57 protein-coding genes and 1 tRNA gene (1 of these 58 cut by a window edge) are annotated in these 55074 nt (G+C 58.9%); 26 read left to right on the top strand and 32 right to left on the bottom strand.

Going from position 1 to position 55074, the window contains the following annotated elements; translation table 11 throughout:
* The 3 genes from ACQZ45_RS00595 to ACQZ45_RS00585 all read right to left on the bottom strand — a co-directional run.
* A protein-coding gene (locus tag ACQZ45_RS00595) for a DUF2336 domain-containing protein (RefSeq protein WP_003515659.1) crosses the window boundary here: on the bottom strand, positions 1 to 617 show its 5' portion. The gene continues 538 nt to the left of window position 1, outside the view; the window shows 617 of its 1155 coding nt (coding positions 1-617); it begins with the start codon at positions 615 to 617; the stop codon falls past the left edge of the window.
* Positions 618 to 726: 109 nt separating this feature from the next.
* Positions 727 to 1338: a flavin reductase family protein gene (locus tag ACQZ45_RS00590; RefSeq protein WP_003515660.1), complete on the bottom strand. Its 612-nt coding sequence runs from the start codon at positions 1336 to 1338 to the stop codon at positions 727 to 729.
* Positions 1338 to 1919, bottom strand: coding sequence for a nitroreductase family protein (locus ACQZ45_RS00585; RefSeq protein WP_003515662.1), 582 nt, complete (start codon positions 1917 to 1919; stop codon positions 1338 to 1340). The genes ACQZ45_RS00590 and ACQZ45_RS00585 overlap by 1 nt, the downstream gene beginning before the upstream one ends.
* Before the next feature lie 110 nt (positions 1920 to 2029).
* Between ACQZ45_RS00585 and ACQZ45_RS00580 the strand changes: the two genes are divergently transcribed.
* A complete protein-coding gene (locus ACQZ45_RS00580; RefSeq protein ID WP_003515664.1) occupies positions 2030 to 3010 on the top strand; it encodes a hypothetical protein in 981 nt (326 codons plus the stop codon).
* Between the two features lie 57 nt (positions 3011 to 3067).
* On the opposite strand, the gene thrS is transcribed toward ACQZ45_RS00580, so the two are convergent.
* From thrS to ACQZ45_RS00560, 4 genes are all read right to left on the bottom strand, one after another.
* Entirely contained in the window at positions 3068 to 5071 is a 2004-nt protein-coding gene (thrS, locus tag ACQZ45_RS00575; protein WP_065659311.1) for a threonine--tRNA ligase, read from the bottom strand.
* A gap of 132 nt (positions 5072 to 5203) precedes the next feature.
* Entirely contained in the window at positions 5204 to 5725 is a 522-nt protein-coding gene (locus tag ACQZ45_RS00570; protein WP_448742112.1) for a DUF1697 domain-containing protein, read from the bottom strand.
* Positions 5722 to 6081: a membrane protein insertion efficiency factor YidD gene (gene yidD / locus ACQZ45_RS00565; protein ID WP_065687289.1), complete on the bottom strand. Its 360-nt coding sequence runs from the start codon at positions 6079 to 6081 to the stop codon at positions 5722 to 5724. The genes ACQZ45_RS00570 and yidD overlap by 4 nt, the downstream gene beginning before the upstream one ends.
* A 3-nt stretch (positions 6082 to 6084) precedes the next feature.
* Entirely contained in the window at positions 6085 to 6531 is a 447-nt protein-coding gene (locus ACQZ45_RS00560) for an iron-sulfur cluster assembly scaffold protein (protein ID WP_025593674.1), read from the bottom strand.
* Positions 6532 to 6814: 283 nt separating this feature from the next.
* On the opposite strand from ACQZ45_RS00560, the gene folE reads away from it, so the two are divergent.
* From folE to ACQZ45_RS00545, 3 genes are all read left to right on the top strand, one after another.
* Positions 6815 to 7441 carry a GTP cyclohydrolase I FolE gene (gene folE, locus ACQZ45_RS00555; RefSeq protein ID WP_003515674.1) on the top strand — a complete coding sequence of 209 codons (627 nt, stop codon included), beginning with the start codon at positions 6815 to 6817 and terminating at the stop codon, positions 7439 to 7441.
* 27 nt (positions 7442 to 7468) lie between these two features.
* A complete protein-coding gene (gene hisI / locus ACQZ45_RS00550; RefSeq protein ID WP_013636306.1) occupies positions 7469 to 7921 on the top strand; it encodes a phosphoribosyl-AMP cyclohydrolase in 453 nt (150 codons plus the stop codon).
* Positions 7922 to 8019: 98 nt separating this feature from the next.
* The gene (locus ACQZ45_RS00545; protein ID WP_038491283.1) at positions 8020 to 8946 is read left to right on the top strand and encodes a patatin-like phospholipase family protein; all 927 of its coding nucleotides are present in this window, start codon (positions 8020 to 8022) and stop codon (positions 8944 to 8946) included.
* A 136-nt stretch (positions 8947 to 9082) separates the two neighbouring features.
* Here ACQZ45_RS00545 and ACQZ45_RS00540 read toward each other — a convergent pair whose 3' ends face one another.
* Both ACQZ45_RS00540 and ACQZ45_RS00535 read right to left on the bottom strand, forming a co-directional pair.
* Entirely contained in the window at positions 9083 to 9517 is a 435-nt protein-coding gene (locus ACQZ45_RS00540) for a CBS domain-containing protein (protein WP_003515681.1), read from the bottom strand.
* A 154-nt stretch (positions 9518 to 9671) separates the two neighbouring features.
* Positions 9672 to 10445, bottom strand: a complete 774-nt coding sequence (locus tag ACQZ45_RS00535; RefSeq protein ID WP_113291786.1) for a rhomboid family intramembrane serine protease — start codon at positions 10443 to 10445, stop codon at positions 9672 to 9674.
* 360 nt (positions 10446 to 10805) lie between these two features.
* On the opposite strand from ACQZ45_RS00535, the gene ACQZ45_RS00530 reads away from it, so the two are divergent.
* The 3 genes from ACQZ45_RS00530 (at position 10806) to ACQZ45_RS00520 (ending at position 13527) form a co-directional block, all read left to right on the top strand.
* The gene (locus ACQZ45_RS00530; RefSeq protein WP_448742111.1) at positions 10806 to 11363 is read left to right on the top strand and encodes a PAS domain-containing protein; all 558 of its coding nucleotides are present in this window, start codon (positions 10806 to 10808) and stop codon (positions 11361 to 11363) included.
* A 183-nt stretch (positions 11364 to 11546) separates the two neighbouring features.
* The gene (locus ACQZ45_RS00525) at positions 11547 to 12164 is read left to right on the top strand and encodes a PilZ domain-containing protein (RefSeq protein ID WP_065659306.1); all 618 of its coding nucleotides are present in this window, start codon (positions 11547 to 11549) and stop codon (positions 12162 to 12164) included.
* 754 nt (positions 12165 to 12918) lie between these two features.
* The gene (locus tag ACQZ45_RS00520; protein ID WP_019566128.1) at positions 12919 to 13527 is read left to right on the top strand and encodes a transglutaminase-like cysteine peptidase; all 609 of its coding nucleotides are present in this window, start codon (positions 12919 to 12921) and stop codon (positions 13525 to 13527) included.
* Between the two features lie 96 nt (positions 13528 to 13623).
* Here the strand turns inward: ACQZ45_RS00520 and ACQZ45_RS00515 are convergent, their stop codons facing one another.
* Together ACQZ45_RS00515 and ACQZ45_RS00510 are read right to left on the bottom strand one after the other, a co-directional pair.
* Entirely contained in the window at positions 13624 to 14061 is a 438-nt protein-coding gene (locus tag ACQZ45_RS00515) for a DUF1489 family protein (RefSeq protein WP_013636312.1), read from the bottom strand.
* Between the two features lie 65 nt (positions 14062 to 14126).
* On the bottom strand, positions 14127 to 15530 hold the full coding sequence (locus tag ACQZ45_RS00510; protein ID WP_013636313.1) for an L-serine ammonia-lyase: 1404 nt from the start codon (positions 15528 to 15530) through the stop codon (positions 14127 to 14129).
* Between ACQZ45_RS00510 and ACQZ45_RS00505 the strand changes: the two genes are divergently transcribed.
* Positions 15529 to 15795 carry a hypothetical protein gene (locus ACQZ45_RS00505; protein WP_019566127.1) on the top strand — a complete coding sequence of 89 codons (267 nt, stop codon included), beginning with the start codon at positions 15529 to 15531 and terminating at the stop codon, positions 15793 to 15795. The two genes, ACQZ45_RS00510 and ACQZ45_RS00505, sit on opposite strands and share 2 nt — an antisense overlap.
* A 390-nt stretch (positions 15796 to 16185) precedes the next feature.
* The gene (locus tag ACQZ45_RS00500) at positions 16186 to 16536 is read left to right on the top strand and encodes a hypothetical protein (protein ID WP_003515702.1); all 351 of its coding nucleotides are present in this window, start codon (positions 16186 to 16188) and stop codon (positions 16534 to 16536) included.
* A gap of 1 nt (position 16537) precedes the next feature.
* On the opposite strand, the gene ACQZ45_RS00495 is transcribed toward ACQZ45_RS00500, so the two are convergent.
* Positions 16538 to 17305 (bottom strand): phosphodiester glycosidase family protein, encoded by a 768-nt coding sequence (locus ACQZ45_RS00495; protein ID WP_113292269.1) that lies wholly within the window; start codon positions 17303 to 17305, stop codon positions 16538 to 16540.
* Positions 17306 to 17439: 134 nt separating this feature from the next.
* Positions 17440 to 17601: an entericidin domain-containing protein gene (locus tag ACQZ45_RS00490; protein ID WP_003515706.1), complete on the bottom strand. Its 162-nt coding sequence runs from the start codon at positions 17599 to 17601 to the stop codon at positions 17440 to 17442.
* Positions 17602 to 17793: 192 nt separating this feature from the next.
* On the opposite strand from ACQZ45_RS00490, the gene ACQZ45_RS00485 reads away from it, so the two are divergent.
* Positions 17794 to 18570, top strand: coding sequence for a formyl transferase (locus ACQZ45_RS00485; RefSeq protein WP_065687284.1), 777 nt, complete (start codon positions 17794 to 17796; stop codon positions 18568 to 18570).
* Positions 18571 to 18703: 133 nt separating this feature from the next.
* Positions 18704 to 19597: a methylenetetrahydrofolate reductase gene (locus ACQZ45_RS00480; RefSeq protein ID WP_113292268.1), complete on the top strand. Its 894-nt coding sequence runs from the start codon at positions 18704 to 18706 to the stop codon at positions 19595 to 19597.
* A 64-nt stretch (positions 19598 to 19661) separates the two neighbouring features.
* On the opposite strand, the gene ACQZ45_RS00475 is transcribed toward ACQZ45_RS00480, so the two are convergent.
* Positions 19662 to 20600 (bottom strand): LysR family transcriptional regulator, encoded by a 939-nt coding sequence (locus tag ACQZ45_RS00475; protein WP_003515711.1) that lies wholly within the window; start codon positions 20598 to 20600, stop codon positions 19662 to 19664.
* A 239-nt stretch (positions 20601 to 20839) separates the two neighbouring features.
* Between ACQZ45_RS00475 and ACQZ45_RS00470 the strand changes: the two genes are divergently transcribed.
* Entirely contained in the window at positions 20840 to 21058 is a 219-nt protein-coding gene (locus ACQZ45_RS00470; RefSeq protein ID WP_025593690.1) for a DUF1127 domain-containing protein, read from the top strand.
* 272 nt (positions 21059 to 21330) lie between these two features.
* Positions 21331 to 22368, top strand: a complete 1038-nt coding sequence (locus tag ACQZ45_RS00465) for a GlxA family transcriptional regulator (RefSeq protein ID WP_003515714.1) — start codon at positions 21331 to 21333, stop codon at positions 22366 to 22368.
* Positions 22369 to 22528: 160 nt separating this feature from the next.
* Here ACQZ45_RS00465 and ACQZ45_RS00460 read toward each other — a convergent pair whose 3' ends face one another.
* Both ACQZ45_RS00460 and ACQZ45_RS00455 read right to left on the bottom strand, forming a co-directional pair.
* Positions 22529 to 24004: an NAD(P)H-hydrate dehydratase gene (locus tag ACQZ45_RS00460; protein ID WP_448742110.1), complete on the bottom strand. Its 1476-nt coding sequence runs from the start codon at positions 24002 to 24004 to the stop codon at positions 22529 to 22531.
* Between the two features lie 113 nt (positions 24005 to 24117).
* Positions 24118 to 24273, bottom strand: a complete 156-nt coding sequence (locus ACQZ45_RS00455; protein ID WP_448742109.1) for a hypothetical protein — start codon at positions 24271 to 24273, stop codon at positions 24118 to 24120.
* Positions 24274 to 24362: 89 nt separating this feature from the next.
* On the opposite strand from ACQZ45_RS00455, the gene ACQZ45_RS00450 reads away from it, so the two are divergent.
* From ACQZ45_RS00450 to hspQ, 4 genes are all read left to right on the top strand, one after another.
* Entirely contained in the window at positions 24363 to 24701 is a 339-nt protein-coding gene (locus ACQZ45_RS00450; protein ID WP_003515720.1) for a P-II family nitrogen regulator, read from the top strand.
* Between the two features lie 74 nt (positions 24702 to 24775).
* Positions 24776 to 26185 (top strand): type I glutamate--ammonia ligase, encoded by a 1410-nt coding sequence (glnA, locus tag ACQZ45_RS00445; RefSeq protein ID WP_003515722.1) that lies wholly within the window; start codon positions 24776 to 24778, stop codon positions 26183 to 26185.
* 98 nt (positions 26186 to 26283) lie between these two features.
* The gene (locus ACQZ45_RS00440; RefSeq protein WP_075807527.1) at positions 26284 to 27207 is read left to right on the top strand and encodes a DMT family transporter; all 924 of its coding nucleotides are present in this window, start codon (positions 26284 to 26286) and stop codon (positions 27205 to 27207) included.
* An 89-nt stretch (positions 27208 to 27296) separates the two neighbouring features.
* On the top strand, positions 27297 to 27626 hold the full coding sequence (gene hspQ / locus ACQZ45_RS00435) for a heat shock protein HspQ (RefSeq protein ID WP_003515726.1): 330 nt from the start codon (positions 27297 to 27299) through the stop codon (positions 27624 to 27626).
* A 127-nt stretch (positions 27627 to 27753) separates the two neighbouring features.
* Here hspQ and ACQZ45_RS00430 read toward each other — a convergent pair whose 3' ends face one another.
* Positions 27754 to 28407, bottom strand: coding sequence for an invasion associated locus B family protein (locus ACQZ45_RS00430; protein WP_013636323.1), 654 nt, complete (start codon positions 28405 to 28407; stop codon positions 27754 to 27756).
* A gap of 322 nt (positions 28408 to 28729) precedes the next feature.
* Between ACQZ45_RS00430 and ACQZ45_RS00425 the strand changes: the two genes are divergently transcribed.
* From ACQZ45_RS00425 to ACQZ45_RS00415, 3 genes are read left to right on the top strand one after another with little or no spacing between them, the layout of a single operon-like run.
* On the top strand, positions 28730 to 30577 hold the full coding sequence (locus ACQZ45_RS00425; protein ID WP_038491313.1) for an extracellular solute-binding protein: 1848 nt from the start codon (positions 28730 to 28732) through the stop codon (positions 30575 to 30577).
* 39 nt (positions 30578 to 30616) lie between these two features.
* A complete protein-coding gene (locus ACQZ45_RS00420; protein ID WP_003515731.1) occupies positions 30617 to 31285 on the top strand; it encodes a DsbA family oxidoreductase in 669 nt (222 codons plus the stop codon).
* A gap of 51 nt (positions 31286 to 31336) precedes the next feature.
* Positions 31337 to 32269, top strand: coding sequence for a DMT family transporter (locus ACQZ45_RS00415; RefSeq protein ID WP_003515734.1), 933 nt, complete (start codon positions 31337 to 31339; stop codon positions 32267 to 32269).
* A gap of 57 nt (positions 32270 to 32326) precedes the next feature.
* On the opposite strand, the gene ACQZ45_RS00410 is transcribed toward ACQZ45_RS00415, so the two are convergent.
* From ACQZ45_RS00410 to ACQZ45_RS00400, 3 genes are all read right to left on the bottom strand, one after another.
* Positions 32327 to 32671, bottom strand: coding sequence for a hypothetical protein (locus ACQZ45_RS00410; RefSeq protein WP_003515735.1), 345 nt, complete (start codon positions 32669 to 32671; stop codon positions 32327 to 32329).
* Between the two features lie 375 nt (positions 32672 to 33046).
* The gene (mfd, locus tag ACQZ45_RS00405; protein ID WP_003515737.1) at positions 33047 to 36544 is read right to left on the bottom strand and encodes a transcription-repair coupling factor; all 3498 of its coding nucleotides are present in this window, start codon (positions 36542 to 36544) and stop codon (positions 33047 to 33049) included.
* A gap of 3 nt (positions 36545 to 36547) precedes the next feature.
* Positions 36548 to 36859: an FAD assembly factor SdhE gene (locus tag ACQZ45_RS00400; protein WP_003515739.1), complete on the bottom strand. Its 312-nt coding sequence runs from the start codon at positions 36857 to 36859 to the stop codon at positions 36548 to 36550.
* Between the two features lie 187 nt (positions 36860 to 37046).
* On the opposite strand from ACQZ45_RS00400, the gene recG reads away from it, so the two are divergent.
* From recG to ACQZ45_RS00380, 4 genes are read left to right on the top strand one after another with little or no spacing between them, the layout of a single operon-like run.
* Positions 37047 to 39152, top strand: a complete 2106-nt coding sequence (gene recG / locus ACQZ45_RS00395) for an ATP-dependent DNA helicase RecG (RefSeq protein ID WP_113292270.1) — start codon at positions 37047 to 37049, stop codon at positions 39150 to 39152.
* A gap of 12 nt (positions 39153 to 39164) precedes the next feature.
* Positions 39165 to 39437 (top strand): hypothetical protein, encoded by a 273-nt coding sequence (locus ACQZ45_RS00390; RefSeq protein WP_003515743.1) that lies wholly within the window; start codon positions 39165 to 39167, stop codon positions 39435 to 39437.
* A 54-nt stretch (positions 39438 to 39491) separates the two neighbouring features.
* The gene (locus tag ACQZ45_RS00385; protein WP_080798339.1) at positions 39492 to 39749 is read left to right on the top strand and encodes a type II toxin-antitoxin system Phd/YefM family antitoxin; all 258 of its coding nucleotides are present in this window, start codon (positions 39492 to 39494) and stop codon (positions 39747 to 39749) included.
* Complete coding sequence (locus ACQZ45_RS00380; RefSeq protein WP_035198363.1) at positions 39746 to 40129, top strand: type II toxin-antitoxin system VapC family toxin; 384 nt, start codon at positions 39746 to 39748, stop codon at positions 40127 to 40129. The genes ACQZ45_RS00385 and ACQZ45_RS00380 overlap by 4 nt, the downstream gene beginning before the upstream one ends.
* A 3-nt stretch (positions 40130 to 40132) precedes the next feature.
* On the opposite strand, the gene ACQZ45_RS00375 is transcribed toward ACQZ45_RS00380, so the two are convergent.
* From ACQZ45_RS00375 to pcsA, 10 genes are all read right to left on the bottom strand, one after another.
* Positions 40133 to 40801, bottom strand: a complete 669-nt coding sequence (locus ACQZ45_RS00375; RefSeq protein WP_003515749.1) for a DUF502 domain-containing protein — start codon at positions 40799 to 40801, stop codon at positions 40133 to 40135.
* Positions 40802 to 40814: 13 nt separating this feature from the next.
* Positions 40815 to 41318, bottom strand: coding sequence for a GNAT family N-acetyltransferase (locus tag ACQZ45_RS00370; RefSeq protein ID WP_113292271.1), 504 nt, complete (start codon positions 41316 to 41318; stop codon positions 40815 to 40817).
* Complete coding sequence (gene glmS, locus ACQZ45_RS00365) at positions 41315 to 43141, bottom strand: glutamine--fructose-6-phosphate transaminase (isomerizing) (protein WP_003515753.1); 1827 nt, start codon at positions 43139 to 43141, stop codon at positions 41315 to 41317. Before glmS ends, ACQZ45_RS00370 begins: the two co-directional genes overlap by 4 nt.
* 204 nt (positions 43142 to 43345) lie before the next feature.
* Complete coding sequence (glmU, locus tag ACQZ45_RS00360; protein WP_003515755.1) at positions 43346 to 44707, bottom strand: bifunctional UDP-N-acetylglucosamine diphosphorylase/glucosamine-1-phosphate N-acetyltransferase GlmU; 1362 nt, start codon at positions 44705 to 44707, stop codon at positions 43346 to 43348.
* Positions 44708 to 44913: 206 nt separating this feature from the next.
* Positions 44914 to 45651 carry a FadR/GntR family transcriptional regulator gene (locus ACQZ45_RS00355; protein ID WP_003515757.1) on the bottom strand — a complete coding sequence of 246 codons (738 nt, stop codon included), beginning with the start codon at positions 45649 to 45651 and terminating at the stop codon, positions 44914 to 44916.
* Between the two features lie 232 nt (positions 45652 to 45883).
* Positions 45884 to 46957: a BMP family ABC transporter substrate-binding protein gene (locus ACQZ45_RS00350; protein WP_003515759.1), complete on the bottom strand. Its 1074-nt coding sequence runs from the start codon at positions 46955 to 46957 to the stop codon at positions 45884 to 45886.
* Positions 46958 to 46994: 37 nt separating this feature from the next.
* Positions 46995 to 47915 (bottom strand): ABC transporter permease, encoded by a 921-nt coding sequence (locus ACQZ45_RS00345; protein ID WP_019566110.1) that lies wholly within the window; start codon positions 47913 to 47915, stop codon positions 46995 to 46997.
* Positions 47915 to 49006 carry an ABC transporter permease gene (locus ACQZ45_RS00340; protein ID WP_065687273.1) on the bottom strand — a complete coding sequence of 364 codons (1092 nt, stop codon included), beginning with the start codon at positions 49004 to 49006 and terminating at the stop codon, positions 47915 to 47917. Before ACQZ45_RS00340 ends, ACQZ45_RS00345 begins: the two co-directional genes overlap by 1 nt.
* Positions 48996 to 50552, bottom strand: a complete 1557-nt coding sequence (locus ACQZ45_RS00335) for an ABC transporter ATP-binding protein (protein ID WP_003515765.1) — start codon at positions 50550 to 50552, stop codon at positions 48996 to 48998. Before ACQZ45_RS00335 ends, ACQZ45_RS00340 begins: the two co-directional genes overlap by 11 nt.
* A 212-nt stretch (positions 50553 to 50764) precedes the next feature.
* Positions 50765 to 51490: a phosphatidylcholine synthase gene (gene pcsA / locus ACQZ45_RS00330; protein WP_025593712.1), complete on the bottom strand. Its 726-nt coding sequence runs from the start codon at positions 51488 to 51490 to the stop codon at positions 50765 to 50767.
* Between the two features lie 209 nt (positions 51491 to 51699).
* Here pcsA and ACQZ45_RS00325 point away from each other — a divergent pair, with 209 nt between their 5' ends.
* Positions 51700 to 52908 carry a UbiH/UbiF family hydroxylase gene (locus ACQZ45_RS00325; protein WP_112752514.1) on the top strand — a complete coding sequence of 403 codons (1209 nt, stop codon included), beginning with the start codon at positions 51700 to 51702 and terminating at the stop codon, positions 52906 to 52908.
* Here the strand turns inward: ACQZ45_RS00325 and ACQZ45_RS00320 are convergent.
* The gene (locus ACQZ45_RS00320) at positions 52892 to 53830 is read right to left on the bottom strand and encodes an AEC family transporter (protein WP_025593716.1); all 939 of its coding nucleotides are present in this window, start codon (positions 53828 to 53830) and stop codon (positions 52892 to 52894) included. The two genes, ACQZ45_RS00325 and ACQZ45_RS00320, sit on opposite strands and share 17 nt — an antisense overlap.
* 36 nt (positions 53831 to 53866) lie before the next feature.
* Positions 53867 to 54613 (bottom strand): cytochrome c biogenesis CcdA family protein, encoded by a 747-nt coding sequence (locus tag ACQZ45_RS00315; protein WP_112402233.1) that lies wholly within the window; start codon positions 54611 to 54613, stop codon positions 53867 to 53869.
* Positions 54614 to 54954: 341 nt separating this feature from the next.
* On the opposite strand from ACQZ45_RS00315, the gene ACQZ45_RS00310 reads away from it, so the two are divergent.
* Positions 54955 to 55030 (top strand) — tRNA-Lys (locus tag ACQZ45_RS00310).
* Positions 55031 to 55074: the final 44 nt, after the last annotated feature.

Below are 55074 nucleotides of genomic sequence, written 5' to 3'. Positions count from 1 at the left end.
AGCGCCGAACCTGCCAGGGCCTCGCTGACGCGCGCCATCAGAAGATGGCGGGTATCGGCGGGCAGCACCTCCCGGCACAGCAGCAGGTCGCGAATTTCGGCGTTGCAGCCATGCCGCTCGGCAATGCGGCGCAGCGAAAACGGTGTGATGAAGGCTTCGTCGTTCTCTAGAAGGATCATCGTTTCCGGCAGATCACCGACTTCGGCAAGTGCTGCGCAGACACCGCGCGGCAGGCCCCGCCTTGCCGCAATGAAGGCGCGTGTCAGGCTTTCGCCGCGCCCGGCGAGATCGACCAGATCGGCCTCGCCAAGAACCGGCGAGCGGGCAATCACGGTGCAGGCAATCTCCGGCTGGTCTTCGGCAAGCGAAACGAGAATGGCGCGCGGCGCATCGGGATCATCCGCCAGCGCCTCGGCAAGTGCCAGCCGCACGCGCGGAGAAGGGTCGTCGAGAAGATAGGTCATCGCCATATAGGCGGCGTCACGGTTCTCCCGCGCCATGTCTGAATGCAGATAGGCACGGCCAAGCGCATTGGCGGCTTTCGCCCGCTCGGTCGATCCAGCCTTTTCAGACCAGCGAAGAAATGCCTGTACGATCACCTGAGCCTCGAAACACATTCGCAACAATGGACGACGGCATCATTGCCGCCGCCATGTATAAAACTCTAGGCGCAAATAGTTTACGTTTGGTTCACCATAAAATTTAACAGTTGCCGGCGAAGAAGTTCTACGGCGCAGTAGACGGACGCTTCAACTGAAACACGTCGCTGCCGCCGTCGCAGTAGTCCATGTAACCCATACGGGCCACCGGACGTGCCAGTCCCATATCGATGCGACCATCACGAATGATCGCATCGTCGATGTGAATAGCCATGACCTGCCCGATCACCATCCAGGAATCCGCCGGCGTGCCGTCGATGTCCTTCAGCTGGATGATCTCGGTCACGCGGCATTCCAGAACGGCCAGCGCCTCCCCCACGAAAGGCGCATCCACCACCCGCCCGTCAACGGCAGTCAGACCGGCAAGCCGGAACTCGTCGACATCATAGTTCACCGGCGCAGAAGACGCGTTCATCCGGTCGACGAGGTGGCGGCTGACGAGGTTGGCGGTGAAGACACCGGTCTCCTCGACATTGCGAAGGCTGTCCTTGCGCCCGCTGGAGGAAAACATCACCAGCTTCGGCCGGTCCGAAATCGCGTTGAAAAACGAATAGGGCGACAGGTTGAAAGAGCCGTCCCGGCCTTTAGAGCCAATCCAGCCGATCGGCCGGGGCGCGACGATAGCCTTGAACGGATCATGCGGCAGGCCGTGCTGGTTAGTATCGGCGGTGTAGAACATCAGACGTCCCCAACCCAGGTTACCACATCCGCAAGCTCCGGCCGTGGCCGCTCCACAAGCGGGAATGTCGTTGAGCCGATATGAATATATCCGGCGACCTTCTCGTCTGCGGCAATCCCCAGTTCCGACAGGAAGGCCGGGTCGAAGGCAAGCCATTCCGTCAGCCAGTTCGCCGCAAAACCATTGGCGTTGGCGGCGAAGATGAGATTGAGGCACAACGCACCGGCGGACATGATTTGTTCCCATTCCGGAATCTTGAAATGCGGCTTGGCGGTGCTGATGACGGCGATGACGACGGGAGCGCGCGTGAAGCGGGTGCGCTCCGCGTCCTGCTGCTGCAGGTCCAGTTCCGGGTTCTTCTCAAGCGCGATCCGGAGCGCTTCTTCCCCCAGACGCACGCGGTCTTCGCCGCGATAAACGATGAAGCGCCACGGCGCCAGTTTGCCATGGTCAGGCACGCGCACGGCAAGGCGCAGGATTTCCTCGATTTCCGCTTTCGATGGACCCGGCTCGGCAAGTTGCAGGGCGGGGGTGGAGCGGCGAACCTTGAGATAGTCGAGGAGCTTGATGTCACTTGTCATGATCAAAATTCTTCCATTGTGCTGTCATCGCGAAATTATGGGCCTTGAAATAGCCACGGCATTGGTTTTGAAGTGATGCGGGAAAATCAAGAAGTCAATCGGTATCGAAAATGTCTGCAATCAAAATCGCGGCACGTCTGGCCATTGCGTTCGCCGCGATCGGCGTTTTATCACAGGCAGCCTTTTCGCAAGACGCTTTCAAGGACTTCAAGCAGCTTGGCGGCACGCCTAAAATGCCGAAACTCAATGCTTTCACCGCTCCTACCGCCCCGAATGCCCCCGCAAGCACCGCCCGTGATATTGACATGGAAGCGAAACTGACGAGTGAAGGCGAAGCGGTGAAGGAAGGCCTTTCCTGGCGCGTCTTCAGCCCCATTCCGGGCGCTGACGGCAAATTGCCGATGCTGGCAAGCTCCGAGGGTGGTTCGGCGCAGTTCCATCTGGTACCCGGCGAATATTTCGTCAACGTTGCCTTCGGGCGCGCAGGTGTTACCAAGAAACTCAATGTTCCGAGCTCCGGTAATGTCCAGAAACAGGTGCTGATTCTCGATGCTGGCGGTTTCGTTCTGAATGCGATCGCGGGTTCCGACAAACAGATCTCCGCTAACCAGCTCAAGTTTTCCGTCTATTCCTCCGACGCCCGACCGGATGGCGAGCGCGGCCTTGTCATGGCCGACATCAAGCCCAACACCGTCGTTCGCCTCAATGCCGGCACCTATCATGTCGTTTCCGAATACGGCAACGTCAATGCGGTGGTGCGCGCCGATATTCAGGTGGAGGCAGGCAAGCTGACCGAAGCGACCCTTCAGCATCAGGCGGCACAGATCACGCTCAAGCTCGTCTCCGAACAGGGCGGCGAAGCCATTGCCGATACGGCCTGGTCGGTGCTGAACGGCGGCGGCGACGTTGTGAACGAAAGCGTCAGCGCGTTTTCGACCATGGTTCTGGCGGAAGGCGAATATACCGCCATGGCCCGCAACAAGGACAAGGTCTACCAGCGCAACTTCAAGGTCACGTCAGGCCGAGACGCCGATGTGGAAGTGCTGATGAAGGATCAGGCGCCGGAGGACATGACCGGCGATTTCGAATAGGCGTCAATACCCTCAGCCAGTAACGAAAACGGCCCCCGAAGGGGCCGTTGTTTTTTGTCACGCAACCTGCTTCTTCGCCGCAAGCTTGCGCTTCACATCCGGCGGCGTCGCCTCTTCCACGAGGCTTGTAATCGCATCTTCGAGCGACATCGGCGTCTGGTTTTGGGAACCGAGACGGCGGATGTTGACAGTGCGCTCTTCCGCTTCCTTGCGCCCGCAGACGATGATGACCGGCACCTTGGTCACCGAGTGCTCGCGGACCTTGTAGTTGATCTTCTCGTTGCGGAAGTCGGTTTCGACAGCCATGCCCGCCTCGCGCAGTGCTTCGGCAACCTCGCGGCCATAATCGTCCGCATCCGAAGTGATCGTCGCGACCACGACCTGAAGCGGCGCGAACCACAATGGCATGTGACCGGCAAAGTTCTCGATCAGGATACCAAGGAAGCGCTCCATCGAGCCGCAGATGGCGCGATGTATCATCACCGGCTGCGTCTTTTCGGAGTTCTGGTCGATATAGAAGGCGCCGAAACGTTCCGGCAGGTTGAAGTCCACCTGCGTCGTGCCGCACTGCCATTCACGACCGATGGCATCCTTCAGCGTATATTCGAACTTTGGCCCGTAGAAAGCGCCCTCGCCCGGCAGAATGCCGGTCTTGATGCGGCCGCCGGACTGTTCCTCGATGGTCTTCAGAACCTCCATCATGACGCTTTCGGCACGGTCCCAGAGATCGTCGGAACCGACACGCTTTTCCGGACGGGTCGAAAGCTTGACGACGATCTCGCTGAAACCGAAATCCTCATAGACCGAGAGGATCAGGTCGTTGATGCGCAGGCATTCCGCCGCCATCTGCTCTTCCGTGCAGAAGACATGCGCATCGTCCTGCGTGAAGCCGCGAACGCGCATCAGGCCATGCAGTGCACCTGAAGCCTCGTAGCGATGGACGTTGCCAAATTCAGCAAGGCGAACGGGCATTTCGCGGTAAGACTTCAAGCCATGCTTGAAGATCTGCACGTGGCCGGGGCAGTTCATCGGCTTCAAGGCAAAGACGCGCTGGTCCGCATCCTCGTCATCGGGATGGGTAAAGGCATGGGCGGATTTCACCGCGAACATGTTTTCCTGATACCAGCCCCAGTGACCTGAGGTTTCCCACAACGACTTGTCCAGCACCTGCGGCGCGTTGACTTCCTGATAGGTATTGGCAAGCCGACGGCGCATATAGGCCGTCAGCGTCTGGAACATGCGCCAGCCCTTGCCGTGCCAGAAGACCACGCCCGGACCTTCTTCCTGGAAATGGAACAGGTCCATTTCCCGGCCAAGACGGCGGTGGTCACGCTTTTCGGCTTCGGCCAGAATGTGCAGGTAATTGTCCAGCTCTTCCTGGGTCGCCCAGGCGGTGCCGTAGATGCGCGACAGCATCGCATTGTTGCTGTCACCACGCCAATAGGCGCCGGCTACCTTCATCAGCTTAAAGGCCGTACCGACCTGACCCGTGGACGCCATATGCGGGCCGCGGCAAAGATCGAACCAGTCGCCCTGATAATAGATCTTCAGGTCCTGACCTTCGGGAATGGCATCGACCAGCTCGACCTTGTAGTTTTCGCCCTTTGCGGCAAACACTTCCTTGGCCTTCTCGCGCGACCAGACTTCGCGGGTAAACGGCTTGTTGCGCTGAATGATCTCCTTCATCCGCTTTTCGATCTTCGGCAGATCTTCGGGCGTGAAAGGTTCGTTCTTGGCAAAGTCGTAATAGAAGCCGTTCTCGATGACAGGGCCGATCGTCACCTGCGTGCCGGGCCACAACTCCTGCACGGCCTCGGCCATGACGTGGGCGGCATCGTGGCGGATGAGTTCCAGCGCGCGGCTGTCCTCACGCGTGACGATTTCTATCTTGCCATCGGTGATTGCCTCGGACAAATCGCGCACGGTGCCATCAAGCGCAATGGCGACAGCCTTCTTCGCAAGCGATTTGGAGATGGATTCGGCGACCTCGCGGCCGGTCGTGCCGGCGGGATAGCTGCGTACGGACCCATCGGGAAATGTAAGGGAAACGGTTTGTGACATCGTCGAATGCTCCTGATCCAGTCCCGCCAACGAATGCGGGTGGTGTTGGAATAAAAAAGAACGCCCTCTTTCGCAGATGGGCAGGCAGGCTGATAAAGAATTTTCCCGTTCCAGTCAAAGGTGAACGGCGGCTCAGCGAAGCATTTCGGCAATTCCATTGACGGTATTGGCGTTGCGGGTCGTGCCGATGCCGAGCTTCTTCGTGGTCAGCGCAGAGAGAAGCCGGCTTTCGCTTGGCTTGCCGCAAAAGTCGATCCACAGGTCACCGCCGACAATGGCGATCTTTTCCTTCTGGCGGTACTTCTCCAAGAGTCCAAGATAATCCCCGGCAAGCGGATCGCGCATCACCCTTACGCAGACATCCGGTGGATTGCCATCCGGAAACGGGTTTGTGGCAGTCAGGGCCAGCCAATCAGGCGCTGAGCGAACGAGAATATCGACGTGTTTGCCGAACCGTTTTTCAAAGACGCGCTCCAGCGCCTCCTCGATTTCGCAGACAGGCGCCTCCGGTGCGCGGAAGACCAGATTTCCGGTCGCAACCAGCGTCCTGCACTCCTCAAAGCCCAGCTCCTGCGCCATTTCACGCAGATCGGCCATGATGAGCCGCTTGCCCGCCCCGAGCACGATGCTGTGCAGAAGAGCGACATAGGTCATTGATGCAGCATCCAATACCGCCAGGGCGTCCACCAGTGCTTGTCAGCGCCCAGTGTTTCCGGCACGGGGTCCAGCCCGCTGGTGCCGCCCGGACCGCAACGCGCGACGCGAAACAGCGTCATCCACCCGCCCGGCCAAAGTCCGTGGCGAGCGATCGCCTCATAGCCATATTCGGAACAGGTAGGAATGTGGCGACAGGAATTGCCGACGAAACCCGACAAAGTCAGCTGATAGAGCCGGATGAAGCCAACGCCGAAAAGACGGCCTGGGGTCTTCGCAAAGACTCCCCCCCAGTTGCGGGATCGCCCGACCTTCTCTCCCGTCTTCTGATGTCCGCAGTCCGGTTCACCGCACATCGCCTAACCCGCAGCGTTCAGAACCGGCCGGGCTTCGATCTGGTCGAGAGCATCGACGACCGCTTCGAAGGTCAGCATGGTCGAGGCGTGGCGTGCCTTGAAATCCCGGACGGGTGAAAGCACCCGCATATCCTCGAAACGGCCTGTCGGCCCCTCGCCGCCCTGTTTCAGCATGGCAAGCATGTCTTCCCGCGCCTGCCGGATCTCACCGCTGGAAGCGCCGACGACATGATGCGCCATGATCGAGGCGGATGCCTGGCCGAGCGCGCACGCGCGAACCTCATGTGAAAAAGCCGTGACGATGCCGCCTTCCACCTTCAGATAGACCTTGAGTTTGGAGCCGCACAGCCGCGAGTGTTTTTCAGCGCTGGCATCAGCATCATCAAGCACACCGGTCAGTGGAATATTTCCTGCAAATTCCAGAATTCGGTTGTTGTAGATATCGTCCATCATCAGGTATCCGGCGTTCAAGAATGCCCAAAAACGGGACAGGTTATTTTTTTCAAACACAGCGTTTGTCGCAGTGGAGCTTTCCTGCCCTTCATTCCCATTATATGCTAACGAGCTTTCTGGACATCAAGCCGATATGAAATTAACGGCTCCGATACCGAAATATCAGCATCGGCCTTGCCAAAATGCTGTAAAACAACCAGATAGCAGCAACGGTGGACGAAGTCCCCGCTACGAAAAACAAAGTTCAGGTGCGGCCTTGACCCGCATCGGGAGAGACGGAATGGATGCGATCGTGAAGAATTTCCCCGGCGCTGGCGCAAAACCCGATGTGGCAGAGGCTCGCCCAAGCCAGACGGAAGCGGAAGAAGCAGTGCGCGTTCTTCTGCGCTGGGCAGGAGAAAATCCCGCCCGCGAAGGACTCCTGGACACGCCGAAGCGCGTTGCCAAGGCCTATCGCGAACTCTTCGCCGGTTACGAGCTGAACGTCCAGGACGTTCTCGGCACGACCTTCGAGGAAGTTGGCGGTTATGACGATGTGGTGCTGGTGCGCGACATCCCCTTCTTCTCCCATTGCGAACACCACATGGTTCCGATCGTCGGCAAGGCGCATGTCGCCTATCTTCCGGCTGGGCGCGTGCTCGGCCTGTCGAAGATCGCCCGCGTCGTCGAAATCTTTGGCCGCCGCCTGCAGACGCAGGAAAACATGACCGCGCAGATCGCAAGATCCATCGAGGAAACTCTGAAGCCGCGCGGCGTGGCCGTCATGATCGACGCCGAACATATGTGCATGTCCATGCGCGGCGTAAACAAGCAGGGGTCCACGACCCTCACCACCAGCTTCACCGGCACCTTCAAGAACGACCCGGCGGAGCAGGTGCGCTTCATGACCATGGTGCGGAACCGCTAACGGTTCCGCTTTTTCCCCGGGGTAGCAATGTCCATTTCGTTTCCGTCCGCGCCTGCGGATAAGGAAGTGCTTGAAAATTCAGGTCTCTTCTCACCGAAATTCGATGCCCACGGCCTTGTCACCGCCGTGGTCACCGATGCGCGTGATGGTGAATTGTTGATGGTCGCCCATATGAATGCGCAAGCCCTGTCGTTGACGCTGGAAACGGGCATCGCCCACTATTACAGCCGCTCGCGCGACAAGATCTGGAAAAAGGGCGAAACCTCCGGCAACCTGCAGACGGTGAAGGAATTCCGCACCGATTGCGATCAGGACGCCGTATGGCTGAAGGTCTCCGTCGCCGGTCATGACGCAACCTGCCATACCGGCCGCCGCTCCTGCTTCTACCGCACGGTCGAGTTGGCCGATGGCAATGCCGTCACCAGAATCACCGACGATACCCGCCATTTCGACCCGGCGACTACCTATTCTGGCACGTGAACGGCCACCTTCCATCCGCCGCACCAATTTGCTACCAATAATTCAGGATTCGGGGAGGAACAGACCGGGTCCTGGGAGCAGGCAGGGAGTGTACGGTCATGTTGGGCTGGGGAAGCAATCGTCATAATGCTCTTGCGGCTGGCAACACCGAAACAATCGTCAACGAGATCGTTGATACTCGCCGGATTGCGCTTGCGCTCGGCGGTGGCGCTGCGCGCGGCTGGGCACATATCGGCGTCCTGAGGGCACTAGACGAAGCCGGTGTAAAAATCGGCATGATTGCCGGAACCTCGATCGGCGCGCTGGTCGGCGGTTGTTATCTCGCCGGAAAGCTTGACGAGCTGGAGGAATTTGCCCGTTCGCTGACGATGCGGCGCATTGCCGGCCTGCTCGATCTGACGATTGGCGGCGGCGGTCTCTTCGGCGGCATGCGGCTGACCAAGCGCATGCAGGAGCATCTCGAAGGCTTGCGCGTCGAAAACCTCGAGCACCCTTTCATCGCCGTCGCCACGGAATTGCGCACCGGCCACGAGGTCTGGATTCACCAGGGCGACCTCGTCACCGCACTGCGCTCATCCTATGCGTTGCCCGGCATTTTCGAGCCAGTGCAATGCAACGGCCGCACCCTGATCGACGGCGCTCTCGTCAACCCCGTACCGGTTTCGGTCTGCAGGGCCTATGAGCAGGCGCTCGTCGTCGCCGTCAATCTCAATTACGATCTGTTCGGCCGCTCTGCCGTGGTCAAACATTCCTCTTCGCCCCCTAATGGCGCAGCACCTTCCTTGGAAGGTCCGCCGCGCCCCGGCCTGCCGGGCGTCATGGTGCAGGCCTTCAATATCATTCAGGACCGGATTTCGCGCTCGCGTCTGGCGGGCGACCCGCCCGACCTTATGCTGCATCCCCGTATCAACGATATCGGCCTGTCAGAATTCCATCGCGCCAGCGAAGCCATCGACAGGGGATACGAGGAAACACGCGCCCGCGTTCCCGAGCTGGAGCGCATGCAGCAGGCGTTCCGACGCTAACGTACACTACAAATATTCGTGCTGAGCATTCCAGCTTGCGGTAGCCGCAGCCTCCTAGGCCGTCATTCCTGCGCGTGTCACAGGAATGACGGAGTCGTTTCGAAATGACTATTGCGGACGCGCCGGAAACGAAACCTCATCCGGCGATATAGGCCTTGATATGTTCGGCTTCCGCCTCGATCTCGCCGATCCGCGCCTTTACCACGTCACCGATGGAGATGATGCCGGCAAGACGACCGTCGTCCTCAACCGGAATATGGCGGAACCGCCCTCCGGTCATGATTTCCATCAATTCGTCGGTGGTAGAATTGTGATGACAGCGGATGACGTTCTTGGTCATGGCCACCGAAACGGATTGCAGAAGGGAGGCAGCGCCCTCGCCTGCCACGACCTTCACCAGATCGCGTTCCGTGAAAATACCGAGAACGACGCCGTCGGCATCGGTCACGACGAGTGCACCGATCTTGTGCGCATTCAGCGTTGCTGCCGCCTCGCCGATGCTTACGCTCGGACCCACAGTCACGACATTCCGGCCCTTGCGGTCCAGAAGATCTTTTACGAATGTTGCCATGCCTTCCTCCTCCTGTCAGCAATCTGCAACGCGAAGAAGTCTCTCCGCGGTTGCAAATCATGGAACATGGTGCGCTGAGGCCTATGCGAATGCAATCCCGGATGGGACCTGCACAAGCAAATTTGCGCCACGGCCGACAAGGAGCGTGATCGCCCTAGAGCGGGTGTTCCACACTTCCACTGGAAAGGTTCCCGCGGATCGGGCGATCGAACAGGCCGAAGAACAGGAAGCCGAGCAGAAAGCCGAAGACATGCGCATCCCAGGCGACTTCACCGCCGACATCGCCAAACAGCGGCACGCCGACCGCGATCAGGACATTGCCGAAAAGCCACATCAGCGTGAAGATCAGCACGGTCCTGTTCGAAAGCGCCGCGACAATGCTCTGCCTTGGCATCAGATGGCCGAAAGAGGCGCTGTAGCCGCCGCGCGACGGGAAAGCGAAACGGCATGCGGCTCCCATCAGCGCCGAAACGACACCTGATGCTCCGATCAGAACCGTCACATCGCCCCAGTTCAGCGCCGCGTGGCCAAAAGCTGAAACGGCGGCGGATATGCACCATAACAGTACGAAGCGAAGCGTTCCGATCCGGCGCAGAACCGGCGCGCCAAAGGCCATCAACCACAATCCGTTAAAAAGAATATGCTCGATGCCGCCGTGCAAAAAAGAATATGTCACCGGCGTCCAGAGCCATTCCAGCCCCTGCTGGGATAATGGCACCGCGTAACGCAGCGGAATGAAGCCGAAGGTGAAGATGAACCAGCCGTTGCCATCCTCCGACAGAAGATAGGCCGGAACCACAAAGGCCAAGAGCAGCGCCGCCAATATGCCGACCAGAAGCGGCGGCAGGTTGAAGACGGGATTATGTGCGTCCTCTTTCAGTTCCTGACTTTCCGAAACCGGCGGCTTTTCGCCGTCGCCGTTGGACATGATTCCATCCCTGTTTTTGTGGAAATTTGCGTCTCCCGAGCAATATAGGAAGCCCGGGCGAAAAAAAAGCCGTCCTGCTTTTCGGGCCACGACGCAAAAACCGCAATCGGTTCAAGCGCCTGTACCCAAAGGGCAGTCCGGCCTGCGCGCCCGCCGTAAAATTACGGGCGAAAGCATCAATTGTGCTGACTGGGAGCATGTCCCCGACATGGCCGCAGCGATGCCACGACCTTGGTCGTCGCGCAATCTCAACCATTTGTTAACCTTAACAAAATCGGTTGGCATGAAATTCGCTACACCACAAGTAACAGACGTTCGGATGGACATGATGTCCCAAATACGAACATGGAGAACGATGCTATGAAGAGCATGGCCGGACTGGAGATATATGCCTATTGGGACACGCTGCGCGGCAATAAACCTGCGCCCCGCCGAGAAGACTTCGATCCCGCAAAGCTGAAACATCATCTCGGCGACCTCTTCATCCTGACGGACAAGGGAGAAAGAACGCCATTCTTCCGCCTTGCAGGCACGCACCTGTGCGACCTGTTCGGCCGGGAATTGCGCGACAGCCCGTTCTCGGATCTGTGGCCAGCGGCAAGTGCCACCTTCCCCTGCCGTGTCGCACGCGGCATCCTGCAACATCAATTGCCCGTGGTGTTCGATATCGAAGCGGAGGACGACCATGGCGCGGCGGCGCCTGCTTTCGAAATGCTGCTCTTGCCACTAAGTTCGGATAATGACACAGCCCCGAGATTGCTCGGAGCGCTGCTGCCGGAGCGGCCCCGTCACGAATTCGCAGCACCGATCAGTTGCCTCGTCATGAAAAGCAGCCGCCTGCTACGCATGGATATCGCGCCGACAACGTATTCTACGAATGCGCGAACCGCTGTCATGCCGCATGCGGTAACCCGCTGACTGCCGCATCCCACCCCGTATGGTGAGGGTGGATCGCGTATGATCGCGCCGGAATTTCGTACGAAATACGTCAAAGCTGTAACGATTTTGACGATTGCAAAAATTGTAAGGGTTAAACAATACAGTCTGTTAACCCGGGCGGCGTAGAGATTTGTCATCATCACTGGTTACAATTGCGCTGCCATGTTCTCATCACGTTCGGTCAACATTGCCCAAACCCTGCGTCCGGTTGAAGAGGTTCACTTCGACGATCCCGTCCGTGTGTCCTTCACCGGCCGCCTCATGTTGCCCGATCACCAGGAATATGATTGCACCGCAACCGAGATGACCGCCGAAAGAGCGCTGTTTGCCTGCTCGGGCATTGCGCGCAACGGTGATCGCGTCATCTCCTATCTCCAGCATATCGGTCGCATCGAAGGAACGGTTACGGCGCTTACCGCGTCGGGCTTCGTCATTGCCATCAATGCGCCCGAACGCAAGCGGGAAAAGCTGGCCGCCCAGCTCGCATGGATCGCCAAGCGCCAGCTGCTCGGCCTGCCGGAAGACCGCCGCCACGACCGCCTGACACCACGCAATACCCGGGCACATCTGATGCTGGAAGACGGCGTGCTTCTCGCCTGCCGGCTGATCGACCTTTCCTTGTCGGGCGCAGCCATCGAGATCGAAAACCGGCCTCCACTCGGCACCAGGGTCCAGCTTGGCAAGAACATGAGCGGCAAGATCGTACGCCACTTCATGGAAGGCGTTGCGGTAGAATTCGACCGGGTCCAGTCGCCCGACGCCCTGATCGAATTTCTCTAGGTCATTTCTCGTAATACCGTGGAGCGGTATGTCCGTGCGGCAAGTGCGGCATTCGCCAGATCTTGTCACGGCTATCGCTTTCCGGCGCTCCGGCCGTGAGCCGGAATACAGCCAGCCCAAGTCTCTTGGCCGAAAAAGCTTTTCCCGCGACACAGGCGCACATCGATCCGATTCCGGCTAAGGCCGGAATGATGGGAGCACACTGCTTTCGTCTACAAAAATGCCGCTCGTGCATTTGCGCTGACAGTTTAAAATACTGCTTTCCCGCACTTTGGATTCCGCTGAAGCTGACTTCCGTGCTATCCGGTCAGAGTGCCCGGCGCGCTCCATTTCGCGTTAGTTCTCGCGCAAAACCGCACTGAAAAATCCCGCTCCAAGCTTTTTTTCCAAGAAAAAAACAGTTTTCTTGAAGTTTTTTTCGCTGGCTTTTTGCCCTGTCCCGACTTGAAACACCAATCCCAAAACGGGAAATCCGCGTCTTCGATACGCTCCGCGGCCTGACTACCCAGCATCGCAAAAATATCTCTGTGCCAAAAAACGCTTTCAATACAGCGGCCTAAATGGCTACCAAAAACCTAAGGTCGAGATGCGTAAAATTGTAATAAAATTTGCTTCAAACACGCGTAAAAACTAACTCGAATACAGTTCAAAACAAGCGCTAATTTGCTGAAATATAAGCTCAAATTGACACGCGCATCTTTCCGCGGGGTCAAAATATACATGCGAGTGTCTCCTCAACACGGGGAGACAAGCAATGAACAAAAACAACCGTTTCGGTTTCTTTCTGATCGCATTCATCGTCAGCGCCATCGCCCATCAGGCCAGCGCTTCGCCATCCGCCGCCATGCGCGTGATCGGCAAGGCCAACCCGCCGATCGGCCACTACGAGTTCTGCCAGACCTATCAGAGCGAATGCCAGCCGACATCGCTGGATAACGGCCCGATGAAACTGACCGAAGAGCGCTGGAAGACGATGCTGGACGTCAACTATACCGCCAACACCACGATCACGCCGATGACCGACATGGAAATCTACGGCGTCGAAGAGCGCTGGGCCTACCCCACCACGGTCGGCGATTGCGAAGATTTCGTGCTTCTGAAGCGCAAGATGCTGATGAACAAGGGCTTCTCCGCCAACAACCTGCTGATCACGGTTGTTCTGCAGCCGAATGGCGAAGGCCATGCAGTTCTGACCGTTCGCACCGATCGCGGTGATTTCGTCCTCGACAACATGCGCAACAAGGTCATGAACTGGTCGGAGACCGAATATACCTACCTGAAGCGTCAGGACACCGCCAATCCCGGACGCTGGGTGAAAATACAGGATGGCCGCGCCACCACTGCGGTTGGCGGCATCAACTGAAGCCACCCAAACCCACGCAAATACCGTCTCCCCAAATGAAAAAGCCGGCTCCGCGAAGGAAGCCGGCTTTTTCATTTCAATCACATCCATTGACGATCAGAGCAGGCCTAGTTCGGCCAGTTCCCGCTTGAGGTCGGAGGGCATCTCCTCGCCGCCGAAATCACCGCCGCCGAGATCGCGTGGGGCCTCGTTGTCCTTGAGGTAGCGCCAGCCCTGAAACGGCCGCTTCGGCGCAGGCGACGTCTCGATCACCTCGGGGCCGAGAATGAGATCGCAGCGGGTAATGCCGTCGTCGCCCTTGAAAGAACGTATGTCGAGAAGTTTCTGCCGTGCCTGCACCTGGCCTTTGATGACCCAATAGAGCGAACCGCCTTCCAGCAATTCGTCAAGCCGTTTCGGGATCATCCGCGTGGTGTGGACGCTGTGCGGCTCAAGGCCAGCTGCGATCGCGGTCAGCGAGCGATGCGCAACCCAGTCTCTCAAATCCTGGAGTGAATCCGCGCCGACGCAAAGTTTTATAAGATGTAGAGGCATATGCTTATCAATGCCTTTTTGCGTCGGGCGTCAAGCATGTGGACCATGCCTGACGCCCTGCCCGCTCAGCATTCCACAACGTTCACGGCAAGACCGCCGGTGGAAGTTTCCTTGTACTTGTCGCTCATGTCGTTGCCGGTCTGGCGCATGGTTTCGATACAGGCATCGAGCGGCACGAAATGCTGGCCGTCACCCTTCAGCGCCAGGGAAGCCGCCGTTACCGCCTTCACCGCACCCAGCGCATTGCGCTCGATGCAGGGCACCTGCACCAGACCGGCGATCGGGTCGCAGGTCATGCCGAGGTGATGCTCTAGCGCGATTTCGGCGGCATTCTCCACCTGTTCTGGCGAACCGCCCATGACGGCGGCAAGGCCTGCGGCCGCCATGGCGGCAGCGGACCCAACCTCGCCCTGACAGCCGACCTCGGCACCTGAAATAGATGCATTATGCTTGATGATGCCGCCGATTGCGGCCGCCGTCAGCAGGAAATCGCGAACATCGTCAACGGTCGCATCCTCGTGGAAATGCCGGAAATACCGGACCGTGGCCGGAACGACGCCCGCAGCACCGTTGGTCGGCGCTGTCACCACGCGCCCGCCCGCAGCATTTTCCTCGTTCACGGCCATGGCATAGACGCTCAGCCAGTCATTCGCCATGACAGGATTGAGCCGGTTGCTGCGCCATTCCTCATTCAGCTTCTCGTAGATGGAGCGGGCACGGCGGCGCACCTTCAGGCCACCGGGCATGATGCCGTCCACCTTCAGCCCGCGCTCGATGCAGCCGTTCATCGCCTCCCAGATTTGGTCGAGGCGCTCGTTCAGCTCGTCGCGGGAGATTACCGTTTCTTCGTTTGCGCGCTTCATCTGGGCGATGGTGCGGCCGGAGCGGCCCGCCATCTCAAGCATTTCCCGCGCCGTGGCGAACGGATAAGGCACACGCGGACCATTATCGATGGTCTTGCCGCGCTGCTTGATCGCCTCCAGTTCCGTATCGGTCACGACGAAACCGCCGCCCACGGAATAATAGATGCGCTTGAGGAGCAGCCTGCCCTGATTGTCGAAGGCGGAAAAGGTCATGCCGTTGGCATGGCCGGGCAGCGGGTTCTTCTTGTCGAAGACCAGATCCTCGGCTGGATTGAACTCATAGGAGGGGTGGCCGGGTGGCGACACGGTACCGGCCTTTTCAACCTTTTCGATGATCGGGTCCATGGCGTCGGGGTCGACGAGATCCGGCCGCTCGCCCGTCAGGCCGAGGATGACCGCACGGCCGGTGCCGTGGCCAATGCCGGTAAAGGCAAGCGAACCGTGCAGGCTGACCTTCAGGCGCGACACGGAAGCACCCGCCGGACGCGGCCATTCATCACCGAGGATCAGCGCAAGAAAGCGGTTCGCCGCCGTCATCGGCCCCATCGTATGCGAGCTGGAAGGACCGATACCGATCTTGAAGACGTCGAAGACCGAAAGAAACATGAGGCTTACCTTGAATAAGAATGGATTCCACCGCCATCATATCCAAAGCCGCGACGGATCGCCACAAAAGAGCGGCACCGGCTTTTGCAGCTGCGACATACAGGCCGCAGAAACGAAAACAGCACGGTTTCCAGAGGAAACCGCGCCGTTTCAAAACCCGTCATTCATGAGAAGTGCTTATGGGCTGCCAAAAATGTACGTCAATGCGAGAAATGCGGCAAAGCCTGCAAGCGCGCGCAAGGTGACGGCCCAACAGGATTTCTGAGCGGTTTCTTCCATGATTACTCCAGCTATTCACTCTCCGGGCGATCTTCAAGACCGGGCCCGTTGGGGGAAGCATTTATTAAAATCCGGCGCAGAACGCAAATGCAAAAAGCGGCTAAATGAAGGCGTTTTTGACGGGCTGCCATTCGTCAGCTGCATAGGTGTGTGAAAAAACAAGGCTTTAGATCGGGGCTTTCGGGTTGCCCCTTTTTGCCGTTCGCCTCAATTTGAACCAAAGTGTAACTGATTTATGAAGGTTTCGCACAAACGCCTGTTGAAGCCAGCGGCAATCGGCATTCCAGAGTTGAATTTCAGTGTCCGGACTGTTGTGCCTTGAAAGCCTTTCGGCTGTGCCTTATCGACAGAAAACGGCAACGGGATTCGTCATTACATGCAGCAGGCATCATCTTTTCCGGACCGCGAGACGGTCGCATCGAAACTTGCCTCGCTTGCAAGCGAGGACAAGGCGTGGGTGCTGCTTTTGATGGAAAACGTGTTGCAGGATGAAAACCTGCTGGCCGGCCTCAATCTCTATCTCGATCAACAGGCCAATGCCCGCTTCCTCAACAGTCTGAAACTCGAGACATCAGGCGAATGGCTGGGCTGTAATGCCCCTGCCCGCCTGCAGATACGCATCACGGAAGCGGCCAAGGCCAGCCAGCATCCTGCCTATCTGGCCTTCCGCAAGGGACTGACGGCATCGGCAGGCCTCGAAAAGGCCTACCCCAAGGCGCCGATCTGACTTAGTCAGGCACTCTGTCGACGACAGCGATAATTGGCCCCATGGGAAACAGGGAATCGCGCCTTTTCATCGCGGGAATGTCGACACTGGAAATCGTCCCGTCGAGATACAGCGCGTTTGGCGCATCCAGCGCATCCCTGAACAACGTCGCGAAGTCGTAAAAACGCACGGTGTTTTCCGAAATCGCGAAATGCACCATGCCATCGCGCGACACGCCGACGCCGTTGCGGCGTTTCAGGCTGTCGCTATCGGGCAGAAATCGCGGATGCAGCTTTCCATCGATCACCAGCATCGGGCCGGACTGGGTGGCAAAATCCGGCTTCAAGCCGGCAGAGACATAGCCCTGCGTTTCCAGAACGCCCGCCATTGCACCCTTTAGATAAAACACGCCATTCGGCAGAAGATGGAAATTGCCCCACCCGCCGCCGGTAATAATCGGCGAACGTTCGACGCCGTTTTCGACAAAAAGGCCAACGGGAGAATAGTCGGAATGATACATGCCGCCATTCATGGCGAAGACGCTGAACATGTGCTGCCGCCACAGGGCGGAGGAGAGATCGGAGAAGGAGCGATATCCCTCACCCGAGACATGATCGCGGTCGTAAATCCGGATCATGCTTTTCGCAGGATCGAAACTGCAGACGATGTAACGTCCGCCCGCATGCTCCATGGTTTTGCAGAAATCCGCCTGTCCGCCCACCTTAGCCGAAAACGGCAAAAGCAATGGCAGCAGCAAGCTAATCAGTCTTTTCGTCACCAGTCTTTTCATCAGCGCCCGCTCATGCCCTCTCGCCCCATCTTAGTACGGCGCGATTCTTACACATGAACTGTGACGGTGAAATCAGGTCAAAGAAAAGGCGTCCCCTTCATTCAGGGAGACGCCAGACCTTGGAGGGGAGAGACTTAGCGACGCGCGGCGCGGTCTACGCTACGACCTGCGTCCTGCGTGGCGTCCACTGCATTTGCCGTATCCCGGCCAACGCCGCGAATGGTATTACCGCAGGAACTCAAGGTCACGACGGTCAACAAAGCCACGAAAACTGTCGAAAGAATACGTGTGATCATTTGAAATAACTCCCCTATGACTTGCCGTCCAAAGGCAAGCGCCGATGTGATATGCGTCACAATAACGTGAGCATTGGAAATCGGTTCCACCGGCGTTTGAAAAAATCCCGTCGGTGAAAATTAACATGGTTTTGAACTTCGCGAGGGAAACTCGGGCGCAGGGATCATGATCGGGAAAATGGTGTGGGTGACATGACTGAGATAAACAATCGGCTACTGGTGATGACGGCGGGGGGGCTGAACCCCAATGTCATGATCAATGCGCTGGCCGCCCGGTTTCCGGATATCCATGTCATCGTGGAGCAGGCGGAAAGCAAATCGGCCATTCTGAAAAGACGGGCGCGGCGGCTTGGCTGGATGACAGCCGCAGGCCAGATGGCGACGATGATCGCCTCCCGGCTCGGCAAACGCTTCACTGTTCGGCGCACAAATGAGATCATTGCCGAACATGGCCTCTCTGCCGATCTCGGCCAGGCAGTTCCTGTTACACACGTGGCCTCCCTGAACGACGAAGAGTGCCACAAGGCCATCAACACCTTGCAACCGGCGGCGATCTTCACCATTTCCTGCCGCCTTCTGACACCGGCAACCCTTCAAGCTCTGCGCTGCCCGGTCATCAATTTCCACGCCGGCATCAATCCCGCCTATCGCGGCCAGATGGGCGGTTATTGGGCGCTGGTGGAAAAGGACCGGGGTAATTTCGGTGCGACCGTGCATCTGGTCGACAAGGGCGTGGATACCGGCGCAACCCTTTACGAAAAGCGGCTGAAGCCCTCGCCTTCCGATACCATAGCCACCTACCCCCTGCTTCTGACCGCCGCCTCGGTCGATATTGCGGTCAGCGCTATCGAGGACGCCCTTTCCGGCAGCCTTGCGCCGCAACCGCCCTTGCCTGGCAAATCGGTGCTGCGGTTTCCGCCGACGATCTGGACATGGCTGTGGAACGGCCTCACCAAACGTGTCTGGTGAGAACAACCAGCCATTGCCGCTAGCCAAACAGATGAAATCAAGCTTCGTCGCAGATGCAGGGCTGTCTTGCCGCAACAGGCAAAGACGTGGGCAACAAACGGGTGCATGATAAGGGAAAAGGACCAAATTCAAATTGCACGATATCTCGACCTCTCCCGCCATTGCCGCCTCCATTGAAGCCTCACCCGCACAGGTGCTCGGCCCGGCAAGTCTTGCCGGTATCTTTCCACAGGGCGTGCGTGTTTATCTGACAGACACCGGACAGGCCTCGCAGGACAGGCTGGTCGACGCTGCAAAACATCTTCGCGATCTCGGCTACACACCAGTGCCGCATCTCGCGGCACGGCGCATATCGTCTGGCGTGGAATTCGAGGAGCAGGTGAAGCGGCTGGCAGGCGAAGCGGGTGTGTCGGATGTGCTGGTAGTCGGCGGTGGCGTCGCCACGCCGGCTGGTCCCTTCACATCCAGCATGGATATGCTGTCGACCGGCATCTTCGATCGCTGCGGGATCAATCAGATTGCAATCGCCGGCCATCCCGAAGGCAGCCCCGATTTCAGCGATGAGACGGCGACGGCCGTCTTGAAGTTGAAGTATGATTTTGCCGAAAGAAGCGATGCGGCAATGCGCATCGTCACCCAGTTCGGCTTCGACCCCGCGCGCTTCATCGCCTGGGCGGAAGGACTCGCCGCCTCCGGCATCGACTTGCCAGTGCATATCGGCGTCTCCGGTCCGGCCAGGATCACGACGCTGCTGAAATATGCGGCTCTCTGCGGCGTCGGCAATTCCATCGCCTATCTGAAAAAGAACGCGCTCTCCCTGACGACGTTGGCCAAGGGGCATTCACCGGAAAGCGTGGTCGGCCCTATCGAACGGCACTGGCAGGCAAATCCGGCAGGGCCGATCCGGCAAATCCACGTTTTCCCATTTGGTGGGCTACAGAATTCGGCAGACTGGCTGGCCGGTCGTGGAAGCTGGCAAATCGGCGATGCGGACTTTTCCGCAAAACGGGGCACGGTAGCGATCTAGGCCCACCTTTGCCTATGGCGCGACGGACGCTCGCCGTCGCGCATTCCCGTTATAAAGATCTACCTCAGGCCGCCTTGGCGACCTCGACAAAGGCGTTGCGGATGCTTTCCGCGACCGCAAGGATGGGGCGCGAGGGTCTTTCGCCCGTGATCAGGCGAATATCGAAATAACCAAGTTCCGGCAGGCCTTCCTTGTCGCTCAGAATGACCATGTCGTTCTGCACATAGGAGCGCGGCAGGGGAGCGATGGCGAGATCGGCGGCAATTGCTGCGCGCTGCGCCATGGTATGGCCGCTGAGATAGGCCACGCGGAAATTGCGACCCCGCTTTTCAAGCGAGTTGATCGCTTCCGAACGCCAGATGCAGCCCTCTTCCCAGATCGATATGGGCAGCGGATCGCGCAGATAGGCCGTACCGCATTTTGCCCCGGCCCAGACGAGACGTTCGCGCATCAGCACCTCGCCCGTATCCCGCAGCGGATGCGACGCACAGTTGACCAGTGCCAGATCCAGCCGCCGTTCATCCATGCGCTTGTAGAGATTGGAACTGGAATCGATCGTGACATCGATCATGATGCCGGGGAAAACCTCGGCAAAACGCTTGAGGATACCCGGGAGCAAACCGCGCTCGCCAATATCTTCCGGCGCACCGAGCCTGACGACGCCAGACAGTTCAGGCATGACGAAACGCGACACGGCCTCGTTAGACAGCGCGATCATGCGGCGCGCATAGGTAAGAAGCGTTTCGCCATGCGCCGTCAAAGTCACCGAGCGGGCATCGCGCAGGAACAACGTCGTCTTCAGCTGTTCCTCCAGCTTCTTTATCTGCATGGAAACGGCGGACGGCGTTCTGAACACCACCTCTGCAGCGGTGGAGAAGTTCCCGGTCTCGGCAATCGCGACGAAGGTTCTCAGAATGTCGTTATCCAGCAGCGGCAGCGGTTGGCGGAAAGTTACGGTCATGGCACGAACCTTCAAATATTTTGATTTATAGATGGATATCATTTCGTTTGATTGAATGTCAACACAGGCGCACCATCCGGGACATCGAATGACAGGGCAACTAACACCTTGTCGGAATGAAGCGCTGGCCCATCACGGATAGACAGAAAGTCCGGCAGGCGGCGAGCGCGAGTCATTCCTAAAACTGATGAATGATATAAAATTCATTCTCTTGTTTGATGAGATATGTAAGCGCATACCGAAGTCGTAAACAGGATCGTGGTTCACGAAAGGATCAAGACATGGCCATGATACATTATCACCCCGCAGCGAGCCGTTCGTCGCAACGCCCCTCGACCGGTAGCTGGCTCCAGCGCCTGTCCGGCCAGATTTCCGCTCTCCATACGTCATGGAAGCGCGCAAGAATGCTCCGCGCGCTGGAAGGTTTGCCGCCTGAAACATTGAAGGACATTGGATGGCCGACAACCGACAGCAACCGCATCAGGGTCGTCCGCAAATGATGCGCAACCCCATGGCTCGCAACCGTCCCAGGACTTGCGAGCCATCCCCGTCAATCCCGAGACGCCCCGGTAGAGGCGTAAAATGACCTGCCTGTTTTACATGCGACACGACGCCCTTTAAAAAGGCTTGTCGCAAATTTTGCATATTTCAAAAGCTATTTTTTGACAGCCCGGATTTCACGGCGTATTTTTCGTTAAAGATGTCGGAAACAGGACATCCAGAAGACCGATTCCAAGGGAGGAATTGCGTATTCGCAACGGAGCACGGGCAAATGAGCAGGAACTCCCAGAAGAAACGCTCAATCGTCTTTTTTCTCATTCCGCAATTTACCATGCTGCCGTTCGCCGCAGCGGTTGAAACGCTTCGCATCGCCAATCGCATGCTGGGGTATCAGGCTTACGAATGGCGCCTTGCCTCGCTCGACGGCCAGAAGGTCATGTCATCAAGCGGCATCTGTCTTGAGGTCGACACCTGTCTTGCCGATGAGCGACGATATGTCAGCGGCGAAAACCGCGTTGAAATGGCGATCATCTGTTCGGGCATCGATGTCGACCAGCACATCAACAAATCCGTCAATGCCTGGCTGCGTGAAGCCTATAATCGCGGCATCGCCATCGGCAGCCTCTGTACCGCCGCGCATATCCTCGCGCAGGCTGGTCTATTGAACGGCAAACGCTGTGCGATCCACTGGGAGAACCTGCCTGGTTTTTCCGAAGCCTTCCCGCAGGTGGAAGTCTATGCCGATCTCTTCGAGGTCGACAGCAACATCTATACCTGCGCCGGCGGCACCGCATCGCTCGATATGATGCTGAGCCTGATCGGTCAGGATTTCGGCGAAAATCTTGTCAACCGCGTCTGCGAGCAGCAATTGACGGACCGGGTGCGCAGCCCCAACGACCGCCAGCGTCTGCCGCTGCGTGCGCGCCTCGGCGTTCAGAATAGCAAGGTCCTGTCGATCATCGAATTGATGGAAGGCAATCTGTCCGAGCCGCTGTCGCTGCTCGACATCGCCGATGCGGCCGATCTGTCGCGCCGACAGGTGGAGCGTCTCTTCCGGCAGGAAATGGGCCGCTCACCCGCCCGCTACTATCTTGAAATCCGCCTGGACCGCGCCCGCCACCTGCTGGTGCAATCGGCCATGCCGGTGGTCGAGGTTGCCGTTGCCTGCGGTTTCGTTTCCGCTTCGCATTTCTCCAAGTGTTATCGCGAAATCTACAATCGCACGCCGCAACAGGAACGGGCGGAACGCAAGCTGCTGATCAGCGCTTCACGGATGGCAACCGCGAGCCAGGGCAAAGCCGCGCACTGACGCGGCTTTAAACCTCTAGGGCGAAAAAAGCCCTCGCCTCAGTGATGAAAACCTCCCCCGTCATGCCGGACTAGATCCGGCATACAGCCACGACGCGTCTGCGCAGCGAAAGGTATCTCCTGCGATCAAGTCCGGTGACGGCGTGGACACCAACTCAAGGTCACGCAAAAGGCCGCACCGCGTGGGCGAGATCTTGTGCCGTCATACCTGCACCCGCCCTGCTGCCCGCCTCGCCATGCAGCCAGACACCGGCAGCGGCGGCCTCAAAGGCAGGCGTTCCCTGCGCAAGCAATGCGCCGATGATGCCAGCCAGCACATCGCCTGACCCCGCCGTCGCAAGGCTCGACGGCGCATTGGTATTGACCAGCGCGCGGCCGTCCGGCGCGGCGATGACCGTATCCGCACCCTTGTAGACCAGCACTGCGCCGCTGCGCGCCGATGCGGTCTGCGCCTTCTCGATCTTGCTCAGTGACGTGTCAGCGGCGAGATCGGGAAAGAGCCGGGCAAACTCGCCCTCATGCGGCGTCAATACGAATTTCCCCGCGCCTGAAATCACCCGGTCGAAGAGGGTTTCCGGGCAGTCCTTGAAAGCGGTGATCGCGTCGGCATCCAGCACCACGACCTTGTCCCCGAGCAGGGACACGAATTGCCGCGCCTTTTCGACATCGCCGAAACCAGGACCGAGGACGAAAGCGCCGTGGCGTTTGTCGTCCAGCCAGTGGCGCAGATCGTCCGCATCATCCAGACCGGAGCTCATCACCGCCGTCAATGTCACCGAAAGCACGTCGAGCGCCTGCTTCGGCGCGGCGATGGTGACGATGCCCGCCCCCGCCTTCAGCGCCGCAATTGCCGTCATGCGGCTTGCTCCCGTCGCATGTGGCGGTCCGGAAAAGACGGTCAGATGCCCACGGCGGAATTTATGCGTTTCCATTTCGGAGCGGGGCAAGGCGTCGCGCCAGACAAGTGGATCGTTTTCCGCAACCGATCCCGCATGAGCGGCGAGAATACGGGAGGGGATACCGATATCGAACACCTCAAGCGTCCCGCACAGTTCCCGCCCCGGCATCAACAGATGGCCGGGTTTTCGCGCCATGAAGGTTACGGTCCGCTCCGCCTTGAACGATGCGCCCAGAGGCACGCCCCTCCTGCCGCAAAGACCAGACGGAAGATCGACGGCGAGAACCGGCACGGCTGCCTGCGTCACCGCATCGATCACGCGCCGAAGCTCCGACGGAACCTCGCGGGACAATCCGGCACCGAACACCGCGTCAATCACCACGTCTCCAGCCATGGGCACATAGTCGCCAAGCGGCAGGGCTGTGACGCCGCTGCCCTCGAAAGCCGTGCGGGCATCGCCTTTCATTGCCGTGACGTGGCCAAGATGATGAACCGCAACTGTCGCCCCGCTTTGCACAAGCGAGCGTGCCGCAACGTAACCATCACCGCCATTATTGCCGCCTCCGCAGAGCACGACGAAACGCAGCGCGTCCGGATAGTAGCGAAGGGCCGAAGCAGCGACCGCCTGCCCTGCCCGCTCCATAAGATCGTATAGGGGAATGCCGGATTGGCCTGAGGCCGCATCGATGCGGGCCATCACAGCAGGGTCGATAAGAGAGAGATTCAATAGGGATTTCATGGAGCGATCATCCCTTCAAAACGCCGGAAAGGCAATCGATACAAAAATAAGCAAATGGCTACGGCGAAATAATAATCAAATGCATAAAATATAAACAAATCAACAAAACGCCGTCAGTGCATTCCGAAATATTCAACATAACTAAAATAAGGAAAACCGACAGAATTGATGACGGATTTTTCGGGTTTTGGCGAGAAATTGGCTGGAAAACCACAAAAAGCGAATGCATTTTGTGTCAGAAAGCCGGGCAAGCGAAGTTTTTTCTTCAAGCCCGCTTCCGATCTGGCACAATACGTGCATTCTTGTGGCAGAGCGGGAATAACCTGCTTTAACGGGAGAAGCGGAGAGATATTTTCTCATGAAAAAGATCGAAGCGATCATTAAGCCTTTCAAGCTCGATGAAGTGAAGGAAGCCCTTCAGGAAGTCGGACTTCAGGGAATCACGGTCACGGAAGCAAAAGGCTTTGGTCGTCAGAAGGGCCACACGGAACTCTACCGCGGAGCAGAGTACGTTGTGGACTTTTTGCCGAAAGTGAAAGTCGAAGTCGTACTGGCGGACGAAAATGCGGAAGCCGTCATTGAGGCTATCCGCAATGCGGCACAGACCGGACGTATCGGCGACGGAAAGATTTTCGTTTCCAACGTCGAGGAAGTCATCCGAATCCGTACCGGTGAAACAGGCGTGGACGCCATATAATCGGAACCAGGTCCTGAGCCGGGGAGGCTCAGGTTTTTCACCTCGTCACCACCACACTCAAGGAAAACGTTTAAATGACGACCGCAAACGATATCTTGAAGCAGATCAAGGATAACGACATCAAGTTCGTGGACCTGCGCTTTACCGACCCCAAGGGCAAGCTGCAGCATGTCACCATGGATGTTGTCTGCGTAGACGAAGACATGTTCGCCGATGGCGTCATGTTCGACGGCTCCTCGATCGCCGGCTGGAAGGCCATCAACGAATCCGACATGGTGCTGATGCCCGATCCGGCAACTGCCCATACCGATCCGTTCTTCGCCCAGTCGACCCTCGTCATCCTTTGCGACATTCTCGACCCGGTTTCCGGCGAAGCCTATAACCGCGACCCGCGCGGCACCGCCAAGAAGGCCGAAGCCTACCTCAAGGCCTCCGGTATCGGCGACACCATCTTCGTTGGCCCCGAGCCAGAATTCTTCGTCTTCGACGACGTGAAATACAAGGCAGACCCTTACAACACCGGCTTCAAGCTGGATTCATCGGAACTGCCGTCCAACGACGACACGGATTACGAAACCGGCAACCTTGGCCACCGTCCGCGCGTCAAGGGCGGTTACTTCCCGGTTCCGCCGATCGACAGCCTGCAGGACATGCGTTCCGAAATGCTGACGGTTCTCGCTGAAATGGGCGTCGTCGTCGAAAAGCACCACCACGAAGTCGCCTCCGCGCAGCACGAGCTGGGCGTGAAGTTCGACACCATGGTATCCAGCGCCGACAAGATGCAGATCTACAAGTACGTCGTGCACCAGGTCGCCAATGCCTATGGCAAAACGGCAACCTTCATGCCGAAGCCGATCTTCGGCGACAACGGCTCGGGCATGCACGTGCACCAGTCGATCTGGAAGGGCGGCAAGCCGACCTTTGCTGGCGACGAATATGCCGGCCTGTCTGAAAACTGCCTGTACTACATCGGCGGCATCATCAAGCATGCCAAGGCCATCAACGCCTTCACCAACCCCACCACCAACTCCTACAAGCGTCTGGTACCGGGTTATGAAGCTCCGGTTCTCCTGGCCTATTCCGCCCGCAACCGCTCCGCATCGTGCCGCATTCCCTTTGGCTCCAACCCGAAGGCAAAGCGCGTCGAAGTCCGCTTCCCGGACCCGACCCAGAACCCCTATCTCGGTTTTGCAGCCATGCTGATGGCCGGCCTCGACGGCATCAAGAACAAGATCCATCCCGGCAAGCCGATGGACAAGGACCTTTACGACCTTCCTGCCAAGGAACTGAAAAAGATCCCGACCGTCTGCGGCTCGCTGCGCGAAGCGCTGGAAAGCCTCGACAAGGATCGCAAGTTCCTGACCGCCGGCGGCGTGTTCGACGACGACCAGATCGACTCGTTCATCGAGCTGAAAATGCAGGAAGTCATGCGCTTCGAAATGACCCCGCATCCGGTCGAATTCGACATGTACTACTCTGCCTGACCGGCATTTGGGACGCCTTTAGAGGCGTCCCTTCCCGCTCGGCGGTTTTCCCCTGGAAAGCCGCCGTTTTCTTTTGATGCCCAGCCATGTCGCGAACAATGTCGATCAAGCCAGCCTCTCAGCAAACGCGCCTCACGGACTGGCTCATCTTTCTGGCGGTACCGTTCTTTTTCTCCAGCAACATCATTTTCGGCCGCGGCGTCATCGGAGAGGTCTCGCCCTTCATTGCCGCCTTCATTCGCTGGATCGGATCGAGCCTCATCATCGCTCCGTTCATGATCGCCGACTGGCGGAACTGCCTCGCCTTCGTGCGCCAGAAAACGCTGCTCTGGCTCGTTCTTGGCATTCTCGGCATGGGCGTCTGCGGTGGCGTGGTCTATTGGGGCCTCACAATGACGACGGCTGCCAACGGTACGTTGATCTATACGACTTCGTCGCTATTCATCATCCTGTTCCAGCGCATCTTTCAGGGCCGCCCGATCCGCAGGCTCGAAGTGGCGGGCATGATCATCGCTTTTGCGGGCGTGGCGGCCATCGTGCTCAAGGGCGATATGTCCGCTCTCTGGCAGATGAAATTCAACATTGGCGATTTTGCCATTCTGACGGCAGCGATTGCCTTTGCGGTCTATTCGCTGCTATTGCGCGATCCCGCGGCGCGGCAGATGGCCTCGTTCAGCCTTTTCGGCCTCATCGCCTTCTCCGGCGCGCTGGTCCTGCTCCCGCCGGCAGCGGTCGAACTGGCGCATGGTGGCTTGCTGCCGGCCACGGCCATCGCCTGGGCCAAGATCGGCGGCATCATCCTGTTCGCCTCACTGCTTGCCTTTTATTGCTTCACCCATACGGTCCGCGTTTTCGGCCCCGCCACGGCAGGCATCACGCTTTACATGATGCCACCCGTCTCGATTGTCATGGCCACGCTTTTTCTTGGTGAAACGTTTGAAACATATCACGCCATCGGCATCGTGCTGGTTACCGGCGGCGTCGTCATCGCCACCGCACCGATCGGCCGCAGGGTCGCTTAAGAGCATCACGGGAAAAAGGGCCGGATACCGCTAGCCCTTGATATTTCCCATTCCGCACCCAACTATTAGTGGGAAAGGAAGTTCATACCATGAAACAAAGAGACGCAAAATTTACGCTTGGCGAGATCGTCCGCCACAAGGTGTTTCCGTTCCGCGGTGTGGTGATTGACGTGGATCCGGAATATGCCAATACGGAAGAGTGGTGGAACGCCATCCCCGCCGATATTCGCCCGGAGCGCGACCAGCCCTTCTACCATCTTCTGGCGGAAAACGATGAGACGGAATATGTCGCTTACGTTTCCGAACAGAACCTCGTCCACGATGAAAACGAGGCGCCGCTCCGCAACCGCAATATCGAGCGGATGTTCGACAAGGCGCCCAACGGCGAGTGGCGGCCGAAGATGTCGCTGGCGCATTAGCGCATGCCCGATTTGACAACAATCATAAGGGCGCTGTGCGCTTTTAATGAAAATACGTCGGATCAAAACCGCGCATAAAAAAACCGGCCTGAAAACAGGCCGGTTTTTTCGTGTTCTCGTAAAGAGATCAGGGCTTCGGCGCGCCCTTTGCGGCGTCCTGAGCAGCTTCCAGCTTCTTGCGAGCCTCTTCGGCCTTTTTCTGCATGCCTTCCTGAAGGCTGCGCTGGCTTTCTGCGAGCTGCGACTGGGTGATAGCCGCGCCGTCATAAGCGCCGGTAAAGCCGGTAAGCGCGATCTTGATGGGGTTCGGCGCGCGGCGGAAGTTGATCGAGGTGAAGACGATCTCGTTGCCCTTCTTCAGCGACGCGATCATGGCGTCCGTCAGCGGAACTTCGGCCGTGCACTTGTCGGGAAGGCAAACAGCGTAATCGAGCTTCTGACCCTTGCCACCGTCGATCTGCATCATCACACCCGGGGGAATGAGACGCGCGGTCGGAACGGAAACCTGGAGCAGCTTGCGGTTGACCTTGCCCTCGACAGTGATGAGGCCGACGGCAGTGATCATCTGGCCGTTCTGGGCAAGAACCACGTTCTGCACGACGCAGACATCGTTGTCTTCCTGCTTGGAGCAGGTCTTGAACCAGCCGAGCGGCGGAGCGCCAGCGCCCTGATTGGCGGGAGCATCCTGTGCCTGCGAGATGGCCGGAGCGGAAACCGCGCCCAGGGAAAGAACGAGAGCGGACAGAGCTGTCCGGGTGAATGTGTTTGCCTTTTGCATCATAAGAGTTCCGTCTCCTGAATGTCTGCCAGAACAGAACCGCGGGTCCTGCTCGCCGATGGCGGTATCCTTCTGCCCGTTCAACTGTCGTTTAAATGAGGCAAATGCGTGACCCGTCTCTTCCGGCCACCCTGTTACATGCCGTTCGCGGCGATATCCAGCACTTCTTTAACTTTTTCTTGAGGCAACCCAAGATTTCCCGCCCTCGCATGGGTCCAGCCATGGGCTTGTGCTACATATTCGCCAGAATCATAACAAAAAACCAATCATGACGATAATCGACCACGACGACAAAACGGACCGACAGTTGAGACAGGATAGTGACATGCGCAAGCTTGCGGCCCTCATCCCCGCATTGTTTCTTTGGGGAACGGCCCTGCTTTCTCCGGAAATTGCCGTGGCGCAGCCGCTTCACGCCATTTCCATGCACGGCACGCCGGCACTTCCCGCCGACTTCCGGCACTTCCCTTATGTCAATCCGGACGTGAAAAAAGGTGGTCGCATATCATACGGTGTCGTCGGCACCTTCGACAGCCTCAACCCCTTTGTTCTCAAGGGAATGCGCACCACGGCGCGCGGCGTCTGGGACCCTGAATTCGGCAATCTCCTCTACGAGCCGCTGATGCAGCGCTCGAGCGACGAGCCTTTCAGCCTTTACGGCCTGCTTGCGGAAACCGTGGAGTGGGACGAGGAACGCACCTTCACCCAGTTCAACATCAATCCCAAGGCCAAGTGGTCGGATGGCGAGCCGGTGACGCCTGACGATGTTATCTTCACATTCAATCTCCTGAAGGAAAAAGGCCGTCCGCCGTTCAACAGCCGCCTCGACGGCGTGGCGAAGCTGGAAAAGATCGGCGAACACGGCGTCCGCTTCACCTTTAACGACAGAGCGAACCGCGAAACGCCGCTCATTCTCGCCTCTTCCACCCCGATTTTGCCGAAACACGCGATCGATCCGGAAAAATTCGAGCAGGCGGGCCTCGGCGCTGTAGTCGGGTCGGGTCCATACCGAATCAAGACATTGCGCCCGGGTGAACGAATCATCTGGGAGCGAAACCCGGACTATTGGGGCAAGGATATCCCGAGCAAGGTCGGCTTCGAGAATTACGACGAGATCAGCATCACCTATTTCCTTCAGGTCACCACCATGTTCGAGGCCTTCAAGAAAGGCGATATCGACATCTATCCCGAAGGCGACGCCATCAACGGCACCTCCGATACGTCGCATTGGGGCCAGGCCTACAACTTCCCCGCCGTTCATCGCGGCGATATCGTCAAGGATGTGTTCCAGCCGCGCCTGCCATCGGGCATGTTCGGCCTTGTCTTCAATACCCGCCGCGCGGTCTTTGCAGACGAAAAGGTGCGCGAGGGCCTGTCCTATGCACTCGATTTCGAGTGGATGAACAAGAACATTCTCGGCGGCGCCTTCAAGCGTACGCAAAGCTACTGGCAGAACTCCGCGCTCGGTGCCTATGGCAATGCCGCAGATGAGCGCGAACTTGCGCTGCTTGGCGATGCGGCCAAGAGCATGCCGCCGGAACTTCTGGCGGGAACCTACGCCATGCCCACCACCGACGGGACCGGCGCGGACCGAAAGGTCCTGAAGCTCGCCGTCGATAAGCTGAAAGAGGCCGGATACAGCATCAAGAACGGCAGGATGTCCGACGCCAATGGCCGCCAGCTCGCATTCGAAATCATGACGCAGAACCCGGCGCAGGAACGCATAGCGCTTGCCTATCAGCGTTCGCTGAACCTGATCGGCGTCGCCATGGGCATCCGCTCCGTTGACGATGGCCAATATCAGGCACGCTCCAACAGCTTCGATTACGACATGATCATCCGGTCCCTGCCCTCATCGCTCTCGCCGGGCGCCGAGCAGCTCAACCGCTGGAGTTCATTGTCGCGGGATGCGCAGGGCAGCTTCAACTATGCGGGTGCGGCCAGCCCCGACATCGACCGCATGATCGAGGCCCTGTTGCAGGCCCGATCCACGGAGGATTTTCAGGCGGCAGTGCGTGGTTATGATCGTCTTCTCGTCGCCGGCCACTATGTCATTCCGCTCTACTACATCGGCGCGCAATGGATAGCCCGCTGGAAATATATCGACCGCCCGGATATGACCCCGATATCAGGCAATCAGAAACAGACCTGGTGGGATGCGCGGGCGCAATAACCCGCCCCTGCCCGGTCCAAGACAACGGAAGATAAAGCCATGGAACGCATCGTTATCGACGTCGTATCGGATATGGTCTGCCCCTGGTGCTATCTGGGCAAGGCAAGGCTCGATCTTGCCATTGCCGAGGTGCAGGACGAAATCAGCGTCGACGTGAACTGGCGACCTTACCGGCTCAACCCGGATTACCCGCCTGAAGGCGTTGACCAGAAGGCCGCGCTTGAGGAAAAGCTCGGCAAGGAGCGCCTCGAGCAGGCCCATGCCTCGCTGGTTGAACTCGGCAAACAGGTCGGCATCCACTACGATTTCGATGCAATCAAGATTGGCCCGAACACGCTCGACGCGCATCGCCTGTCGCTCTGGGCCCATGCTGAAGGCCGTGACGTTCAGGAAAGGATCGTCACCGCTTTGTTCAAGGCGAATTTCGAGGAAGGCCGCAATATCGGCGATCACGCCGTGCTGACCGATATCGCCGAAAAGGCGGGCATGGACGCCAAGGTGGTAACACGGCTTCTGGCGTCGGATGCAGACAAGGACACGGTGATTGCCGAAATTGACGCGGCGCAGCAAATGGGTGTTTCCGGCGTACCGTTCTTTATCGTTGACCAGAAGTACGCCATCAGCGGTGCACAAACGCCTGATGTATTGATTGCTGCACTGCGGGATATTGCAAAAATCAAGGCGGACGAGCATAAGTCGATGAACTGACGGGCGAACACCGGCAGCTTGCCGTAATCGATAAACTGTTGGTGTTTTCCCGTGTCCGACCAGACCCTGAAAGGCATTCTGCTTGCCTTTGCCGCCTTCGCTGCCTACGCTTGGAGCGACGCAAGCGTTAAACTCATAGAAGGCCAGATTTCGCCGATCGAATCGGCCTTCTTCGGCGCCCTGTTCGGCCTCATCGCCCTGCCCTTCATCCGCAAGCGCAATGATCGCTGGGTGGATGTGGTGAAGACGACCAACCGGCCTTTATGGATCATCCGATTTTTTGCCGCCGGTACGGGTGCCGTCGGCAGCGTCACCGCTTTCACCCATCTTTCTATGGCCGAAGCCTTTGCGCTGATCTTCCTGCTTCCCTCGTTCGTCACCATCATGTCGGTGGTGTTTTTGAAGGAACAGGTGGGCATCCGCCGCTGGTCTGCGGTCATCATCGGTTTCCTCGGTGTGCTGGTCATCCTGCGGCCGGGTTTCCGTGAACTCGGCATCGGCCATATCGGCGCCATCATCGGTGGCTTCAGCGGCGCACTCAGCATCGTCATCTTCCGCGCCATGGGTCCGTCGGAAAAGAACGTCTCGCTGTATGGGGCCGGCGTACTGGGCTGTCTTACCATCAGCGGCATCGCCATGGTGCCGACCTTCATCATGCCGGGCGGCGAACAATGGTTGCTGCTGGCGGGATACGGCCTGCTCGGCGCGCTTGGCAACGTGCTTGTCATGTATGCTGCCCAATATGCACCCGCCGCCATGATCGGCCCAACGCAATATAGCCAGATGCTCTGGGCCATCCTGTTCGGTTACCTGATTTTCGGCGACCGTATTGATGGCTGGATGTTGATGGGCATCGCCCTGATCGTCGGCTCCGGCCTGCTGACGCTGATCCGCGAGAAGCAGCGAAAAGTGCCGCTTCCCGCCTCCATCGCCGCAACCGACCAGAATGTGGCTGTCGGGATCACGCCGGAAGACGAGCGCTAAAGTCGAAAATGCATGAGAACCAGCGACGCATGTTTGCGTCGCTGGCATGGCATTCGATCAATCACAAACCCTGACCCGATACATGTCGCCCCAGGCGTTCTGTCGCCAGGCCACGTGGCAGCGAGGATAAACCGGCTGGTAAACAACAGGCGGTCCATAAGCTGGCGCGGCGTAGACGGGTGGACCGTAGGCCGGTGCATAATAAGCGGGGCCATAAGCGTAACCGGGATGTCTTGCCCCGGCGATGAGCGCTCCGCCAATGATCGTTCCTGCGATCCCGGCGGCAAGGCCGCGGCCGAAATTATTGCGCGCTTCCGCCTGACTGGTGGTGGCAATTGTGGTGCCCGCAATTGTCAAAGCAACCAGACTAGCGGTGGCAAACCTGTTGATGCTGGTCCACATCGTCCTGCTCCTTCAAGACCCGGCGGCTTTACGATCCGCCGCACCGGGTATGAAGGAAAGATTACGCCCGCGAAGACTACCGATACACGTCCGTTTCGTTACATCGCGGTAATTTTCGCTGAAGGCAGTGAGTGTAGTTTTCGAGGGATTGGCTAACGGAAATGAGCCGAAGATGGGTGTGGTTTACCCCCCTCTGCCCTGCCGGGCACCTCCCCCAAAGGTGGGGAGATCGATATCCGGCAAGGTTTTGCCTATATCAACGTTAGAGAATGAAGTGGTGACAGCGCGTCTTGCCGATCTCCCTCCTTGTGGGGGAGATGCCCGGCAGGGCAGAGGGGGGTAAGCCACACCCACGCCCCCCCCCAAGGCTTAAATCTACGACCGAGCCAGCTCCGCCAATTGCGTCATGACCATCGCCGCACCCGCCAGCCGTTTTTCCGGCGTCGGCAGATCGCGGTTCAGGAACAGGCTGTGGTCCGGGCGGATTTTCGCCATCGAGCCCTGCTTGCCAATGTAACCGACAAGCGCTGCCGGATTTGGGAATTCCTTGTTGCGGAACTGCACAACCACGCCTTTCGGCCCGGCATCCACCTTCTCGACATTGGCCGTGCGGCAGAGCGACTTGATGTAGACGATCTTGAGGAGATGCTGCACTTCCTTCGGCAGCGGGCCGAAACGGTCGATCATTTCTGCGCCGAAGCCGTCGATCTCGCCTATATCCGCAAGCTCGCCGAGACGGCGGTAGAGACCCATGCGCAGATGCAGATCCGGCACGTAGTCTTCCGGGATCATCACCGAGGTGCCGACCGAGATTTGCGGCGACCAGCCGCTGTCGCGCACCTCTTCGTCACCCTTCACTTCGGCCACGGCCTCCTCCAGCATCTGCTGGTAAAGCTCGAAGCCGACTTCCTTGATGTGGCCGGACTGTTCTTCGCCAAGCAGATTGCCAGCGCCGCGAATATCGAGATCGTGGCTGGCAAGCTGGAAACCGGCGCCGAGTGTGTCGAGCGATTGCAGCACTTTCAGCCGCCGCTCCGCCATCGTCGTCAATACCTTGTTGACTGGAAGGGTGAACAGCGCGAAGGCGCGGACCTTGGAACGACCGACACGACCGCGCAGCTGGTAAAGCTGGGCGAGACCGAACATGTCGGCACGATGCACGATCAGCGTATTGGCGGTCGGCACGTCGAGGCCGGATTCGACGATGGTGGTCGAAAGCAGCACATCGTATTTGCCGTCATAGAAGGCGTTCATGATGTCTTCGAGTTCACCCGCCGCCATCTGGCCATGCGCCACCGCCACTTTCAGTTCCGGCACATCCGACTGCAGGAATGCATGGATATCGGCGAGATCGGCAAGGCGCGGGCAGACATAGAAGCTCTGGCCACCGCGATAATGCTCGCGCATCAGCGTTTCACGGATTACCAGCGGATCGAAGGGCGAAATGAAGGTGCGAACCGCCATGCGGTCCACTGGCGGCGTGGTGATGAGCGATAGCTCGCGCACGCCGGTCATGGCCAGCTGCAAGGTGCGCGGAATGGGTGTTGCCGACAGCGTCAGCACATGCACGTCGCTTTTCAGCTCCTTCAGCCGCTCCTTGTGCTTCACACCGAAATGCTGCTCCTCATCGATGATCAGCAGGCCGAGATTGGCGAAGCTTATGCCCGCACCGAGCAGCGCATGGGTGCCGACGACAATGTCGGTCTTTCCATCAGCCACTTCCTTCTTGGTGAGCGCAAGCTCCTTCGAACCCACAAGGCGCGAGGCCTGCTGCACCCGGATCGGCAGACCGCGAAACCGTTCGGAAAAGGTACGGAAATGCTGTCGCGCCAGAAGCGTGGTCGGCACCACCACCGCCACCTGAACGCCATTCATGGCGGCGAGGAAGGCGGCGCGCAAGGCCACTTCGGTCTTGCCGAAACCGACATCGCCGCAGATCAGGCGATCCATCGGCCGCCCGGCACCGAGATCGTCGCGAACAGCGTCGATGGCGTTCAGCTGGTCCTCGGTCTCGTCATAGGGGAAACGGGCGGCAAACTCGTCGTAAAGCCCGTCCGGTGCGATAAGCGCCGGCGCGTGGCGCACCAGACGCGCGGCTGCAATGCGGATAAGCTCGTCGGCCATATCGAGCAGGCGCTTCTTGAGCTTGGCCTTGCGCATCTGCCATGCGCCGCCACCGAGCTTGTCGAGCGTGGCTTCCGCGGCATCAGAACCATAACGCGAGAGAAGATCGATGTTTTCGACCGGTAGGAACAGCTTGGCGTCGTCGGCATAATGCAGTTCCAGACAGGCGCGCGGCGCGCCCGCTGCCTCGATGGTCTGCAAACCGACGAAGCGACCGATGCCGTGTTCGGCGTGAACCACGAGCGAGCCTTCATCCAGCCCCGCCACTTCCGCGATGAAATCCGCGCCGCGCTTGCGGCGCTTGGAACGGCGCACCATGCGGTCGCCAAGAATATCCTGCTCGCCGATGATAGCGAGCGTTCCGGTCTCAAACCCGGCTTCGAGGCTCAGCACCGCCGAAGCCGCCTCACCCTTGCCGAGTTTCTCCACCTCTTTCAGCGATGTCACCGGCTTGATCTTTTCAAGCCCGTGTTCGTTCAAGACCTGCAACAGCCGGTCGAGCGAACCTTCCGACCAGCCGGTGATCAAAACCTTCCAGCCCTTGGCCCGGCGCTCGGCAATGTGCTTTACCGCCAGATCGAAAACATTGACCCGCTCTTCGCTGTCGCCTTCCGTCGGTGGACGTGCCCAGCGCGGACCAACATGGGCATCAAGCGTCGCGACCGGGCGACCTTCGCTATCGTGTTCGTTGAAGGGCGTCAGCCGCACCGCATTGACGCTTGCAAGCGCCGCCTCGAAGCTCTTGCCGTCGAGATAGATTTGCCCAGGCGATACCGGCTTGTAAGGCGCGCCCTGCGTCGAGCCCTTGGTCTCGCCGGAAGCCCGCCGCGCGTCGTAATAATCGAGGACCAGCTTGGAGCGTTCCTTCGCCGCCTCCCGCGCCGTATGGTCGGTGACGATACGGAAACCGCTGAGATAATCGAAGGCGGTTTCCAGCTCTTCGTAAAACAGAGGCAGCCAGTGCTCCATGCCGGCATAACGGCGACCTTCGGAGACGGCCTGATAAAGCGCATCGTCGCGCGTCGCCGCACCGAATAGCGACAGGTAATTCTTTCGGAACCGGCCGATCGTATCCGGCGTCAGCGTCACTTCGCTCATCGGATTGAGATCAAGCGAGCGCGCCTGTGCGATGGTGCGCTGGCTGGCCGGATCGAAGGTGCGGATGCTTTCCAGCGTATCGCCGAAGAAATCGAGCCGCACCGGCTCTTCGGTGCCCGGCACGAAGACATCGAGAATGCCGCCGCGCACGGCGAATTCACCCACTTCACGCACCGTCGCCACCCGGTCGAAACCGTTGCGCTCCAGCCGCGCGGCGATGTCCTCCATGCGGATCTGGTTGCCGGGCTTGGCCGAAAAGCCCAGGCTCTCGATAACGTCGCGCGGCGCCATCTTCTGCAGCATGGCGTTGACGGTGACGAGAACGATGGCCGGATGCGGTTTCTTGGCGTGATTGATGAGGCCGGCAAGTGCCGCGAGCCGGCGCGCCGAGGTGTCCGCACTCGGTGACACGCGGTCATAAGGCAGACAATCCCAGGCCGGCAGCGTCAACACCGGAATATCCGGCGCGACAAAACCAAGAATCTGTTCGAGATCGGCGACCCGCTGGCCGTCCGACATCACGTAAGCCACCGATGTTCCCGCCCGCGCCATATCGGCGAGCAGCAGGGCTTCCATGCCGGAGGGCACGTTTCCGATGGTCAGCGGCGTATCGGCCGACGCCACCAGCTTTGCATCGAATCCGGCTATCATGTTTCAGGCCTTCAGGGTTTCGGCTGTGACGAGATCGAAATCGGGACGGTAAGAGGCGATCTTCTCGAACAACGGGGTCTGGAATTTTTCCGGCACCGGCAGGGCACCCGTCACCATCTTGACGAGGTCGTTATCCTCTTCCGCCATGATGATTTCCAGCTCGTCGAGCTGATCGTCGGAAAGCCCGGCAATATTGTCTTCCGCAAATTGCCCGAGCACCAGATCCATCTCGCGAATGCCCCGGTGCCAGCAGCGGTAAAGTATCCGCCTGCGCCTCGGATCGAGGTCGGCGCTCGTGCGCACCAGTCCAGTCATCGCATTCACCTTTCGGTTGGCTATTCAACAGGATGTTGATTGCGCCCTCCTATAGAACAGGAGGCGAACGCTTGGAACCGGTTTTTATCGAAATAATGCCACGGCGGCTAAAATCTGCCGGTGATAAACAGCCTTTGTCGGGCGCCACGTCTTGCATAACGCGTCCCCTTCCCCGATTTTGCTGAGCATGCGTCCCGCCATTCTCGATCCGCTATTTGCTTCCGTCTCCACCCTTGCCGGTGTGGGGCCGAAGCTTGCCGACCTTCTGGCCAAACTGCTGAGCCGGGAAAATGCCGACGACACCCGCGTGATCGATCTTCTGTTCCACGCACCATCAAACGTCATCGACCGGCGCAACCGCCCCGGCATCGCGCTTGCCGCTCCCGGCGCCATTGTCACCATCCAGGGACGTGTCGACCGGCATCAGCCAGCTCCACCAGGCAATCGTTCCGCGCCCTACCGTGTTTTCCTGCATGACGAGACCGGGGAACTGGCGCTGACCTTCTTCCGCGCCAAGGGAGACTGGCTTTCCAAGGCCTTGCCCGTCGATGAAGAGGTTCTCGTCAGCGGCAAGGTGGACTGGTTCAACGGCCGCGCCTCCATGGTGCATCCGGATTTCATGGTGAAGCTCTCCGAGGCCGAGAACCTGCCGCTGGTCGAAGCCGTTTATCCGATGACAGCCGGGCTGTCTCCGAAGGTGCTGCGGCGGGCAATTGAAGGCGGACTTTCGAAACTGCCGGTCTTTCCCGAATGGATCGACGAAACGCTGAAGACCCGGCAGGGGTTCGGCGACGTGGCATCGAGCTTCCGTGAGTTGCACGATCCGCGCGACAGCGCCGATATCGATCCTCAGGCCCCGGCACGCAGACGGCTCGCCTACGACGAATTCCTGGCCGGGCAGCTGTCACTGGCGCTAGTGCGGCAAAGACTGCGCAAGGTCGCGGGCCAGCCGATCCGCGCCAAGGGGGACATTGCTGCAAAAATCCTGTCGCAACTGCCCTTCTCCCTGACGCCGAGCCAGAATGCCTCGGTGAAAGATATCCTGACCGATATGGCCAGCGAGGACCGTATGTTGCGGCTGTTACAGGGCGATGTCGGCGCGGGCAAGACGCTGGTGGCGCTGATGGCTATGGCAACCGCCGTCGAGGCCGGCGGACAGGCGGTGTTGATGGCCCCGACCGAAATTCTTGCCCGGCAGCATTTCGCCACCATCTCCAAACTCGCCAATGCCGCGGGCATTACGGTTGAGGTGCTGACAGGCCGCACCAAGGGCAAGGATCGTCGCGAGATCGAAGAACGCGTGGCCTCCGGTGAGGCACAGATCGTCATCGGCACCCACGCGCTGTTCCAGGACAGCGTGAGTTACAAGAACCTCGTGCTGGCCGTGGTGGATGAGCAGCACCGTTTCGGCGTACACCAGCGCCTGCGTCTCACCGCCAAGGGCATCACGCCGCATATGCTTGTTATGACCGCCACGCCCATTCCGCGCACGCTGGTGCTGGCCGCCTTCGGGGACATGGATGTATCAAAACTCACCGAAAAACCGGCTGGCCGAAAACCCATCCAGACCGTGACAATCCCCACAGAGCGCATCGGCGATATCGTCGAGCGGCTGCGCGCCGCGCTGAAGGAAGGCAAGAAGGCCTACTGGATCTGCCCGCTGGTGGAGGAGACGGAAGAGTCCGACCTGATGTCGGCGGAAGAACGACATGCGGTTCTCTCGCAGATGCTCGGTGCCAATATCGGTCTCATCCATGGGCGCATGAGCGGCCCGGAAAAAGACGCCGCCATGCTGGCTTTCAAGAACGGCGAAACCCGGCTGCTGGTGGCAACGACAGTGGTGGAAGTGGGTGTCGACGTTCCGGACGCCACGATCATGGTCATCGAACATGCCGAACGTTTCGGCCTGGCCCAGCTTCACCAGCTGCGTGGCCGGGTTGGACGCGGTGACGAGGCCTCCACCTGCATCCTGCTCTACAAGGGGCCGCTCAGCGAAAACGGCCGCGCCCGACTTTCCATCCTGCGCGACAGCGAGGACGGCTTCCTGATTGCCGAAGAGGATTTGAAGCTGCGCGGCGAAGGCGAACTCCTCGGCACCCGCCAGTCCGGAACCCCGGGCTTCCGCATCGCCAGCCTCGAAGCCCATGCCGATCTCCTGGAAATCGCCCGCAAGGACGCCGCCTATGTCATCGAGCGCGACCCCGAACTGACCGGCCCGCGCGGCGAAAGCCTGCGCACCCTGCTCTATCTGCACCGCCGCGACGAAGCTATCCGCTTCCTGCACGCCGGCTGAAAGTGAACCGCCATGAACATGATCGACCCACGCCGCCCACCGCCCGCCTTCAGAAAGGGCTACGCGCTCTGCTCGCCGCAAAACATCCTGCAACCCGACACCTTCGCCAAAAGCCAGAAGAAAGCGATCGGCAAGGCCTTCAAAAAGCCAGGCCGCAAGAAGGCATGGACAGAGGCACTGGAACAGGGCTGGAGCGTGCGGCTGGTCTACATGCGGCTTTTCGTCCCCGTGTTCCATGCGACCACGACGGGAACAGAGGTGGATGATCTCGATGACGAGGATTGATTTGGTCCATTCAATAGACTAATCTAAAGCGAGATTTAACGCTTAAGGTTAGCCATGCAGATATCCGTAACTGATGCAAAAGGCCAACTGACAGAATTGGTACGACGCGCCGAGGCCGGGGACGAAATCATTCTCACCCGGCATGGTCATGCAGCAGTGCGGCTGGTTCCAGTGGTTGTTGTGGCGGATAAAAAATCCCGCAGGGCCGTGCTTGATAAAGTGCGCGCGGCCGTCGCGACCAAGAGCGACGAGGGCCCGGATGCCGCGCATAGTCAGGATTTCCTTTATGACGAGCACGGCCTTCCAAAATGATGGTCATCGATACATCTGCTCTGCTTGCAATCCTGCTTGATGAACCCACAGCAGATGCATGTGCCATGGCTCTCGATACGGATGAACCATTGCTGATATCCGCCGGTACGCTTGCCGAAGCTGTTATCGTAGCGCAAAGACGTGGCCGCAGCCGGGAACTCGAGATGCTGATCGAAGGGCTGAGCGTCGAAATCAAGCCCGTTACTGCTAAATCAATCCGTGGCATTTCGGAAGCCTATCGCATCTGGGGAAAGGGTATCCACCCCGCCGGGCTGAATTTCGGAGACTGCTTTGCCTATGAGCTGGCAAAAGCTGAAGGCTGCCCTTTGCTTTATGTCGGCAACGACTTTTCGCAAACAGATATCAGCGGCCTCCTGTAACGCTCAAACCGGCGCAATCATTTTCGGCGGCGTGAAATCCGGAGCCACCAGTCCACCTGAAATCAGCAGTTTCGCCGCGTCTTCCGGTGTCATGTCCAGCATCACGATCTTGTCCTTCGGCACGAACAGCAGGAAACCCGCCGTCGGCACCGGAGTCGGTGGCAGGAAGACGGCAACCATCTCCTGGCCCATCTCGTTGAAGCGATGGGCAAGCTCTCCCTTGACCTCCGAGGATACGAATACCATCGCCCAGGTGCCGGGTGACGGAAACTCGATCAGGCCGACCTTCTTGAAAGAGTTCGAATGCTCTTTCAGGACGGATTCGAACAGCTGCTTGATGCTCTTGTAGATCGGCCGCACCAAAGGCATGCGGTTGAGAACGGATTCGCCGACGCCGACGATCCATTTGCCAATGAGGTTGTTGCCGAGAAAGCCGATGAGTGTGATGCCGATGACGGCGATCAGCAGGCCGAAGCCGGGGATCGCCACATCGAAATATTGCTCGGGATCGTAACGGGCGGGAATATAGGGCTTAACCCAGCTATCCGCCCATTGCAGGAAGCTCCATACGAGCCACATGGTGATGGTGACGGGCGCAAGGATGAGGACGCCCGTGAGGAAGCTGTTGCGCAGACGGGCTGCGAATGAAATTTTGACTGGAATATCGGTCATTTACCGTTCGGAATTAAGCGTTGTCGCTATCGAAACCCGGATGAAAACCGACAATGCCGGATGGAGTTCCGCCATGCAAGCGAAGAACTGTGAAATATTCGTCAGGAATCCCCTTGCCGCTCAGGCCCTCAACATGGCGAAAACCGAAGCGGCCGTAATAGTCCGGGTCGCCAGCGACAACTGCGCCAGAAGCACTCAGACGGTCCAGCGCGGCAAGCCCTTCCCGAACCAGCCCTGAGCCAACACCCTGCCTTTGCCGGTCCGGCGCCACCGATAAGGGCGCAAGACAGAACCAGCCGGTCTCGCCGCCCGACAGTGTTACCGGTGAAAAACCGATATGGCCGATGATGCCTTCGCTGTCCTCGGTAACCAGAGAAACAGTCAGCGCACCGGCCTTGCGAAGCCGTTCGATGATCACATGTTCCGTCTTGTCGCTGTAATCGACGTTACGGAAGGCATCTTCCGTAACGCGAGCAATCGCCTCTTCATCACCTTGCCGCTCCGGCCGGATGATCATTCCACCGTCACCGATTTCGCCAGATTGCGTGGCTGGTCCACATCCGTGCCCATGAAGACGGCGGTGTGATAGGCCAGCAGCTGGATCGGCAGCGAGAAGACCATCGGCGCGATCAGCTCGTCGACATTGGGCAACGTGATCGTCGCCATGGTGTCGAGCTTGGACGCAGCGGCGCCCTTCTCGTCGGTGATGAAGATGATGCGGCCGCCGCGCGCGGCCACTTCCTGCATGTTCGAAACGGTCTTTTCAAAAAAGCGGTCATGCGGCGCAATGACGATAACAGGCATGTTCTCGTCGATCAGTGCGATTGGCCCATGCTTCAGCTCGCCGGCTGCATAACCTTCGGCATGGATATATGAAATTTCCTTGAGCTTCAGTGCGCCTTCCAGCGCCAGCGGGAAGCTGGTGCCGCGGCCGAGATAAAGTACATCCTTGAAGCGCGACAGATCGCGCGAGAGCGCCTCGATCTGCGGCTGGATGAGGTTCAGCACCTTGCTCATGATGCGCGGCATCTCGATAAGCTGCTGCACAAGCTCCTTTTCCTCGCCCGGCTTAAGCGTACCGCGCGCCTTGCCCGCGGCAACCGCGAGCGAAGCGAGCACGGCAAGCTGGCAGGTGAAGGCCTTGGTGGAGGCCACACCGATTTCCGGGCCGGCGAGGATCGGAAAGATCGCATCCGATTCGCGCGCCATGGTCGATTCACGTGTATTGACCACTGCGCCGATCTTCAGTCCCTCTTGCTGGCAATATCGCAAGGCCGCCAGCGTATCGGCGGTTTCGCCCGATTGCGAAATGAACAGTGCGGCCTGCGTGGGAACGAGCGGTATCTCGCGGTAACGGAATTCCGATGCGACATCGATTTCCACCGGCAGGCGCGCGTAACGTTCGAACCAGTATTTGCCGATCAGGCCGGAAAGATAGGCCGTGCCGCAGGCGGAAATGGCAAGGCCGGAAAGCCTGGCGAAATCGATTGCCTTATCGGCATCCTTCACGGTTTTGGAGGCGAAATCCACATAGTGGCTAAGCGCATGGGAAATGACTTCCGGCTGCTCATAGATTTCCTTTTCCATGAAATGGCGGTGGTTGCCCTTGTCGACCACGAAAGCCGTCGCCTGCGAAATCTGGCGCTCGCGTTTCACCGGCTTGCCGGAGAAATCGATGATTTCCGCACCGTCACGGGTCACGATGGCGCAGTCGCCATCCACCAGATAGGTGATCTCATTGGTGAAAGGCGAAAGCGCGATCGCGTCGGACCCCAGGAACATCTCGCCCCTGCCGTAACCGACGGCAAGCGGCGGGCCGGAGCGCGCCGAAAGCAGCGTATTGGGATCGTCCTGAAACATCACCACCAGCGCATAGGCACCGGTCACGTGGTTCAGCATCTTCAGCATCGCCTCGCGATGGCCAAGCCCTTCGCGGGTGTATTTTGCCAGAAGCTGCGCCACCACTTCGGTGTCGGTCTGGGTGGTGAAGGTTGCACCCTCGGCGCTCAGTTCCTCGCGCAATTCGGAGAAGTTTTCGATGATGCCGTTATGAACGACGGCAACGCCTTCGACGAAATGCGGGTGGGCGTTGGTTTCGTTTGGCACGCCGTGCGTCGCCCAGCGCGTATGCGCGATGCCCACGACACCTGGCAGCGGCTTTTCAGAGACCAGCTTTTCCAGATTGAACAGCTTGCCTTCCGCCCGGCGACGGTCCATCGCGCCATTGTCGATGGTAGCGACACCCGCCGAATCGTAACCGCGATATTCGAGGCGCTTCAGCGCATCGACAAGCCGTTCAGCAACGGGCTGCGTTCCGACAATTCCGACAATTCCGCACATATATTTCTCCAGACGGCGATCTCTTCACCGAAACTTCCAGAGTATTTCCGCCTTTCCCTGAAATGCGAAAATACACCACCTTTTTGTTCTGATGCATTTCCGGACGTAAAACCGCTGCGCACCTTCACTGGAAATGCTTTAACCGTTTCTCTGAAATCGGCAATTATCCCGCCGGTCACTTTCAGTATCGCTCGGTAACGTCATCTAAGAGGATTTTTTCTTCGCTTCCTTCAGCGCTTTCGCCCGCTCGCGCAAGGCGACCGCCCTGCCCGGTTTCACCTCCTGGCGCGCGCGCCCGAAAGCCAGCGCATCGGCAGGCACGTCATCGGTAATCACGCTGCCGGAGGCGATATAGGCCCGCTCTCCAATGGAGACGGGAGCAACCAGCGACGAATTCGAGCCGATGAAGCTGTTGGCTCCGATCCGCGTTTCGGACTTGTTGTAACCGTCATAATTGCAGGTGATGGCACCCGCGCCGATATTGCTGCCCGCACCCACGAAAGCATCGCCGATATAGGTCAAATGGTTGACCTTTGCGCCCTCGCCGATCTCGGCCTTCTTGACCTCACAGAAATTGCCGACCTTGGCATTGGCATGCAGGTTTGCACCCGGACGCAACCGCGCAAAGGGACCGACAACCGCACCCTCGGCCAGATAGGCCCCTTCCAGATGCGAAAATGCATGAATGATCGCACCCGGCTCGATCGTCACGCCGGGACCGAAAACGACGTTGGGCTCGATCAGGACATCCTGACCGATCTTCGTATCGAAGGAAAGGAATACTGTCTCAGGCGCGATCATCGAAACGCCGTCGACCATCAATTCGTGACGGCGGCGCTCCTGCCAGAGCCTCTCGATGAAGGCGAGTTCGGCGCGGTTGTTGCAGCCGGTCAATTCCTTTTCCGGCGCATCGATGGCAATGGCGCGGCGGCCGAGAGAACGGGCGATCTCGACGATGTCAGTCAGATAATATTCGCCCTTCACATTGCTGTTGCCGATCCGATCCAGCAGATCCAGCGCATTGCGGCCGTTGATGGCCATCAATCCGCTGTTGCACCAGGTGACCTTGCGCTCCTCGTCGGTGGCGTCCTTTTCCTCTCGGATCGCGACCAGCTCGCCATTCTCGACCAGAAGCCGCCCATAACCCGTGGGACGGTCGGTATGGAACCCGATAACGGCGACATCGGCACCGTCGGCAATCGCCTCGCGCGCCCTGTCGAGCGTGGCTGAGGTGATGAGCGGCACATCGCCATAAGCGACGATGACATCGTCAAAACCGCGTTCGATCGCCTCGCGTGCGGCAAGAACCGCATGACCAGTGCCCTTGCGTTCCTTTTGCAGGAAAGCCTCGACCTGCAGGCCCTTGAGACTTGCCGCAGCAGCGACATTGTCGGCATCGCGCCCGACCACCAGCGCCACCGCGCCGACGCCCGCTCCAGCAACAGCCTCCACCACATGCCCGATCATCGGGCGTCCAGCGACCGGATGAAGCACCTTGGACTTCGAAGACTTCATGCGCGTGCTGTCGCCCGCTGCGAGAATAACGGCTAGAGAGCTGCGCTCCATAAGACCTCCAACACCCCGTCACCGGCCACAGGCGGCCCGGACAGGGGCAATGTTTGACTTTACGCCAGCCGGCACTGCGGACGGGCGTATGGGTGATTTCTTTCCGGCACTGCTATAACGGCGCCCCACTTAAGAAACCATGCAAATCTCCACCAAATTTCCACGCCGATTTTCATCAAACGTGATCAGCGGCAGGCTGGCATGATCTATGGGCGGGAGTTACGGGCCGTGAATTCGAGTATCTGCTGACGGCCGTTTTCAATCAGCCTTTCCATCTCGCGCCGGGCTGCCCCCTCATCACGCAGGCGAAACGCTTCGACGAGTCGCAGGTGAGAGGCAGACACGTCGGAAATCTCGTTGGGATCGGCTTCCGGGTTGCTCATCCGGAAAATGCCCGCCAGCGCCGCCTTTATCAGCGAACCGACGGTGCGCATGAACGGGTTGCCGGACATTTCGGTGATGAGAACGTGGAAATTCATATCCGCAAGCGCGCGCTTTTCCTTGGAATAAGCCGTGTTGCCCATCTCGTTGGCGTAAGCGACAAGCCTTGCGATATCGGCGTCTTTTGCCCTGGCGGCAGCAAGACCCGCGCCATAGGGTTCGAACGCCTGGCGGATATCGTAGAGATGCAGCAGGAATTCCTCGCTGACACCTGCCTCGAAGTGCCAGAGCAGCACCTCGCTGTCGAACATGTTCCAGCTTTCGCGCTCCGTCACACGGGTACCGATGCGCGCCTTGGGGGAGATCATGCCCTTGGCGGTGAGCGTCTTCATCGCCTCGCGAAGCACCGTTCGAGAGACTTTCAGCCGCTCCATCAGCTCGGCATCGCCCGGCAGGATGTCACCCGTCTTGAAAACTCCGGACACGATATCGAGACCGAGCTTGTGAACGACCTGAGCATGATTTGTCCGCAACTTTCGAAAACCGATCGCCGCATCGAGCATTCCGCGCTGCAAATTCCATGTCCTTCCGTTCGGTTGAAGATGTAAAAATCGCGCCTGACTTGTGTAATCCAGGAAAGCAGCCCGATTTTCAACGCAGAATACAGTGAAAAACATCAACGCGCGTGAAAAGCAAAGCCAAACTTCGTTCGAACAATAAAACACATCAAAATAACAAAGACCGCGCATGAATTGCATGCGCGGTCCCGTTAGCAGCTAGTACCTGCGTGTCACATTATTGCGGCAACTTGTCGTCCACGCCGGCAACGTAGAAGTTGAGGCCGAGCAGAACGCCGTCTTCAGCCTTCTCACCCGCCTTCAGCCATTCCGAACCGTCCTGCTTCTTCACCGGACCGGTAAAGGGGTGCAACTCGCCCGACTTGATCTTGGCTTCGGTTTCCTCAGCCATCTTCTTCACGTCATCAGGCATGTTGGTGTAAGGCGCCATGGTCAGGATGCCGTCCTTCAGGCCGTCCCAGATGGATTCGGACTTCCACGTGCCGTCAAGCAGGGCCTGCGTGCGCTTGATGTAATAAGCGCCCCAGGTGTCCTTGATCGCGGTCAGCTGTGTCTCCGGACCGGCCTTGATCATATCGGAAGCCTGACCGAAGGCCTTGATGCCGCGCTCGGCTGCAACCTGCATCGGAGCCGTCGTGTCGGTGTGCTGCGTCAGGATATCGACGCCTTGGTCGATAAGCGCCTTGGCGGCATCGGCTTCCTTGCCGGGGTCAAACCAGGTGTTGGCCCAGACAACCTTGACCTTGAACTCAGGATTGACGGACTGCGCGCCCAGAACGAAAGCGTCGATGCCCATCACCACTTCCGGGATCGGGAAGGAAGCGATATAGCCGGCAACACCCTTCTTCGACATCTTTGCGGCGATCTGGCCCTGAATGTAGCGGCCTTCATAGAAACGCGAATTGTAGGTCGCGACGTTTTCGGCGGTCTTGAAGCCGGTGGCGTGCTCGAACTTCACCTTGGGGAACTTCTGGGCAACCTTAACGGTCGCATCCATGAAGCCGAAGGAAGTGGTGAAGACCAGCTCACAGCCGGAACGTGCCATGCGCTCGATGGCGCGTTCGGCATCCGGGCCTTCCGGAACGCTTTCGAGGAACGGCGTTTCGATCTTGTCGCCGAAATGCTTCTGCAGCTCTTCGCGACCGATTTCGTGCGCCTGCGTCCAGCCGCCATCGGTGCGGCTGCCGACATAGATGAAGCAGACCTTCTTTGCGTCGGCGGCCTCAGCCGAAGAAACGACGCCTCCAAGAGCCGCTATGGAAGCAGCAAGTGCGATGACCAGTTTTTTCATTTTTACCCCTGTTTGGTTTGGAGACTGGAAGTTTTTCTCACCGGTCCGGCACGAAGGATTTGCCCAGTGATGCCGGCGTGTTGATCAAGGTCGTGCGGCGATTATGCGAGATGATGACCAGCACGACAATAGTTGCGATATAGGGCAGCGCCGAAAGCAGTTGCGACGGCACGCCAATGCCGAATGCCTGGGCGTGCAACTGCCCGATGGTGACAGCGCCGAACAGATAACCGCCCGCGAGCACCCGCCATGGACGCCAGGACGCGAAGACGACGAGCGCCAGTGCAATCCAGCCACGACCGGCCGACATGTTTTCCACCCATTGCGGCGTATAGACCAGCGAAAGCTGCGCGCCGGCAAGCCCCGCGCACGCACCGCCGAACATGACAGCCAGATAGCGTGTGCGGATGACGTTGATGCCAAGCGCATGGGCAGAACCGTGATTGTCGCCGATGGCGCGGATCTTGAGACCCGTGCGGCTCTTGAACAGAAACCAGCTTATGCCGGCAACGAGCGCGATGGACATGTAGAAGATCAGGTCTTGCCGGAACAGCAAGGGGCCGATGAAGGGTATCTCCGACAGCACTGGAAAGACGATGGGCTGCAGCTTGACGCCCGGCAGGCCAACGAAGCTTTCGCCCAGCATGCCGGAAACGCCAAGACCGAGAATGGTCAGCGCAAGGCCGGTCGCCACCTGGTTGGTAACGAGCGTCAAAGTCAGGAAACCGAAGAGCAGCGAGAAAACCGCGCCCGACGCGATACCGGCCAGAATGCCGAGATAGGGCGAACCGGTCATATGCGCGGCAGCGAAAGCGCAGACCGCACCCATGATCATCATGCCCTCGACGCCGAGATTGAGGACGCCGGAGCGTTCCGCCACCAGCTCGCCCGAGGCGGCAAGGACGAGCGGTGTGGCGGCAGTGATGACCGTGAGAAGGATGGCCTGAAGCATATCCATCATGCCGCTCCTTGGCTGTTATGCGCCTTGCCGGTGAAGACGATCCTGATGCGGTAGAAGATCAATGTATCGCAGGAGAGTACGAAGAACAGCATCAACCCCTGAAACACACGCGTAACCTTGTCAGACACACCGATGGAAAGCTGCGCCGCCTCACCACCCAGATAGGTCAGTGCAAGCACCAGCCCGGAGAGGATGATACCGAGCGGATTGAGGCGGCCGAGAAAGGCGACGATGATGGCGGTGAAGCCGTAACCCGGAGAAATGCTGGGCTGAAGATGACCGATGGAGCCGGAGGCTTCCGAAATGCCCGCAAGCCCGGCAAGCGCGCCGGAAAGCAGCATCGAAAACCAGACCATGCGGCTCGATGAGAAACCGGCAAAACGCCCTGCCCGCGCCGATTGGCCAAGAACCGTGACCTCGAAGCCTTTCAGCATGTAACGCATCATGAACCACAGCGCGATGGCCGCCACGATGGCAAACACGAAACCCCAATGCGCCCGGCCCGATGCCAGCATTTCCGGCAGCACTGCGCTCTCGTTGAAGGGTTTCGTCTGCGGGAAGTTATAGCCGCCCGGATCGCGCCAGATGCCGCGCGTCAGCCAGTCGAGAAAAAGCTGCGCGACATAGACCAGCATCAGGCTGACGAGGATTTCGTTGGTGTTGAACTTCGTCTTCAACAGCGCCGGAATACCGGCATAGAGTGCGCCGCCGATGGCGCCCATAACCAGCATCAACGGCAGGATGAGTGGCGAATGCCAATCCGGATAAAGCACCGGCAGGATGGAACCGGTGATCGCGCCGATGGTGAATTGTCCTTCCGCGCCGATGTTCCAGTTGTTGGAGCGATAACAGATAGACAGGCCAACCGCGATCAGGATCAGCGGTGCGGCCTTGATCGCCAGCTCATGCAGCGACCAGACCTCCAGCAGTGGCTCGATGAAAAAGGCGTAAAGCGCATCAAGCGGATTTTTACCGAGTATGGCGAACATGATGGCGCCGACGAGCAGCGTCAGCACCAGTGCCAGAAGCGGCGAGAGAAGGGTAAATAGCTTCGAGATCCCTGCCCGTTTTTCAAGCTCAATGCGCATGCTGGGCGGCTCCTGACTGTGTGTGGACGCCGCCCATCAGCAGGCCGATCTTTTCAAGCGTCATGTCTTCCACCGGATAGGCCTGCGAAAGCTGCCCATCGGAAATGACCGCGATATTGGTGGCGACCTCGAAGATTTCATCTAGGTCCTGGCTGATGACGATGACGGCAGAGCCGGCTTTGGCGAGATCGACAAGCGCCTGCCGGATACGGCTCGCCGCCCCCGCATCCACACCCCATGTCGGCTGGTTGACAACAAGCACGGCCGGTTGACGATCGAGTTCGCGTCCGACGATGAATTTTTGCAGATTGCCGCCCGACAGCGATCCCGCCAGCGGATCGGCCCCGCTTTTGCGCACATCCATGGTTTCCGATATGCGCCGCGCCGCCGCCTTGATAGCTGAGCCCCTGACGATGCGCAGGAAACCGCCCGTCAGAAACGCCTTGCGGTCGGAGCGCGCCCGCGCCAGCAGAAGATTGTCGGAAAGGCTCATGCCGGGAACGGCGGCATGGCCATGGCGCTCCTCGGGTACGAAACCGGCGCCCATCAGCCGCCGGCCATTGATGCCGATGCGGCCGACCGGCTTGCCGCGGAGATGGATCGCATCATTATTATAGACGGGATATTCGCCCGAAAGCGCATCGAACAACTCGCCCTGCCCGTTTCCGGCAACCCCGGCAATCGCCAGCACTTCGCCGGCGCGCACAGTCATGGAAACCGCTTTCAACGCCACGGCAAAGGGCGTGCGTGGCGCAACGGAAAGCCCCATGACTTCGATCTGCGGTTGACCGAGGGCATCGCCCGTCGGTCGCGAAACGCTTGCGACATCGCTGCCTACCATCATGCGCGCCAGAGATGCCGGTGTTTCCTTGCGCGGATCGCAGGCGCCCGTAACCTTGCCATGGCGCAGAACGGTGGCGCGGTCGCAGATACGCTGCACCTCTTCCAGCCGGTGGCTGATATAAAGCACCGAACGGCCTTCGGCCTTCAGCTTCGCCAGCGTCTCGAACAGCTTGTCCGCCTCCTGCGGTGTCAAAACCGAGGTCGGCTCGTCGAGAATGATAAGGCGCGGGTTCTGCAACAGGGCGCGCACGATCTCGATACGCTGGCGCTCGCCAACCGAAAGATCGGCGACATGCGCATTGGGATCGAGAGGCAGGCCATAGGCGCGCGAAAGCTGTTCCGCTTCCTTGGCGATTTCCTTCAATGAAATTTTCGGGTCCAGCGACAGGGCGATGTTTTCAGCAACCGTCAACGCCTCAAACAGGGAGAAATGCTGGAACACCATGCCGATGCCGAGCCTGCGTGCCTCGCTTGGCGAACCTATGGAAACCGGCTGACCCTGCCAGACGATATCACCCTCGCTCGGCGAGAGCACGCCGAACAGCATCTTGACGAGCGTGGACTTGCCCGCGCCGTTTTCACCCAGAAGCGCGTGGATTTCGCCCGGCGCTATATCGAGGTCGATGCCGTTGCATGCGGCGAAATTGCCGAACAGCTTGGTCAGCTTGCGAACGGACAGGAGAGGCACGGCCTCCGGCGCCATAGTTCCAGTCACGAATTCCCTCTCTACACCGGCTACCCATGCTTTCTTCGAAGCATTTCAGCAACCGTGGTCATTGTTCCCAATCAGGCTACAACACGTATGCAATGCTGCGCGATCATGATTTATTGATAACTGTTTTGCTGCTGCGCACAACTGAAAAAGACGTTGCTTAAATGCAATTTGCACAAGCAATAAACGGCTTTACGCTTCTCTTATTTCGCGCCGAGCGCGGGGAAAAACTGCAATATTCCGCCGATGCAATAGAGATAAAGCCCGCTCGCCACAAAGCCGATCACCGCCCAGGTCGGCGTTTCGAAATGCATCAGCAACGCATAACCGCCAAGCGCACACCAGACGAACACGATTGCCAGATTAAGCGGCCGCAATCGCTTCACGCGCACCGGATGCAGGAAATTGATCGGCAGGAATGTCAGGAACACCGAGACGGTAACGACAGTCATGGCTGTTGTGGCGCTGGCATCCATGACGAACAGCGTGAACACCACCATGTTCCACACCACCGGAAAGCCGGAGAAGAAATATTCGTCCGTCTTCATGCCCATGTCGGCGTAATAGATGGCGCTCGACACCACAATCATGCCAGCCGCAACGAAGGATAGCGGTTCGCCGATCATGCCGCTCTGGTAAAGCGCAAAGGCGGGCAAGAGCACATAGGTGACATAGTCGATGATATTGTCGAGCGTATCGCCGGACCAGTTGGGCAGAACTTCCTTCACCCGAACCTTGCGGGCGATGGGCCCGTCAATGCCATCCACCAGCAGCGCAAGCCCCAGCCACCAGAACATGTCGACAAAGCGGTGTTCGGAAGCGGCGACGACGCCAAGAAAAGCCAGAAACGACCCGGATGCCGTCAAAATATGAACGGAAAAGGCGCGGATTTCCGCGTAGGGAACACGCTTGTAGTTGAAAATTTTCATGGTCAGCGTCTGCGCCCCGCTTTTCATCCGCCCTGTTCATTCCGGTATGCGGCCATTCACCACGCTTTGCAACCGGCTGATCTGGCTTATCCTAGGACTAATATAGCGGTACAACCAACGAATGTTTACGCCGGGATGTTCCGGGGTCAAAGTGGATTTACCCGCGCAAAGCCTTTATGATGCCTTGGAAATAACAACGGATCAGGACCATGAGACACTTCGATATCGCCATTACCGGTGCGGGACTTGCGGGCCAGATTGCGGCCATAGCGCTTGCGCGGGCGGGCCGCCACGTGGCGCTTGTTGCGCCCCCCAGCGAAAAGAAGGACCGGCGCACGACGGCGCTGATGGACCAGTCGATCCGCTTCATGGACCGCCTTGGCCTCTGGTCGCGCATAGCCCCTGCCGCAGCCCGTCTTTCCACCATGCAGATCATTGACGGCACCGACCGCCTGCTGCGCGCACCCACCGTGCAGTTCCGCTCCTCTGAAATCGGGCTGGATGCATTCGGCTGGAATATTCCCAACGAGGCGCTGCTTGGCGTGCTTAGCGAAGCGGTCGAACAGGAACACAATATTACCCGCTTCGAAACCACCGCCGAGACGATTGATATCGGCAACGACCGTGTATCGGTAACACTTGGCGATGGTGAAGCGCTCTCCGCAGATTTTCTGATCGGCGCGGATGGCAGGAAGTCGATGGTGCGGGATGCAGCCGCAATTGGCGTCAAATCCTGGTCCTATCCGCAGACGGCCATCGTTTTGAACTTCAGCCATAGCCGGCCGCACGGCAATGTCTCGACAGAATTCCATACGCCCACGGGACCTTTCACGCAGGTTCCCCTGCCCGGCGACCGCTCCAGCCTCGTCTGGGTTGTCACTCCAGCGCAAGCGGAAGAGCTGACGGCACTGCCGCTTGAAGCGCTCAGCCTCAGGGTGGAGGAGCGCATGCAATCCATGCTCGGCGCCGTTACGGTGGAAGACAGCGTGCAGGCATGGCCACTGTCTTCCATGACCGCGCATCGCTTCGGCAAGGGCCGCGTCGCCCTGATCGGCGAGGCTGCACATGGTTTCCCGCCCATCGGCGCACAGGGTCTGAACCTCAGCCTGCGCGACATCATCGCCCTCACCGACCTGCTCGGCGCCGTCTCCGACCGCCCGATTGCGGCGGATGCCGGCAGTAGCTTCGACCGCAAGCGGCGGGCGGATGTCTACACCCGCACCCTCAGCGTCGATCTCCTCAACCGGTCGCTGCTTTCCGATCTACTGCCGGTGCAGATGGCGCGTGCGGCTGGTCTGCATGTGCTATCCGGCATCGGCACGCTCAGAAGCATGGTCATGCGCGAAGGCATCGAGCCGGGGCGCGGGCTGAAGGCCCTGCCCTCGCTGCTGTTCGGCAGCTTCAAAAAGGCTGGATGAAATAAACCACGCCCGTCAGCGTGAAGACCGAAAGCACTGTCGAGATCAGGATCGTCGCCGACGCCCTCTCCTGCCAGACGTGATATTGCTGACCGATGACGAAGACATTTGTCGCGGTCGGCAAGCCCGCAAGCAGCACGGCGGAATAGATCCATACCGGTTCGAACCGCCCGAGCGACGAGAGCACAAGATAAGCGGCAAGCGGATGCAGGATAAGCTTTGCCGGGACGATATAGCTGATTTCGACCGGCACCCGCTTCATTGGCCGCAGCGCCAGCGTGACACCCATGGCAAACAGAGCGCAGGGTGCCGCCGATTGCGCCAGATAATCCACCAGCCGCTGCACCGCCTCCGGCGGCTGCCATGACAGCGAAGCGGCCAGAAAACCGGCGATTACCGACACGATGAACGGGTGAGTAATGACCTTGCGCGCCACATCCAGCGCAAGCCTTGCTACAGAGCGCTTGTCACCGCCCGCAACCGCCATCATCGCCGGTGCGACGATGAAATGGGCGGCGTTTTCGAGACAGACGATCAGCGCGACGGGCACTGCCGCTTTTTCACCGAGCGCCAGAAGCGCAAGCCCCGGACCCATATAGCCAATATTGCCGTAGCTTGCCGCGAAACTCTGGATCGTCGTTTCGGCGAGATTGTTCTTTCTCACGAACCGGCCGATCAGGAACACAGCCAAGAAAATGCCGTAGGTGCAGGCAAGACTGGCGGCAACGAAATCCATGCGCGTCAGTTCTTCCACCGGCGTTTTCGACACCAGCTTGAAAAACAGCGCCGGAAGCGCCGCATAGATGATGAAGGTGTTCAGCCAGCCCATCGCCTCGACCGGCTGTTTCGTTATGCGCGCCGCGCCGTAGCCGATGAAGATCAGGCCGAAAAACGGCAAAAGCAATCCGACGATATCGGCCACAGTCTTTCCCCCCGCGTATAAAATACGCGGGGAGGCTTAGCCGATTTTCATCAGGATCGGAAAGGTCTCCTGGAACCAGATCGCCACATTGGTGATGAAACCGGTCATGAAAGCGAGGCCGGTGAGCACCAGCAACACACCCATCAGCTTTTCCACAAGACCGAGATGGCGGCGGAAACGGACGAGGAAACGCATGAAGGAACCGGAAAAGGCGGCAGCAATCCAGAATGGCACCGCAAGGCCAAGCGAATAGACCGCAAGCAGCATCGCGCCATCGCCAACCGTGTCACGCGAGGCGGCAACGCCGAGGATCGCGCCGAGGACAGGACCGATGCAGGGCGTCCAGCCGAAGGCAAAGGCAAGGCCCATGACATAGGCGCCGGAAAGCGTAGCCGGTTTGCCTGCCCCCTGAAACCGCGCCTCACGCGAAAACAGGCCAATGCGGAAAACACCGAGAAAGTTAAGGCCCATCAGGATGATGATGAAACCGCCAATCTTGGCGAGAATATCGAGGTTCTGGCGCAACAGCGTGCCGATCGTCGAAGCACCGGCACCCAGCGCCACGAAGACCGTGGCAAAACCGAGCGTGAAGAAGAAAGCCGAAAACAGCACGGCCCGGCGGATTTCAGGCCGCGGCACGGCATTCTCCGTCCTGAACTGCTCCACCGAAACACCGGCCATATAGCAGAGGTAAGGCGGCACCAACGGCAGGACGCAGGGCGACAGAAATGACAGGGCACCGGCCAGAAGCGCGCTGAACAGGGAAATATCGGCAATCGACAAGAAAGAACTCCGCATTGACGCATGTCTCCCAAAAGCGGGAATCGGTTTTGGGATAACGTCACGCGCAAAAAGATCAGCAAGGCACGTCGCGATTCCCGAGATTCGCCGCGTTTCACGCTCTCATTTTGGCGCATGCCATTGCCGCAAAACGATTTCACCCGTTTGCCAGACATGTCTGACGCCGCTTTTATCCCCAGCCGCCCCCTCTCTCCAATCACCTTTTCGGGGGTGCGACAAAAAAAAACGGATTGATTGTAGAAAGCGCTTTTTTTGGGTTGACCGAACGGATCGCTCTACCTATGTTCCGCGCACTTCCGAAGGGCATCCCAGCCCCGACACGGGAGAGCGTAGCTCAGCCGGTAGAGCAACTGACTTTTAATCAGTAGGTCCAGGGTTCGAATCCCTGCGCTCTCACCACCTTCATCAAAGATATCAGTAAGTTAAGACGCATAATGCTCATC

It is taken from the genome of Agrobacterium sp. 16-2014-1-2a (assembly GCF_053522705.1).
This window is presented reverse-complemented; position numbering and strand designations above follow the sequence as displayed.

Bases quoted from the DNA above. Each gene is read 5' to 3' on its own strand.
- ACQZ45_RS00400 (WP_003515739.1), bottom strand. From the start codon at position 36,859: ATGACTGGACTGGTGCGCACGAGCGCCGACCTCGATCCGAGGCGCAGG.
- yidD (WP_065687289.1), bottom strand. From the start codon at position 6,081: ATGTGCGGTGAACCGGACTGCGGACATCAGAAGACGGGAGAGAAGGTC.
- ACQZ45_RS00410 (WP_003515735.1), bottom strand. From the start codon at position 32,671: ATGTGGACCAGCATCAACAGGTTTGCCACCGCTAGTCTGGTTGCTTTG.
- glmU (WP_003515755.1), bottom strand. From the start codon at position 44,707: ATGGAGCGCAGCTCTCTAGCCGTTATTCTCGCAGCGGGCGACAGCACG.
- ACQZ45_RS00430 (WP_013636323.1), bottom strand. From the start codon at position 28,407: ATGATGCAAAAGGCAAACACATTCACCCGGACAGCTCTGTCCGCTCTC.
- thrS (WP_065659311.1), bottom strand. From the start codon at position 5,071: ATGTCACAAACCGTTTCCCTTACATTTCCCGATGGGTCCGTACGCAGC.
- glnA (WP_003515722.1), top strand. From the start codon at position 24,776: ATGACGACCGCAAACGATATCTTGAAGCAGATCAAGGATAACGACATC.
- ACQZ45_RS00385 (WP_080798339.1), top strand. From the start codon at position 39,492: ATGCAGATATCCGTAACTGATGCAAAAGGCCAACTGACAGAATTGGTA.
- glmS (WP_003515753.1), bottom strand. From the start codon at position 43,141: ATGTGCGGAATTGTCGGAATTGTCGGAACGCAGCCCGTTGCTGAACGG.
- ACQZ45_RS00585 (WP_003515662.1), bottom strand. From the start codon at position 1,919: ATGACAAGTGACATCAAGCTCCTCGACTATCTCAAGGTTCGCCGCTCC.
- ACQZ45_RS00580 (WP_003515664.1), top strand. From the start codon at position 2,030: ATGTCTGCAATCAAAATCGCGGCACGTCTGGCCATTGCGTTCGCCGCG.
- ACQZ45_RS00345 (WP_019566110.1), bottom strand. From the start codon at position 47,915: ATGGATATGCTTCAGGCCATCCTTCTCACGGTCATCACTGCCGCCACA.
- recG (WP_113292270.1), top strand. From the start codon at position 37,047: ATGCGTCCCGCCATTCTCGATCCGCTATTTGCTTCCGTCTCCACCCTT.
- ACQZ45_RS00375 (WP_003515749.1), bottom strand. From the start codon at position 40,801: ATGACCGATATTCCAGTCAAAATTTCATTCGCAGCCCGTCTGCGCAAC.
- ACQZ45_RS00325 (WP_112752514.1), top strand. From the start codon at position 51,700: ATGAGACACTTCGATATCGCCATTACCGGTGCGGGACTTGCGGGCCAG.
- ACQZ45_RS00340 (WP_065687273.1), bottom strand. From the start codon at position 49,006: ATGCGCATTGAGCTTGAAAAACGGGCAGGGATCTCGAAGCTATTTACC.
- ACQZ45_RS00490 (WP_003515706.1), bottom strand. From the start codon at position 17,601: ATGATCACACGTATTCTTTCGACAGTTTTCGTGGCTTTGTTGACCGTC.
- ACQZ45_RS00525 (WP_065659306.1), top strand. From the start codon at position 11,547: ATGTTCTCATCACGTTCGGTCAACATTGCCCAAACCCTGCGTCCGGTT.
- ACQZ45_RS00475 (WP_003515711.1), bottom strand. From the start codon at position 20,600: ATGATATCCATCTATAAATCAAAATATTTGAAGGTTCGTGCCATGACC.
- ACQZ45_RS00390 (WP_003515743.1), top strand. From the start codon at position 39,165: ATGAACATGATCGACCCACGCCGCCCACCGCCCGCCTTCAGAAAGGGC.
- ACQZ45_RS00355 (WP_003515757.1), bottom strand. From the start codon at position 45,651: ATGCTCGATGCGGCGATCGGTTTTCGAAAGTTGCGGACAAATCATGCT.
- hisI (WP_013636306.1), top strand. From the start codon at position 7,469: ATGTCCATTTCGTTTCCGTCCGCGCCTGCGGATAAGGAAGTGCTTGAA.
- ACQZ45_RS00505 (WP_019566127.1), top strand. From the start codon at position 15,529: ATGAGGCTTACCTTGAATAAGAATGGATTCCACCGCCATCATATCCAA.
- ACQZ45_RS00495 (WP_113292269.1), bottom strand. From the start codon at position 17,305: ATGAAAAGACTGGTGACGAAAAGACTGATTAGCTTGCTGCTGCCATTG.
- ACQZ45_RS00350 (WP_003515759.1), bottom strand. From the start codon at position 46,957: ATGAAAAAACTGGTCATCGCACTTGCTGCTTCCATAGCGGCTCTTGGA.
- ACQZ45_RS00370 (WP_113292271.1), bottom strand. From the start codon at position 41,318: ATGATCATCCGGCCGGAGCGGCAAGGTGATGAAGAGGCGATTGCTCGC.
- mfd (WP_003515737.1), bottom strand. From the start codon at position 36,544: ATGATAGCCGGATTCGATGCAAAGCTGGTGGCGTCGGCCGATACGCCG.
- folE (WP_003515674.1), top strand. From the start codon at position 6,815: ATGGATGCGATCGTGAAGAATTTCCCCGGCGCTGGCGCAAAACCCGAT.
- ACQZ45_RS00540 (WP_003515681.1), bottom strand. From the start codon at position 9,517: ATGGCAACATTCGTAAAAGATCTTCTGGACCGCAAGGGCCGGAATGTC.
- ACQZ45_RS00425 (WP_038491313.1), top strand. From the start codon at position 28,730: ATGCGCAAGCTTGCGGCCCTCATCCCCGCATTGTTTCTTTGGGGAACG.
- hspQ (WP_003515726.1), top strand. From the start codon at position 27,297: ATGAAACAAAGAGACGCAAAATTTACGCTTGGCGAGATCGTCCGCCAC.
- ACQZ45_RS00440 (WP_075807527.1), top strand. From the start codon at position 26,284: ATGTCGATCAAGCCAGCCTCTCAGCAAACGCGCCTCACGGACTGGCTC.
- ACQZ45_RS00510 (WP_013636313.1), bottom strand. From the start codon at position 15,530: ATGTTTCTTTCGGTCTTCGACGTCTTCAAGATCGGTATCGGTCCTTCC.
- pcsA (WP_025593712.1), bottom strand. From the start codon at position 51,490: ATGAAAATTTTCAACTACAAGCGTGTTCCCTACGCGGAAATCCGCGCC.
- ACQZ45_RS00485 (WP_065687284.1), top strand. From the start codon at position 17,794: ATGACTGAGATAAACAATCGGCTACTGGTGATGACGGCGGGGGGGCTG.
- ACQZ45_RS00420 (WP_003515731.1), top strand. From the start codon at position 30,617: ATGGAACGCATCGTTATCGACGTCGTATCGGATATGGTCTGCCCCTGG.
- ACQZ45_RS00335 (WP_003515765.1), bottom strand. From the start codon at position 50,552: ATGGCGCCGGAGGCCGTGCCTCTCCTGTCCGTTCGCAAGCTGACCAAG.
- ACQZ45_RS00570 (WP_448742112.1), bottom strand. From the start codon at position 5,725: ATGACCTATGTCGCTCTTCTGCACAGCATCGTGCTCGGGGCGGGCAAG.
- ACQZ45_RS00460 (WP_448742110.1), bottom strand. From the start codon at position 24,004: ATGAAATCCCTATTGAATCTCTCTCTTATCGACCCTGCTGTGATGGCC.
- ACQZ45_RS00545 (WP_038491283.1), top strand. From the start codon at position 8,020: ATGTTGGGCTGGGGAAGCAATCGTCATAATGCTCTTGCGGCTGGCAAC.
- ACQZ45_RS00450 (WP_003515720.1), top strand. From the start codon at position 24,363: ATGAAAAAGATCGAAGCGATCATTAAGCCTTTCAAGCTCGATGAAGTG.
- ACQZ45_RS00560 (WP_025593674.1), bottom strand. From the start codon at position 6,531: ATGGACGATATCTACAACAACCGAATTCTGGAATTTGCAGGAAATATT.
- ACQZ45_RS00530 (WP_448742111.1), top strand. From the start codon at position 10,806: ATGAAGAGCATGGCCGGACTGGAGATATATGCCTATTGGGACACGCTG.
- ACQZ45_RS00520 (WP_019566128.1), top strand. From the start codon at position 12,919: ATGAACAAAAACAACCGTTTCGGTTTCTTTCTGATCGCATTCATCGTC.
- ACQZ45_RS00465 (WP_003515714.1), top strand. From the start codon at position 21,331: ATGAGCAGGAACTCCCAGAAGAAACGCTCAATCGTCTTTTTTCTCATT.
- ACQZ45_RS00500 (WP_003515702.1), top strand. From the start codon at position 16,186: ATGCAGCAGGCATCATCTTTTCCGGACCGCGAGACGGTCGCATCGAAA.
- ACQZ45_RS00470 (WP_025593690.1), top strand. From the start codon at position 20,840: ATGGCCATGATACATTATCACCCCGCAGCGAGCCGTTCGTCGCAACGC.
- ACQZ45_RS00380 (WP_035198363.1), top strand. From the start codon at position 39,746: ATGATGGTCATCGATACATCTGCTCTGCTTGCAATCCTGCTTGATGAA.
- ACQZ45_RS00515 (WP_013636312.1), bottom strand. From the start codon at position 14,061: ATGCCTCTACATCTTATAAAACTTTGCGTCGGCGCGGATTCACTCCAG.
- ACQZ45_RS00590 (WP_003515660.1), bottom strand. From the start codon at position 1,338: ATGTTCTACACCGCCGATACTAACCAGCACGGCCTGCCGCATGATCCG.
- ACQZ45_RS00535 (WP_113291786.1), bottom strand. From the start codon at position 10,445: ATGTCCAACGGCGACGGCGAAAAGCCGCCGGTTTCGGAAAGTCAGGAA.